Genomic DNA, 57,135 nt, shown 5'->3' on the forward strand with positions numbered 1-57,135 from the left:
CCGCCCATCACCAAGCGCGCGCGATTACGTGAGGCAACGAACCCGCCTACGCGCGCATCTTGACATGAGGCAACAGGCTGACACGCCGAGGGGTTATCCACAGCGCACGATTCATCCACAGGGTGAGTCATTTCGTTGCACGACATATTCCGTTGCACGACGTTATGAAGCCGCCCGCCCCGCGGTGGCCCGCGCAGCGACGCATGCGAAGGCGAATCCGCCGAGCGCCGACCAGCCCAGCGCACCGTCGAGCCCGTTCTTGGCCATCAGCGTCAACGCGGCGCCGGCCACGCACAGCAGCACACCGGTCAGCACCGACCGCGCGCCCCGAATCTGAACTCGGCTGTCCCACCACGGCAACGGCCGATGCTCCAGCGGTGACAGCAGCCGGAAAGCGATCGCCATGAGAACGGCGAAAACCACTGCGCGCAGGGCGAGGTGGGCCCAGAAGCCCGGAGCATGCGGGTTGAAAGCGTCGAGACCGACGGCGTGCAGGCTGAACGCGGCGATCGCGATCACCGGGATGTGCCACAGGTACAGCGTCATCGCTCCCCCGTTGCCCGTTGCCACCACGCGCCAGACCCGGGGCCTGGCCGCCCAGCGCCGGATCGGGGCTGCGGCGGCAATGAACAGGCACGGCATCCAGATGCAGTGCAGCGCCAGCAGCAGAGTCGGGGGTGACACGTTGGACACCCGCTCGGTTCCGGTGACCACCAGGGAAACGTCGTAAATGCCGGAGAGAGCGACGATTACCTGCACAACGAAGGCAACGACCGCGATTACCAGCGCCCGCAGCGCACAGATCAGGTGCCGCGCGTAGGCCACCCCGATCACGACGGGAATCAGCCAGACGATGATCAGGTTGGCGGTGCCGGCCTCTGGCGTACCGACTGCGAACCGGATGGCATCCACCACCCCGGACGCGGCGAGCAGTCCGGTGACCACCCACGCCAGCGCCCGGCCGGTAGTCAAGCGCATCAGCGCTGGAACGAACGCGAGCGCCACCAGATAGACGCCCAGAAACCACAGCAGCGCCACACATTCGCGCCCGAGGGCTGATGCGGATGCGGCACCCATCGTCGCGCGCACCACCAGCAGGACCACCGTCCACATCGCCAGGTACCAGAACACCGGGCGGCACAGCCGCTGGGCGCGGGCGAGCAGCCATTCACCCCAGGGCCGTCCGTCGCGCCAGCTGTAGGCACCTGCGGCCCCACCAGCCATGAAGAACAACGGCATCACCTGCAGCACCCAGGTGACCGGGGCCAGCGCGGGCAAGGCGCCGAGGATGTTGCCGACCCGCACACCGCTTGAGTCGATGGTCGCCAGCAGCAGTGCGCAGTGCCCGAACATCACCACGAGCAGGGCGCCCAGGCGTGCCACATCGACGGCACGGTCGCGTTCTGGTTTGGTGTCGTGGCTCGCGGCGTCTACCGACGGCACCACATCAGGACTTGCCATGGGTTCAGTCTGCCGGGCACGGGGCCGGTGAGCGATGCGTAGTCCTACCTTGTTTTCCAGGCCGCCGCCTTCGTGGCCACAGCATCAGGCCCGCCGCGAGCAACAACGCCGGGGGCACCGCCGACGCCGCAAACCATGCCGACCGCCCCGAGCCCGCATTCAGTGCCACCTCATTCGCGGGTACCGTGCGCGCCCACGCGATGAACGCATCAGCCACGGGGAGAACTCCAAACAGATACCGCGTGGTGCGAATACCCACCGGTACCCCGAGCAGCTCGACCTGCCGAGTCAGCCGGCCGGCCAGATCGCGATCGCCGTTGGCTCGCGCCGCCGCCAACCCGACCGCCGAGGCACTCAGGCTCACCCCGAAGATCAATGGGCCACTGTCGACGTCCGCGTCGCCGCCGGTGCCGGACGGGTACTCCAGAATTCCGGCCAGACCAGCCTTGCTGGTGACGAACCTGTCTGAAAAGCGCTGCCACTGATCGTCTTTGATTCCGACCACGTCATCGACCGAAGGCCAGAAGGTCTGGACGATGGCTTGTGAAGACCCCCGTGGTCCGGTGAGCGCGTGAGCGCGGGCATCGACCTGGTGCGGCAGCAGGCCCGTGTCCGGATCGGCCGCGGCCAACGCCCGCTCGCGCCAGTCGGCCAGATCCTGGCGCCATGGCAGATCGAGTAGCGAGATCGCCTGTCCGAGGGCTCCCGCTGCCACGACCGAATCACACGGCCAGAATTGCCCTGGATAACTGGCCGGGAATGGCGAATCCGGTTGTGCCAAAGCCGAATGCACGACGTCGGCCCGATCCCGCACTGCTGCACGGTCGGAGTCAGAGTCCGATGCCCGTGCGATGGCGACAGCCAGCGCCAGTGACCAGCCCGCTGCGAAAATCCCGTGCTCCGGGGCCATTCCGCGGCCGAAAACCGCCACAGATTCCGGGGTTTCGACGGCGGCGAGCCGAGTCCTGGCCCGGGCCAGATAACCGGCGGATCGCGGGTCTGCGCCGAGCTGCGCGGCGACCTGAGCCTCGGCCAGACCGGTCAGCACCCTGGTGAAGTACTCGCCCTCCGGGAACAGGGCCTGCATTTCGGTGTCACGACCTGATCCCAGGGCTGAGTCAAGGAATCCGAGTTGACGTTCTGCCCGGTCAGGCAGGGGTCCGAACCCGATGTAGAGCACATGAACCAGGGAGACCAGTCCGAGCACCACCACCAACGTCGCGGCCGCCATCCGCGCCCGTGTGAGCATCTTGGCAGTGTAGGAGGCCGGATCATCGTCGGCGGATGATGCAGCCCCTCGCGGCCGCCGATGCGGCTCTGCGCAGCTACGTCGACAACACATTTCCCGACCCCGCCCGGTACCCCTACCCGACCGAGGGCGTGGGCTGACAGCTAACGAACAATAGGCGCACGGATCGCGAAGAACGCCCGCCGCGGCGCTGACAGCAGTAGATTGCTGCCGTGGGGAAACGACTGTTGGCCGGCGGCCGGGGACGCTTGCTGGCGCTTGCCGCCTCCGTCACCCTCGCTGCGGGCATGGTGTATGTGCAGAACACCGCGCCGAAGTGTTGTGCAGAAGTCCCGGCCGCGGCACCGCCCACCAGCCAGCAACCGGCACCAGTGGCCGCGCAGGCCGAGTTGGTGGCGGCCAGTGCGCCCGTCGTCGCCCGCGATTTCCAGTTCTCCCTGCCGAAAGGCCCGGCCCCGGAGGGTGGGCTCCAGGTCAAGACGATCTGGGTGGCCCGCGCCATCGCCGTGATGTTCCCCGAGATCACCACCATCGGTGGGTATCGCCAAGATGCGTTGAAGTGGCACCCCAACGGTCTCGCGATCGACGTGATGATCCCGAACTATCACTCCAAAGAGGGCATCGCCCTCGGCAATCAGATCGCCGGTTTCGCATTAGCCAATGCCAAGCGCTGGGGTGTGCTGCACGTGATCTGGCGCCAGGGCCTCTATCCGGGGATCGGCGCGCCCCATTGGACCGCCGACTACGGCAACGAGACCCTCAACCACTTCGACCACGTCCACATCGCCACCGACGGCGGTGGATATCCCACCGGGCACGAGTCTTACTTCATAGGCTCGATGAGCCGCTAGGCTGCGCTACTCACGTGAACTGCCGACTCACCGATGTTGGCTGCGCCGTTGCCGATGATCGTGCGTAGCAGGGCTTGTTGCTCGCGTTGTCCCCTGGAGACCGCGCGTTCCATGCCGCCCGGCGACGCCATCGCCGAGGCGCTGCGGATCAGGTTGACCGGAAGCCTCAACAACGGATACCACGGCGGCATGTAAGTCGGAAGGCCCAACATGCGCATGGCGCTCGGGCCGAGGAACGCGCTGGTGATCGACAGATGCTGGGCCCACGCCAGGCGGCGGCGCAGGCTCCGGACCCCGCTGTAGTGCCATGACAGGGGGTCCTGCGCCATCGGAACCGACAGCTGCTGCGTGGTCTCGTCAGGAACTGCCAGTGCGGTCGAGGTGTGATAGAGCACGCGGATGCTGTCCCGGAAGCTGCGGGGCAGCCATTCGTCCTCGACGCCGATCAACCAGCCGACGTAGCGGGTCAGGTGGGCGATGGCGTCGAGTTCGCCTGGTGCAGGGACGATTCCCATCGCGAGTGAAGCCACCGGAGGCGCGACGAGTGCGCCGACCAACGTCGCGGCCATATCGGTCTGGTTGACCGGTAAGCCCCACTCTTCGGCGCGCCAGTCCGGCATCGCCGCCACGTGTCGCCGCACGAAAGCGTGGATCAACCGGACGTGCAAGGTGGACCGGTAACCGACGCCCAACGGCTCGAGACCTCCGTCGGAGATGACGTCCATCGCCCACTGCATCGTTTCGGCGAACCGCTTGTTCGAACCCTTTTCCAGGGCGCCCGTACGGAGCAGCGTCTTGTTGAATCCGGAGAACTGGTAACCGCCGAGCAGTGAGACATCCCGCGCGATCGACATGCCGTCCGAGCCACCGCGCAGCAGGGCGCGACGGCCCTTGCGCAGCTTGTCCGGGTCCACCCATTCCGGGATGGTCTCCACGCGGAGGAAGAACTCGCGCAACGGTTCCGGAGCGTCCGGAACATTGCCGACGCCTTCGGCGAGCGCCTTTTCGAACAGGGGACGCATCTGCGCCATTCCCGCCGACGACATCCATTCGACGAGACGGTCCATCGGCTCGTCGCCGACGGTCAGCCGCTCGCCGAGCCTGCGCCACTGCTGCGCGTCGGGGTTACGGATGCCCAGCATCATCGCGAACGATCGCATGGCGCCGGGAACGGCACGGGGCCGGTCGGGATGACGAGCCGGGACGTTCATCGGCGACCTCCTGGTACAGACCCCACGCGAGTGACTACGTACGTAGTCAGAATCTAGGCCCCAGGTAGGGTGATGTCAATGAAGCGCGTACAGGTGGTGCGCGGCTACGGCGGCGTCAGTGCGGCCGACCGCCGCACAGAACGGCGAGGCAAGCTGCTCGCCGCCGGACGGCAGATCTGGGGCGAATCGGGGATCACCGAGGTGACCGTACGTGCGGTCTGCAGTGCTGCCGGGTTGACTTCACGCTACTTCTACGAGCAGTTCGAAACCCGAGACGCGTTGCTGTACGCCATTTCCGACGATGTGCGGGATCAGCTGCTGACTGCGCTGGTGAACGCCGGTGTAGGCGACCCTGGCACGCTGACCGACAAACTGCGCTCGGCCCTCACCGCGTTCCTGAACATCATCGAGGCCGATCCGCACATCCACCGCATCGCCACCGGCGATGTCAGCAGCGTCGCCGGGCTGACAGAGCATCGCACGCACATCCTGGAGATGATCACCGGCCTGATCGTCCAACTCACCCCGGATGTACTGACCACGGCCGCTCCGGATCCGGCCGCGCTACGCCGTGGGGCACAGTTCATGGTCGGCGGCGTGAACCAGATCATCGAAGCCTGGCTGGAGAATCCCACCGAAACGCCGGAGAAACTCGCGGCCGAATGTGCCGACCTCTGCGTTGCCGTGGTGCACGGGGTCACGCGGTCGGACGACTGACTCAGGCGCCCGGCGGCACCGCGACATCCGGGCAGAAGTTGTGCAGTGCCGCGGATACCACGAGCCTGGCCTTGTCGAACGGATAGGCCGACCGGGCCTCGGCGATCTGCATCGCCAGATCATCGGGACGCATCGACGGATCTTCGTGTGCCGTCAGGCATGCCTGCTGTCCGAGCTGGAGCAGGACGTCACGGTTGGCATCGGAGACCGGCAGCCCGACGGCGGAGACCTCGGCGAGAAAGCTCTGATCATCGGCGACTGCTACCGGAGCCGAGACGAGGGCGACAGCAACTGCCACCACGGCGATCATCAGCGTCTTCATGCCCGTCACTGTGGCAGATCCGGTTCGGGATTCAGGGGACGCGCGCCGCCAACAGTGCCGTGCTCTCACATCCAGCTCGGCGGCCGGATCGAATTCGCCACGTGCACAAGGCGGTAGCGGTGACGGCGCCGCGGTGAGTGCCGTGCGAGTTCCCTCAGCACCTCCTCGACACCGACGCGTAGACCGTGGTTGTCGAAGGGGTGGTCGAGAAGCGGTTCGTCGGAGGCTTTCACACCGCCGGAGCGGAGCCAGTCGAGGGCGATACCGAGGACGAACGCGCGGATCTGCAGCACGCGCGCCTCGGTCTCGGGCAGTCCGGCCACCCGCCGCGCAGCATCGCGCAGGTCCGCCTCGGTGATCTCCGCGCCTGGGCGCCCGTCGAGCCGCAGGACCACCGACGTCAGTTGGGCTTCACCGTAATGCCGTGAGGTCACCGGCACCTGGTCGAGCACTTCGATTGCGCCGGCGCGGTCACCGTGGCCGGCGAGCACCCGGGCCAGGCCGAACGCCGCACTCACCATCGCATGGTCGGTACGCCACAAGGTTCGGTAGGCCCGTTCGGCCAACTGCCACAAGCGTTTCGCATCCCGTACGTCGTCTGTGTCGAGCAGCAGTTCGGCCGTCGCGGCGGCTGCCAACTTGGGTGCTGCTTCGCCGGGAAGCAGTGCGACGACCCGCTCGAAACATGCCAGGGCTGCCTCCAGATCACCGGTCTGCAGGCCGTCGATCCCGTCGTCCCATTCGACTCGCCAGTCCTCGTCGGGCTCCTCGACCGGCATGGGTTCCGGCAGGGCGGCTGCGACGGCACGAGCGTCCAGCGCAGCGGTGCGCTGCCGGCCGTCGACGAACACGTCGGTGCCCTGCAACGCCAGATCGGCGCCGAAGGTGGAACGTGGCGGGCTGAACAGCGTCGACGTCCGGGGACACGGCGCCCCTGTCTGCTCGGCGAGGATTTCGTGCAGCACTCCCCGGCACTGGTCGGCCATCTCGTCCACTGACGAGAACCTTTGCATTGGACGGGGGTTGGTGGCACGGACGAGGAGCCGGTAGAACGACTCGTACCTTTCGAACAGCGGCACCTCGTCACGGCTGGGCAATGTCTCGGCGTAGCGGTCGTTGGACAGGTCGACGGTCAGCTTGGCCAGCGTTCGGCCGACCGTGTAGACGTCGGTGGCGACAGTGGGTCCGGTCCGGACGATCTCAGGTGCCTGGAATCCTTTGGTGCCGTACATGTATCCGAATTCCTCGATGCCCGACACGGCACCCATGTCGATCAGCTCGACATTGTCCTCGGTGAGCATGATGTTGTCCGGCTTGAGGTCGTTGTAGACCAGGCCGAGGGAGTGCAGGTACGCCAGTGACGGCATGACGTCGAGCAGATAGGCGAGCGCCTCCTCCACCGGCATCATCTGTCTGGCTTCTCCGCCCGACGCGGGCTGCTTCTTCGCAAGGATGGCTTCCAAAGTCGTTCCGCCGATGTACTCCATCACGATGTAACCGACGGGACGACCATCGAATCCCGGGTGCTCGACGAAGTTGTAGATCTTGACGATGCCGGGGTGATTGACCATCGCGAGGAATTGCCGTTCGGCGACAGCGATCTCCTGCGCCTGCTGCCCGCTGGGTTGAAGCAATCCCTTCAGCACCACCCACCGGTCGCTGACATTGCGGTCGATCGCCAGATAGATCCAGCCGACACCGCCGTGCGCGATGCAGCCCTGGACGTCGTACTGACCTGCCACCAACTCCCCGGCCTCCAGCTGCGGCGAGAACGAGAACACCGCGCCGCAATCCGGACACACCCCGTCGCAGGGGCCGGGGTGTCCGGCACTCCCCCGTCCCACCGGACGCCCACAGCCCGGGCACTCCCGTTTCGCCTCGGCAACAACCGGATTGGTGAGGATGGCACTGGCGGGTTCGATATCCTCCCGAATCGGGACCTCGACCAGGCCGTCGCCGACCCGCCGCCGGCCGGTACGCAGCCGCGGACGGGTTGTCGTCCCCTCGGCCTTGACCGGTGTCGATTCGGTCACCAGGACGGCTCGTGTGCCCGCTTCCCCTGCCATGTCAGTCCCGGTACCTCGGCTCCGGCGGACGCGGCGCAGCGCCCAGAACGTTGAGCCACCTGCGATACAGCGACAGCCAGGTCCCGTCCCGCCTTATACGTTCCAGGGTCCCGTTGACCGCGCGGACCAGATCCTCGCGGGACTTGTTCATCCCGATGCCGTAGGGCTCGCCCTCGAGGCTTGGGCCGACCAGGTGCAGGTTGGGATCCTGGACCGCCATGCCGGCCAGTATCGAGTCGTCGGTACTGACCGCGTCGGTCTGCCCCTGCTGCAGCGCCACCAAGCAGTCGTCCCAATTCTGAACCGCGAGCAGGGTCGCTTCGGGCGCCACCCGGGCGACCGTGGCCAGCGAGGTGGTGTCCACCTGTGAACAAACGCGTTTCCCGGCCAGATCTCCCGGCCCCTCGACCGGCGAATCCTTCGGCACCAGCAACCGCTGCTGCGCATCGAGATACACCGTCGAGAAGGCGATCTGCTCCGCGCGAGCACACGTGATCGTCATCGCCTTCACGACGATGTCGACGGCCCCGTCTTGCACCGCACTGATGCGCTCGGGTGAGGTCAGCAGGCGGAACTCCACCTTGCCTGGATCACCGAGCAGATCGCGGGCCACCTCACGTGCGATGTCGACGTCGAAGCCCTGCAGCTCACCCGAAACCGGATCGCGAAAACTCATCAGGTTGGTGCTCTGGTCGATGCCGACCACCAGTCGGCCCCGCTGCCGGATCGCCTGAACGGCGGGGCCGGACACCGTCGACGGACGCAAACTCGCTGTGGCATCGCAACTCTCGACCGGCACGCCTGACACCCGTGACGCAACGGCGGCGCCGCTGGGCAGCGGTACCGTGGTGAGCGAGGCGGACACCTGGACAAGTGGCTGCGCCGTGGCGCATCCGGCCATCACGGTCGCGGCGAGCAGGACAATTCCGGCGACGGCGCGCATCAGTGGTACTCGCTCAGTCTCGGCGCGACACCGGCGGCAACCGCAAGTGCGGCCAGCACACTGATGGCTGCGGCACCGGCGGGAAGCGCACTCAGCGCCGCGTAGGCGCGGGTGATCCCGTCGCGTTGCCGATCGCGCAGGCGGCCGATGTCGGTTCCCAAAGCCGTGTCGAGCCTGCCGAACTGGGCCGTGGAGTGCTGCGGCCCGCCGTCCCTCGCGATCACCACCGCTCCGGTGTAATCGCCTCGGCCCAACAGTCTTCGGGCCTCGGCATGCGATGCCTTCCAGCGCCGCAGTGCTTCTTGTGCCCCGTCCACGGGGTGCTTGTCGAGTAGCCGGCTGACATCGGTGGTGCGCTGTTCGAATCGGACTTCGGAGAGTGGGTCGGACCCGCGTTCGAGCAGCCCGAGGATCTCATCGGCGCGGGCCTGCTGGACCAGAATCCGAGCAGCCACCGCTGATTCCAATGGCTCGCCGCCTTCGGTGCGGGCGCTGTCGACCGCGTTCGTCACCACCAGCCCGGCCACTGCCAACCACACCGCGAGCACCATCATCAACACCGATGCCACCACCAGACCCGGATTGAGGCGCCGATGACTGCGCCTGGCGAGAAACACCTGCGCCACCACCAACAACCCCACCACGAGCGCGGCTGCCGCGATCAACACCCAGGGTGTGGCAGCCGACCGCCCCGACGCCGTGACAGCCTCGGCCTGCGTCCGGTACAGCTGCTCGGCATCGGGCAGGATGGACTCCTGGAGCAGCGTGGACGATTCGCTGAGGTACCCCACGCCGATCGGGCGGCCCCCGCGGTTCGTCGCCCGGGCAGTCGCCATCATGCCGGTGTACACCGCCAGTTGGTTGGACAGGTCGGTGAGCAGCGTCAGCGATCGGATGTCGTTGGGCGACACCCCATTCGATGCGGTGACCAGACCGGCCGACGCCTCCCCTACGGACGCGTCGTAACGCTCACGGACCTCGCGCGGTTCGACGCCACCGGCCAGGAACGCGGTGGCCGCGGTGGTGTTGGCCGATGACAGCGCACTGTAGATCCGTTGCGCCGCGTCGGCCAGCGGCTCGGTGTGCGACCGCAGAGACTCCAGCTGGCGTTGCCGGCTCGACTCCATCGCCGACGCCGCCACGCCCACAACCAGAATTGCCGCCACCAGTACGACGGCCAGCACCGCTATCCGGCCGGGTGTGGCCCGCAGGAAATCGACGATCGGCCGATCTTGTTCCTCGGCGTCGGCAAGCACGGACTCGTCGAGTGTGAGCGTCTGCCGACTCTCCGACTCACCGCTGTGCACTCGACATCACCTCGCCGCAGGCTGGTCCGAATTGCACGGTAACCCCCGTCAACGCGCTACGCGGGCTTATTACGCGGCCGCCACGCTCTCGGCGGCCAACACCTCCGCGGCCGCGCGCTCGCCCGAGCGAACCGCGCCGTCGATCCACCCACACATGACGGCCGAACTCTCCGTGCCGGCCCAGTGAATGCGCCCGCACGGCTCCCGGAGGGCATGGCCGAATTCGGTCAGTACACCCGGCGGTGCGTGGCTGATCATCCCGCCGCCCGAGTAACGCTCCACTGTCCAGTTCTGCTCGTGGTAACTGATCGGAGAGGCGGCCTTCGGACCGAAGCGGTCGATCAACTCGCCGATGACCACGGATTTGCGTTCCGCAGCATCGAGCAGACCGAGCCGCCGGGCGGCAGGGCCTTCGGTGATGACGCACATGATCCCCGGGGTGCCGGTGTCGGTGCACGCGTCGATGGTCAGTGTCGCCGGACTGCCGGGTGCCGCCGACTGCCCGCACAGCCCGTCCGCCCGCCAGAACGCCGTGTCGTAGACGACCGAGATCTTGAAGACCGCACCGCTGGGCATCCGTTGATGGAGAAACATCCGGTCGACGGGAAGCATTGGCTCATAGGTGATCTGACTCGCCACGGCCAACGGGACAGCGACGATCGCCTGCCGGGCCCGCACTGTCATGCCGTCGGCATGGACCGTCACGCCGTCGTCCTCCTGGGCGATGAGGTGAACCGGTTGCGAAAGATGCAGTGCCTCACCCAGTTCGGTGGCCATCGGCCCGTAGACGGCCCCCATGCCACCACGCACCCGTGCATCCTGGGCCCCGCCCCGATTGGAGATGACGAATCCAGGCCCGCCGCCCGACCCCATCTGGTGCAGCGCCCACAACAACGACACCTCGGATCCCGCCGAGGTGTAGACACCGGCCAGCGCCATGTCGAGCATCTCGCGCGCCTGCTTGGAGCGCATATGACGGTTGATCCACTCGCCCAGGCTGATCCGGTCCCACTCGACCGCCTTCTTCGCCTCCCACGGGGCATCGAAGGGAATCGTCTTGCACATCAGCTCCACTTCGAGCAGTCCGGCGCCGAGGTTGGCGATCGCCCACGGACTCATCGCCCACGGAATCGTGCCGGAATAGCGGTGTTGCTTGCCGTCCATGACCATCATCGCGTTGCCGTCGACGTACTCCTTGTATTCCTCGACGCCGAACTCGTCCATCAGCGCTTTGATGCGGTCCTGTCCCGGTCCGATCCAGGCCCCTCCTCGGTCGATCCAGGTGCCGTCCGGCAGCACCTCGGTGAAGGTGCGGCCACCGACCCGGTCACGTGCCTCAAGCAGCGCCACGGAGCGGCCCGACAGCTTCAGCCGCAGGGCCGCGGTCAAGCCCGCGAACCCCGCACCCACTACGCAACAGTCGACATCTGTCATGGGTCGCCTCCCCGTTTTCGACGGGCCAGATTCGCTCAAATTACGCCGTCGTCAGCTGCTCCGGAGGCACTGTTGACCGACAGGTGTGGTAAATGCCATAAATTTTGCCGACCTGGGCACAGGTCACTCCCATCGAGATGGGCCACCGCCACCGCGAACATCGAACCGACACCCTGACATTTGACCGGGCGGACGGCTGTGCAATGATGCTTGACCTGCTAATTCACCAGGGCTGGCCCATTTTTTGCGTCCGGCTCTCCCGACTCCCGGGCTCGTCAAGCAATGGTTGACGACTGACCGCCGAACTGGTTGCCATCGACAGCACCAGAGAACTTCGCGATTCCGGTGATCATCGACCCCGCCGGTAGGGTCCGGTCCTCGTGGGTAGACACCAGTTGAAAAAGGATCGGCGTCGCCGGTCTGCAGCCATGGCTGCGGTCGTCGTGCCTGCCGCCGTACTCATCGTCGTCGGCGCAGACACCGCGCCGGCCACCCAGGGCGACACCGAGGTCGTGCCGGCAGCGGCCGTCCAGCCCGTCGTCACCCGTGCCGCCCCGGCAGTACCGGCCGAGCGGGCCGTTCGCCGGAACATGAGGTTCCCGCTACCCGCCGGCCGGGCCTCCGAAAAGGGCCTGCAGGTCGAGACCATCCTGGCCGCCCGCGCGGTCAGCGCGAGGTTCCCCCAGATTCTGGACATCGGCGGGGTCCGGGCCGATTCGATGAAGTGGCACCCGAACGGGCAGGCGATCGACGTGATGATCCCGAACTACGCCACCCCGGAAGGTAAAGCGCTCGGAGACAAGATCGTCGGATACGTCCTCGACAACGCCGATCGGTTCGGTGTGAACCACGTGATCTTCCGGCAACAGATCTACTCCCGCGGCAGGGCTCCCAGAATGATGTCGGACCGCGGCGGCGTCACCGCCAACCACTTCGACCACGTTCACATCGCCACCAACGGCGGTGGATTCCCCACCGGGCACGAAACGTACCTGACGTAACTCCCGCGGCTCGCCCGCCATCCGAATTCCCAGCTTTCACACAGGAAAAATCCGCCGCCGCAAGGTTGTGGTGTCCGGCTGCGTGCCATAACGTCAACCTAGTTGATTAGCCGTCCTAGAGGAGCTGTCCCTTACCGTCCGCGCCTGGTCCACGCTACGAAAGGGTCACGGATGCAACGGGTTTCGTTCATTCGTCGACTCGGCCAACGCTGGATGGTGCTGGTGGCGATAGTCGTGCTGCTGGTGGCTGGATTCGTGGTGAATCGGCTGCACGGCATCTTCGCGTCGCACGACGTCACCTCCACCCCCAGCGGTTCGGTGAACGACATCGTCCCGTTCAACCCCAAGCATGTGGTCATCGAAGTCTTCGGTCCGCCAGGCACGGTAGCCACCATCACCTACCTGGACGTCAACGCCCAACCTCAGCGCGCCGACGCGGTCACCCTGCCGTGGGCCTATGACACGACCACCACCCAACCCGCGGTGTTCGTCAATGTCCAAGCCCAAGGCGACAGCAGTTCGATCGGGTGCCGGATCAAGATCGACGACGTGATCAAGGACGAGAGAACAGTGAACACCTTGAACGCCTACACCTCGTGCCTGGACAAGTCCGGATGAGCACCCACCGGGTTCCGGACCTCATCCGGCGGTTCTCAGTGGTCATCGCACTGTTCTGGCTGGGCCTGGCGGTGGTGACGAACGTCTTCGTGCCACAGCTCGAGACCGTCGCCGAGTCGCACAACGTGTCGCTGAGTCCCCAGGACGCGCCATCGCTGCAAGCCGCCAAGCGGATCGGCAAGGTGTTCGACGAATTCGATTCCGACAGTTCGGCGATGATCGTCCTGGAGGGCGATCAACCGCTCGGTGCCGATGCACACCACTACTACGACGGCTTGGTCCAGAAGCTCCGCGAGGACACCAAGCACGTCCAGCACATCCAGGATTTCTGGGGAGATCCGCTGACGGCGGCGGGCTCGCAGAGCACTGACGGCAAGGCCGCACTGGTGCAGGTATACCTCGCCGGCAACCAGGGTGAGTCGCTTGCAAATGAGTCCGTCGACTCGGTGCGCAACATCGTCAACCAGACGACGCCGCCACCGGGCGTCAAGGCCTATGTCACCGGCGCCGCTCCCCTGGTCACCGACCAGTTCGAGGTGGGCCGCCACGGAACCCTGAGAACCACGCTGATCACCATCGGGGTCATCGCGGTGATGTTGTTCTCGCTCTACCGCCGGCTCACCACGGTGTTCTTTGTGATCTTCACGGTGATGATCGAGCTGACCGCATCCCGTGGTGTCGTCGCGGTACTCGCCAACGCCGGGATCATCGAGCTGTCAACGTATTCGACCAATCTGCTGACGCTGCTGGTCATCGCCGCCGGCACCGACTACGCGATCTTCATCCTCGGCCGGTTCCACGAAGCGCGTCATGCCGGGCAGGACCGCGTCACCGCGTTCAACACGATGTACCACGGAACCGCACACATCATCCTGGGTTCGGGTCTGACGATCGCCGGGGCGGTGCTGTGCCTGACGTTCACTCGCCTCCCGTACTTCCAGAGCCTCGGTATTCCCGCCGGCACCGGCGTGCTGGTCGCAGTGGTTGCGGCGTTGACCCTGGCGCCGGCATTGCTGGTCATCGGCCGCCATTTCGGTCTGTTCGAGCCTGCCCGCGCGATGCGCACCCGGGGTTGGCGACGCATCGGGACGGCGATCGTCCGCTGGCCCGGACCCATCCTGGCGGTGACGATCGCGGTGGCCCTCATCGGCCTGCTCGCCCTGCCGCGTTATCAGACGAGTTACGACGCGCGGCCCTACATGCCTGCCAGCGCTCCGGCCAACGTCGGCTACGCCGCCGCCGAACGCCACTTCTCACAGGCCCGGCTCAATCCCGAACTGCTGATGATCGAAGCGGATCACGATCTGCGCAATTCGACCGACATGATCCTGCTGGAACGCGTCGCCAAAGCCGTCTTCCACACCGACGGCATCGCCCAGGTGCAGTCCATCACCCGCCCGCTCGGTACCCCACTGGACCATACGTCGATCCCGTTCCAGATCAGCGCGGGCAGCGCACAGCAGATCAACAACCTGCCCTTTCAGCAGGCCCGCACCGCTGATCTGCTCAAACAGGTTGGTGTGATCAACAATTCGATCGACATCCTGCGTCAGCAGTACGCCCTGCAGCAACAGTCGGCCGCCGTCACCGACGAGCAGGCCAAGGCCTTCCAGCAGACCGTCGCCACGGCGCAGAGCCTGCGCGACAAAATCGCCGACTTCGACGATCAGTTCCGCCCGTTGCGCAACTACTTCTACTGGGAGCCGCACTGTTTCGACATTCCCATGTGCGCCGCGTTGCGGTCGGTCTTCGATGCGCTCGACGGTATCGACGAACTGACCGACCAGCTGGCCAACGTCTCGGGGAGCATTTCGAAATTGGATGCGCTGCAACCGAAATTGCTTGCTCTCATCCCGCCTCAGATCGCCAGCCAGCAGACCAACCGCGACCTGACCATGACCAACTTCGCCACGAACTCGGGCATCAACGCGCAGACGGAGGCCGCGCTGGAGAATGCCACCGCGCTGGGCCAGGCCTACGACGCCTCGAAAACCGATGACTCGTTCTACCTACCGCCGGAGGCATTCACCAACCCCGAATTCCAGCGCGGTATGAAGCTGTTCATGTCTCCGGACGGCAAGGCCGCCCGCATGATCATCACTCACGACGGCGATCCCGCTACACCGGAGGGCATTTCGCACATCGATGCCATCCGGCACGCCGCCCAGGGAGCCGTCAAGGGCACGCCCCTGGCCGGATCAAAGATCTACCTCGCCGGCACCGCGGCGACCTACAAGGACATTCAGGACGGCGCCAAATACGACCTCATGATCGCCGCCATCGCCGCGCTCAGCCTGATCCTGCTGGTGATGATGTTCATCACCCGCAGCATCGTCGCCGCACTCGTCATCGTGGGGACCGTGGCACTGTCGCTGGGCGCCTCGTTCGGGCTCTCGGTACTGATCTGGCAGGACCTGTTCGGCATCGACCTGTTCTGGATCGTGCTGGCGCTGGCCGTGATCCTGCTGTTGGCGGTCGGCTCGGACTACAACCTCCTCCTGGTCTCGCGCTTCAAGGAGGAGATACATGCCGGGTTGAACACCGGCATCATCCGATCGATGGCCGGCTCCGGCGCGGTGGTGACCTCGGCCGGTCTGGTCTTCGCCGCGACCATGGCGTCGTTCATCTTCGCCGACCTTCGGGTCCTCGGTTAGATCGGCACCACGATCGCCCTCGGTCTGCTGTTCGACACGCTGATCGTGCGGTCGTTCATGACGCCGTCCATTGCCACACTGCTCGGCCGATGGTTCTGGTGGCCACTGCGGATCCGGCCGCGGCCGGCGAGCCAGATGCTGCAGCCGTACGGATCACGCGCCTCGGTTCGCCAGCTTCTACTGTGGGAGGACGACGACGCGGCGGCTCCGTCCCCGAAGTGACGGAAGTCAGCCTCTCGCAGCAGAACTGAGCTCGTCAGACGGCTCGTCCGTCACCTCGACATCCCGCAGCTTCCCCTTCAGCCCCGCGACCCGGCGGAGCTGAGCGGCGATGTTCATGGAGGTCAACATGGGGATGCCGCCGATGAACGTCCGGAAAGACGGATTGCCGCCATCGCGATGCAGCATGTACATGCAGCCGACGACATAGAAGAAGCCCATGGTGAACAGGACGGCCGGCATCGCGTAGGCAAGCGGCGAGCGAGCGTCGTTCACCAGCTCGGTCGCGTAGTCGAACTCATGCCGCGACATCGGTTCACGCTTGCGCAGCTTGGCGAGCACCGCCTTGTGGGCGCCGACCTTCTCGCCCAACGACGCGGGGGTTCTCTTCTCCAGCCGGCCGATGTACACGAACACGCATGCTGCGAACGTCACGGCCATCACGCCGGCAAGGATCGTGAGATCGCCCCAGATTCCGAGATCCACTCGCCGCTCCCTACTTGCCATCGGACATCGCCGGATTACCTAGAACCGCTAACGACGCTACCGCAGGCTCGACCCGTCAAAGCACTACCAACAGGACTTTCGCAGGAAAGCCGGTCGACTCCTATTCGGTGTCGCTGACGTCCTCCAACCGCTGACCGACCCGGGCCAGCGCCTCGTCGAAGACATCGACCTTTTCACCGCGCTTCTCGTTGGCCGGCTGTGCAGCGCCACGGGCACCTTCGGCCTCGACGCGGGCCGCCCCCTGGCGGCGCAACAAGCTGAAGTTCTTCTCACGCGCTTGCCTCAGCCGACTCTGCAGATCCTTCAGCGCCTTCTCATCCATGCGGGCCAGAGCCTCTGCATGACTCTCGGCGATCAACGAATCTTCCTGCGGAGTCAGGTTCACATGATGGTTGCTCACCCTTGATTCATATCCCGCGCCGGTCCGGCTGAAAAGTGATTCGCCCCGCACCAGCCGAATTTGTTACTCGCCGTCCTCACTAGGTTCACCTTTGCCGACGGTGAAATATTGGGCCTCGACCGAATGGATGTTACGCAATCCGAGCGCCCGCTCTCCTGACGAAAGCTGACCGAAAACCCCGATCAATTAGTAGGCGCCGGGCCCCACTGTTTTTCCGCATTTGTCCGCTGCAAAATACGAAGTTCGTTGCACACAGATTCCATTCCAGCGGGATCAGCGAATAATTGTTCAATGCTGCCGAGATGACCGCGTGTCCACTCCACCTCGTCCTTGGCCGACAGATAGGCAATATCTTCGTTTCCTTCGAGGTATTGCTTGATAAGAGACACCCAAAATCCAGTATGGGGAGATCTCGTGGGCGAGATCGACAACTGAAACTGACCTCTATCTACGGAAACTGACCACGTCAAGTCGGGCCCAGTGACGGTGACAGCAGCGTTCGCACCATCGGTCTTGGAATCGGTAAATCGATATCGTGAGTGTAGGTATAGAAAATCAAAATACCGAAGGTAGAATTCGAGTAGAGCTTTCACTGATGGTCTTCTCTCAATTCCGCGGATCGAACCTCGTGTCGTCGATGCGTCGATATCCGTGTTCTTGGATATATCTTAGCTCGGCGGCCGTACTACGAAATTCGTCCGGACACGTTCACTGGCGGCGTCACGGCCATCGGAATCAGCGACGTCGTAACGCGCGCTACTGATCGAGAGATTGTCGGCCTGTCTGGTCATATGCTGCGCCTGACGGCTCCGCAGCGAAGCGAGCGTTGCTTTTCATCGCAGCCACACCGGCGCTACTGGGATGAGAACCGGATGGCGCGACAATGCTGGCCACCGGCCAGCGCAGCCGCCGTGCCCTTTGAAGCGTTCGAGACAGCTCTTCAACACGTCTTGCCGTGGAGGGGTGGACTCAACTGTGGACGCCGAGGTATGTCCAGCACATACATCGCGGTGACGGCCGACACTGGTTCATGTCGCCAACGACACCTTGAAGTCACTGAGAATTGCGGATCGTCGGCGCGCCGGACCCAGCATCAAGAGCAAACGGCGCGATGATGCAGATGTGGTTGATGATGCGAATGTGACCAACGCTGTCCCGGCGCCCCCGACATCCACCCCGGAGGCCGGCGAGGTGCGCACTGAACCCGAAACGGTCGCCAGTGCGCCGACTCCGCAGCAGCGCGTCTGGACGATGCCCAAATCCCCCGTCACGCGTGAGCAAGCCGATGAGGTGGGCCGGATGGCGCGCAACGCCGTCACCGCAATCATGGGGTTCATTGCCGGCGTTGCCCGCTATGTCGCCCGCACCGTTCGACAGCTGGCACTGGCGATCGATGCGGTGCCTCCGGCCGTTCGCGTGCTGACCCTGATGGGCATTTTCACGCTTCTTGGCATCGTCGGCGCGATCGCGCTGGACGGCACTGTCGCCCTGGTGTGCATCGTCGTCGTGGTTCCGTTGTGCTCGGTCAGCCTCGGCGTGCTCGGACACCGCTGGTACAGCGGACTCGGCACTCAGTCCGCGCCGAGTGCGGCGGTCCCCGCCGTGGCCGCCCCGGTCTCAGACCTACAGCGTTCGATCGAATACGTCGACAAGAAGCTGACACTCGCGCTCAACGCCTTCGGTGCCGAGCGTCAACAACATGCGATGATCGCCCTCTTCCAGGCCAAGACCGCTGTCGAGCTCACGCTCGGCACGGAGCAGGACACAGCGAGCCACGTCGACGCGTTGCTGGCTGTGGACGACCACGACTCGCGGCCGCGCATCCGGGCCGGCTCGGCGGCAAAGACCCTGCGGGAAAACACTTCCCTGGCCGCCTCATGACCGAGCACACCCTCTCCGGTCAGGTCGCCCTCATCGAGGACGACTACACGTTGGTGATCAACCGTGGGGCCGAGGCGGGTGTGACGCCCGGCATGATCTTCGCCGTGCAGTCCGAGTCGGATCAGGTGATCACCGATCCCGAATCCGGCCGGGAGTTGGGCAGACTCACCCGCGAGAAGCTTCGGGTGAAGGTGTTCGACGTGCAGCCCTTGTTCTCCCGCGCACACACATTCGCCCGGACCGACGACTTCTACGGGCTGTTCCAGGCGACGGCCGTGGTGACGGTCTATGTCGGTGACAGCTTGGAATTGGTGGCGTCTGAAGCTCAGGTGCGTCGGGCAGCGTCCGGGTAGTTCTGCGTCGTCACGCCCGACTCGGAACCGCGCCGACCGGTCAGTGCCGCTTCGATGTCAGCGACCCGCTGCGGACTCACACCCCATGGCTCATCAAGTCCGAGACGAGAATCCAGATCCCACAGGACGCACCGCTCACCCGGCGCCGCAACCATGGACCAGGCGATGACGGTGCGGCGCAGCTGTTCGTCCATGCACTCGCCGGTCGCCGTGGCTCCGGGCGGCGCACCGCCGCCGGGGTGGTGGTGCAGGAACTGCCCGTAGGCGGCGTCGCAGAATGCGGCATAGCGCGCGGTACACAGAATCAGGCCATGCCAGGCTTCATCGACCGCACGTGAGGGCATCCCGATGACCTGACCGTCGCGCAGCGCTACGGCGCAGCATCGAAACCACTGCCGCAGACCGGTTTCGACGAGCTCACGCGGTTGCCACGGGCAGGTCTTGAACACGACCTCCGGCAATTCCAGATCGGCGATCACCTGCCCGGCGGCACGTCGGGCGCCACCCTTTCGCAGGGTGATCATCAGCAACCGCCACCTCCGCAACCTCCGCCACCACCACAACTACTTCCACCACCGCATCCCCCGTGTCCGCCATGCCCTCCGTCGCTGAAACCGGAGTCCGCACCAGTCGCCCAGAACGCTGCCGCACCGCCGGCACCGGCAACAGACCCCAACCCACCACGACGGCGTGTCCCATGCCCACGAAGTCGCCGTTTGGCGGTTACGAAGATCGCCAAGATCGCTACGTCGAACGCGACCACCACCAGCAGAATCATCCACCACACGATGTCCTTCCTCTCCTCGTCGACTTCCTTACCGGACAAGCGGACCACGCGGTGCACCGCTACCGATCCCAACTCCTGTGCCGTACCCGTCGCGGAGGCTGCGCGCTACGGGCATCACCGTTCACGACGAAAGTGCACCTGTCGCCGACGAATTCGCCTAGCACCAAGTCAGTTTCCGAAAGGGCGTAGCCGACATCAGCTCGGTCGCGCGACCGCTGCTTCGCCTGCGCGATCGAAGCTCCACCCGATGGCCGTGGCCAGTGGAGAGATGTAGTCGCTCAAAACCAAACGCCTCAAGCAGGAGCGTCTCGCGCCCACCCCTCATTCTCCAGCTTGAGATGTCCAATGATCACCGCGTTCGCATTGCCGTCGAGGTCGGCGAGCGGTTGGTATTCCGAAGGCCAGCAGCGGAATACGTCCCACGCCTCGACAAGCTCACCGGCTTCATTGAACGACTCGATCCGGACGTCTTGCCGGAGGACGTTGAGTGACGATTCGCCGCCCTGTGCGAACCCTGTTGTCGCCTGGTTGACCCACATTTGGAAACTCGAGTCGTGGGTCATGCCACGCTCGAGCACGATGGGACTGAATTTTGCTGGACTAGCGATGACCTCGGTGCCGCTCCGCAAGCCAGCAATTCGTGATATTCCCGCAACATAGCGGGCGTCCCACTTGACCCGAAACCTGAAGTTCTTATAGGGGTCAATCCGTTCCGGATTGACAATGAACTCGGCCATTGACCGCCTCCTGTTGCTGTCAGTATTCGGCACACATCTATCGCTGGTTCGTCGGGACTGCCGTACGAAGTCGTTCTCTCCGGTTGATCATGACGCGTCGGAAGATCAAAGGGTGAGGTAGTGCGCTACTGCTCTATTCGTTCAGCTTCGCCGACGGCTGGCCTACATCTTCTGGGCCGCTGAACTCGGCAACACCCGCGCGTATTACAACCTCGGCGCCTACTACGGCGCTGGCACGAACGGGCTGTCGCGACACCGAGATGTCCGTGCAACTCGATTCCTTGGCCGAGATGTCGTAGATGAACGTCTGACCCCAGATGGGACTAAGGCCGCACGACTGACCGTCGAACAGCGAGTCATGTAAAAGCGCCCCTGATAAATCTGGAAGAGACAGTGCCTACGGCTATCGGCACGTCAGTCGGGACGGGCTCGGTACCAGGGCTCGCCGATGTCGAGTTCACGCACGTCGACTCCCGCCGGGGTCACGAGTTCCTCGGGAGTGACGAAGTATCCGACCCCGACCGGGTCTCCGCAGACGTTCCAGCGCTCGCGACGACCACGGACGGCGGCGATCGCGTCGAACCGGCCGAGGATGCCGTGCACTCCGTCGTGGAACGAACCGTTGTCGACGTCGAGCGCCATGATGTCCTGCCCGTCGAGAGTGAGGTAGATCCTGCCGTCGGCGTTACGCAGCGGCGTGCGGGTCACCTCAACGCCGGCGTTCGCCATCGCGGCGAGAGCGCCCGTGAGCAGCTCCTCCACCCACGCCTCGCTGTCGGGTGCGAAATCCGCGTCGACCAACACGGCACGGTGCCGGTGGCCGTCGGTCCAATCGCCAAAGAGCTTGTGGGACAGAAGTTCGTCCATCAGGTGGCTCCTCGCATGTCGATGTACCCTCCCTCGGCCGTGTAGCCCTCCACCGGGCGGAGCGTGTAACCGTCACCGATCGTGTCGGTCCGGTAGAACCGCTCGAACATGTCCGCGGCCTCGTCCGCGGTGAACACCTCGTGGCGGCTGATCGTCTGAACGCTGCGTGGCAACACGACGTCGACGTCGAGCTCGACGGGGCCGCTGTGCGGGTGGCCGACTACCGACCGCACCGACACGGCACCGATGTCGGCTCCGCCAGGCCGGCAGAACTCGATCTCCATGGCCTCGGCGGTGCCGGCGGCCTGCAGGTACAGCGACGTCGAGAAGTCGGCCGGTACGCCGCGCGGTGGGCGCGCGCTGAGCACGATGGCCCACGGGTCGGCGCCGTCCATGCTGCGCAGGTGGTGGCCGATGATGCCCCGGTGGTGCTCACGGATCAGATCGCTGGAGATGGTGCGGTCGGTCTCGCACAGCACCTGGTAGTCGTGGGTCGGGGTGAGGCTCTCAGTGAACGCGGCATACGCCGCAGGGCCTTTCGCGTAGGCGGCCAGGTACTTGAGCACGTCGACCGTCGAGGACATCCCGCCCCGCTCACCGCGGGCGATCGCCTCATCCGCCAACCCCGCGGCGTCAGCGTTGCGCCCGGCGGCGATCAGCGCGGTGACGGTGCGGGTCAAGGCCCGGTTGGGGGCGATCCCGTCGGGGGACCGCTCCACGACGGCCGCGTAGTCGGCGGCAGTGGGGTGCGCGGTGATGAACTCACCACGTACGCGGTCGAACTCGTCGAGCACCGGATCCCACTCCGGCTCGCCGGTCGCCGGAATGTCCCGGTGGCCGGTGCCGATCCGCAACGGCTGCACCTTGAAGGCGCCGTTGACGCGGCGGTTGATCCGCATCTGCCGCCCCATCACCTCGTCGGGCATGAAAGCGGCCCAAAGGATCTCGTCGACGGCAAGCGGCTTGATCTCCACCGTCCAGGTGATCCGCAGCCGGTCCGGGTCCCGGTCCGGGTGGAACACCTGCGGGTAGAAGAGTTCGGTCACGTAGACGTCGTCGAGGACGAACCCCGTCGCGCTGACAAACCGCATGCCGCGGCTCTTGCACGCGGGTCGCAGCGCATCGTTCCATGCCTGAAGAATCGGTGATCGCTTCGCCACGGTTCCCCCTCCACCGCGGTCCCCCGACCGCTACCGCAGAAGTACACCAGACGGCGACGCCAATCCGAGCCCGCCCTCGGTCATGAGCCCGCCTTCTGGATCGCCGCAGTCGAGCACCAGCGACGTGTCGGTGGCTGGCCATACCCTCGACGCCATGAAGGTGCTCGACGAGGGCGAGCCGATGCGGCCGTGCCGATGCCCGGACTGCGAGTGCACCAACGTCACCGACCTCCTCGTCGGCGGCGACGACACACCAGTGTGCGGCTGCTGCCTCGCAGACTGCCCGGACGTGCACGGCCCCGAGGGACGTCGGCCGCAGCACTACCGGTACCGGGCCGACTGGTCGGAAGAGGACCGCGAGTTCGTCGGGCTCGCCGCGGAGTTCCCGTCGCTGTCGTTCCTGGCACCGACGCCGCATGAGGCGCTGGACGGCATCAAGGAGCTCGTCGCGGAGGTGCTACGCGACATGGCGCAGACCGGGGAATCGCCTCCTGCCCCTTCCGGCCGAGTTCAGAAGGGGTTTTCATCGTCGAGCTGACAGGACCCGCCCCAATTCCTCGACAAAGAAAAAACTCGCTCGGCTTACGCCGGCGAGTTTCTGTTCTTTGTCGGGCTGACAGGATTTGAACCTGCGACCACTTGACCCCCAGTCAAGTGCGCTACCAAGCTGCGCCACAGCCCGCGTGCTTCCGGCTTGCACCGGCAGCGAGTCGAAAGCTTACCGTAGCCGCCCGCCGTTCTCGTAATCCGCCCCACCCGTCACAGGCCACCCCTCACTGGGCTGTGGTTTCGGCGGTCGTCGCCTCGGCTTCGTCGACGGCGATCTCAGGTGGCAGCGTCCTGAAACCCCGACTCGTCACGCCCAGCACGACGATGCCGAGGCCGAGCCAACAGAGCCCAAGGACGATCGCCCGGGAGTCGAGCTGCAGCAGCAGATACGACGTGATGATCGCACCGATCGCCGGCGCCACGACGTAGAGCAGCGGGCTGCGCGACTCGCCGGAGGCCCGGTGGCGGAAGTAGTAGACGATGACCGACACATTCACGAGGGTGAACGCAACGAACGCCCCGAAGTTGATGAATGACGTCGAGGTCGCCACGTCGAGGAACATCGCCAGCAGGCCCACCGCGCCGACCATCACCAGGTTGGCCGCCGGAGTACGGAATTTGGCGCTCAGTGTGCCGAACACCGACCGGGGCAGGGTGCCGTCGCGGCCCATGGCGAACAGCAGTCGCGATGCGGAGGCCTGTGCGGCGATGCCGGACGCGAACTGGGCGAGGATCAGACCGGCGAGGAACACTGCCCCGAACAAATTGCCGCCGATCTGCTTGGCGATTTCCAGGGCCGCCGACGAGGAATCAGCGAATTCCCCGCCAGGGTGCACCAATTGGGTGGTGTACGCGATGACCAGGAAGATGGCGCCGCCGATCAATGCGATCAGCAGGATGGCTCGGGGCATGTTCTTGCGCGGTTCGATGGCTTCCTCGGTGAAGGTGGTGACGGCGTCGAACCCGAGGAAGGAGTAGGCCGCGATGGCCGCGCCGGCCGTGACACCCCCGATGCCGGCGCCGATCCCGGTGAACGGACTCGCACTGAGCAGCCCGCCGGCGCCGCTGTTGCGGACGACGGAGGCGACCGACAGCGCCACGAACAACCCGATGACCAACAGCTGGAATGCCATCAGCAGATAGTTGGCCTTATCGGCGACCTTGATGCCGATCACGTTGAGCGCGGTGGTGATGAGGATGAATCCCAGCACCCACACCCAGCCGGGTATGCCCGGGAATTGAGCGTCCAGATATGCGGCCCCGATCAGCCAGATGACCATGGGCAGGAACAGATAGTCCAGCAATACCGCCCAGCCGGTGAGGAATCCGACGCGTGGGTCGATGGTGCGGCGCACGTAGGTGTAGGCCGACCCCGACACCGGATACGCGGCCGCCATCCTGCCGTAACTTGACGCGGTGAACAGCATGGCCGCCAGCGCGATCAGGTAGGCCGACGCCGACGCTCCGGCGGTGGTGGACGCGATCACGCCGAAGATGCCGAGCACGATCAGCGGCGTCATGTAGGCCAGCCCGAACAGCACCAGCGAGCGCAACCCGAGGGCGCGCACCAGGGTCGGTTGCCCGGCAGATGGCGGTGTCATGGTGGTGCCTTTCAGTCGGCATGGCGGTTCGACGGTGACCAACGCTGCGGGTCGATTCGACCCTGGTACAGCGGCAGTCCGATCGGACGGTCCGACGGTCCGAACTGGTCCCACATCCGGTTGGTACCGGCGGTTCCTCGCTCGCGTACCGCGGCGACGGCCCCGAAGTCGATGTGCTGGCAGAGCACATCCGGGGCTGCGCCCGGGGTCTCCTGGAGCACAGCGCCTTCGGGGTCGACGATGAGGCTGCGCCCCTTGCCCACCGGTCCGGCGCAGTTGACGCTCACCGTGAAGACTTGGTTCACAATCGAATTGGCGCGAGCCAGCACCAGTTCCTGACTCCGGTCCTCGGTGGTGGTCTTGACGACGTTGACGATCACGTCGGCGCCCATCCAGGCCAGATGGCGGCTCACCTCGGGGAACCAGGCGTCATAGCAGATGGACAGCCCGAGTCGGCCGACGTCAGGGATGTCTACGGTGACGAACTGGTCGCCCGGCGTGTACTTCTCGAACGGCCGCCAGGGGAAGATCTTGCGGTAGGACGCCACGAGCCGGCCGTCGGGGGCGAAAACCGGTGCGGTGTTGAATAATTCACCGTTCTCCCCCAGCTCGCACACCGAGCCGGGAACCAGCCAGGCATCGGCGGCACGGGCCACCTCGCCGAGGGCGCCGATCAATGGACCGTCCAGTGGTTCTGCCGCAGTGGCCAGCATGCCGGTGTCTTCGGTACCGAACAGGTGGATCTCGGGATAGACGATCAGTGCCGGACCGGTCACCGCTGACCGCACTCGCAGCACGTCGGCCGTGAACTGGGTGACGGTGTCCTCCCGACCGAACACCGGCAGGCCCTCGATGTCGAGCGGGGCCGCCTGGACTCCAGCCACCGTGATCGATCCGGACACAGGACCTCCGAAGCATTAATAACCCAGAATGAGCGAATTTAGTCCAGATATTAGTTCAGCATGAACAAATAGAGCAATAGCTGACGTACGCTGAGGCGCATGACGTTGCAGGTCGGTGAGGCGCATCCGGCGCTCAACGCCCCCGCCGTCGCGGGCATCACCCGGCTCAGCGCCGCCGACACGGTGCGGGCCCGCCTCGGACTGGCCATTGAACTGGGCCTCATGACCAGGGGGGAACGGCTGCCCGCCGAACCCGACATCGCCGCCGCGCTCGACGTCAGCGTCGCCACGGTCCGCCGGGCCTTGCAGTCGATGGCCGACGAGGGCGTGGTGGTCCGTCGCCGTGGCCGGGTCGGCGGCACCTTTGTCGCCCGTAGCGGCGCCCGGGTGGACGCCGGATCAGATCACCCCTCGGCCACGTTCCGTGCCGATGCCGCCGAGGTGCGCCGCCTCATCGACCTACGCGCGTTGGCCGAGGATGCCCTCAGTGCGGCTGCGGCGCAGGCCGCCACCGATGCGCAGCTCGACGCGCTCGCGGCGATCGTCGACGAGGCTGCCAGGACCACCGACTGGACGGGCTTCCACACCGCCGATCAGCGTTTCCACGAATCGGTCGCGGCGGCAAGCGGTCTCGACTGGGCGATGCACAGCTACTGCGACGTGCTGCACGGGCTGTACCGCTACTTCATTCCCTACCCGATCAGCTACCTGCACGAGTCCAACCGAGAACATGCCCAATTGGTGGAAGCGCTGCGCCGACGCGACTGCCGGGCGGCCTCCGAGATTGCCCGCAATCACGTGCTGTCGTTGCACCAGACCATGTACGTGGGCCTGTCACGGCCCGCGCAGGAGTCCGGCTAACCGCGTGCCGCCCGCTCTTCGACCGCGGTGACAACCGAATCATCCACATCGCGCGGCGCCCGCGACGTCTTCCAGGCGCGGACCACCATGGCTGCCCACCCCGCCACGATGAGCGTGTAGATCAGCGTCGACCACGGCCAGTGCACGCCGAAGTAGTGCACCAGTTTCTGGCTGTTGGTCAGCAGGATGACCCCGCCGACAGCGGTACCGAGCAAGGCCGGGTTGATGCGGCTGACCAGCCACGCGGCAACCGGCGCAGCGATCACCCCGCCCACCATCAGCCCGAGCACCACAGGCCAGTTCTCCAGGAACTCCTGGCGCAGCCCGACCAGAAAGCCGATCGACGCCGACACCGACACCAGGAACTCCGAGGCACTGACCGAACCGATCACGGTCCGCGGTGCCGTCTTGCCCTGCGACAGCAGGGTGCTGGTGGTCACCGGACCCCAGCCGCCGCCACCCGACGCGTCGATGAACCCGCCGAACAAGCCGAGCGGTGCCAGGAACTTGGCACTGTGACTGGTGCCGTGTTCGCCGAGACTCAGCGGCGTACCCAGCGAGAAACGCAACAGCACGTAAAGCCCGATGCCGAGCAGGATCGCCGCCATGAGCGGCGCGGCCGATTCCGTCGACAGCGCCGACAGCACCGTCGCACCTGCGAATGCACCTGCGGCCCCGGGGATGCCGAGCTTGGCGACCATCGGCCAGTCGATGTTCTTGAAGCGCCAGTGCGACACCGCCGACGCCAGCGTCGTCCCAACCTCAGCCAGGTGCACCGCGGCGCTGGCCTGTGCCGACGCCACCCCGCTGAGCACCAGCAGGGTCGAGGCGGTCACACCGAAGGCCATCCCGAGCGCACCGTCGACCAATTGGGCCCCGAGGCCGACGAGCGTGAAGATCAGAAGCGAACGCATGGGTTCGGCTGCTTTCGATTGTGGTCACCGCCCCGGGTGACCCGACGGAAGGTTGGGCGCGTGTCTATCGACCCGCGCGACACCACTCGTCGAAAGCCATCAACCGGCGCGACGGCCAGAAGGGCTCGAGGGCAGCCAGAGCAGACGGTGCGGTGCGGTAGGCACGTTCAGCCACCGGTCACCCCTTTCTGCTCGACAGTCGACGTGACTTTACCTGAGGCTTCGCACAGGCAAGTCTTTGCCCTACAGGCTCAACAACCGGTAGAGCCCGATCAGTCCCACCACCACGATCACGGCACGCAGCGCATTCGGCGACAGCCGACGTCCGTAGTGAGCGCCGAGGAATCCACCGATCAGCGAACCGACCGCGATCAGGCCCGCCGCCACCCAGCTGATCCGGTCGAACGCGACGATCGTGTACGCCAGCGCCGCGACGATGTTGACCAAGAGCGACAGCAGGTTCTTGGCGGCGTTCATCCGTTGGATCGACTCCGGCAGCAGCGCCCCCATCACTGCGATCAACAGGATCCCCTGGGCTGCCGTGAAGTAGCCGCCGTAGACGCCGACGGCGAACGTGCCGATCACCAGCACCGCCATGCGACGCGGGCTGACGTGGTCGGCGGACTGCCCGGACTCCTCGGCGCGGTTCCTCACCCACGCCTGGATCCGAGGGCCGACGACGACCAATATCAGCGCCAGGATCAGCAACACCGGTACGACCGCGACGAACACCTTTTCCGGCAGGTGCAGCAGCAGCCAGGAACCCAGGCCGGCTCCGATGAGCGATCCTGGGATCTGCCAGCGCAGCCGCTTCCACTGGCCACGCAGCTCCCGGCGATAACCCCAGGTGCCAGAGACGCCGCCGGCGACCAGACCGACGGCATTGGACATCGTCGAGGTGACCGGCGGAATCCCCAGCGCCACGAGCGTGGGGAAGGTGATCAGGGTGCCAGACCCGACGACGGCGTTGATCGCGCCCGCACCGACACCGGCCAGCGCGATCAGGATCATGTGGGTGACGGACACTCGGGCCAGCCTATCGGCCCGGTTCAGCGCTTCTTCTTGGGCGCTCCACGCTTCTCGCGGACCCGGACGTTGATCTTCACCGGGCTGCCGTCGAAACCGAACTGCTCACGCAGGCGGCGCTCCAGGAACCGGCGGTAACCGGCCTCCAGGAACCCGGACGTGAACAACACGAACGTCGGGGGCCGGGTCGCCGCCTGAGTGGCGAACAGGATCTTGGGCTGCTTGCCGCCACGCACCGGCGGCGGTGTCGCGGCCACGATCTCCTTGAGGAAATTGTTGAGCTGCCCCGTCGAGATCCGCTTGTCCCAGGACGCGAGTGACGTCTCCAGGGCCGGCACCAGCTTCTGCACCGCCCGGCCGGTCATGGCCGAGATATTGACCCGCGGCGCCCACTGCACCTGCACCAGCTCGCGATCGATCTCTTTGTCCAACAGGTACCGCCGGTCCTCGTCGACCAGGTCCCACTTGTTGAACGCGATGACCAATGCCCGCCCGGCCTCGATCACCATCGACAGCACCCGCAGATCCTGCTCGGTCAGCGGCTGGGAGGCATCGATCAGCATGATCGCGACTTCGGCCGCATCGATCGCGCCGTGGGTGCGCACCGAGGCGTAGAACTCGTGTCCACTGGCCTGTCCGACCTTGCGGCGCAGACCCGCGGTGTCGACGAATCGCCAAGTCTTGCCGCCCAATTCGATCAGTGAGTCGACGGGGTCGACGGTCGTGCCTGCGACGTCGTGAACCACCGAACGCTCGTCACCGGCCAGGCGGTTCAGCAGTGAGCTCTTGCCGACGTTCGGCTTGCCCACCAGCGCCACGCGACGTGGGCCGCCCGCACCGCTGCCGCCCACCTCGGAGACCTCGGGCAGCTTCTCCATCACCGTGTCGAGCAGATCGGCCACGCCGCGACCGTGCATGGCGCTGATCGGGTGCGGCTCACCGATGCCCAGCGACCACAGCGCCGCGGCGTCGGACTCACCGCGCTGCGTGTCAACCTTGTTGGCCGCCAGGAAAACCGGCTTGCCCGACTTGCGCAGCATCCGGGCCGCGGCCTCGTCGGCCGACGTGGCCCCGACGACGGCATCGACGACGAGGATGATCGCGTCAGCGGTGCGCATCGCCACCAGTGCCTGATCGGCCACCAGCTGCTGCAGACCCTTGGCGTCGGGTTCCCAGCCCCCGGTGTCCTGCACCATGAAACGGCGGTTGAGCCAGTTCGCGTCATAGGACACCCGGTCCCGGGTCACCCCGGGAATGTCCTGAACGACGGCTTCGCGCCGCCCCAGGATCCGGTTCACCAGAGTCGATTTCCCGACATTGGGCCGACCGACCACGGCAACCACCGGAGGCGGCGCGGCGACCTCCTCGAGAACCTCGGCAACCTCGTCGCTGAATTCCCAGTCGCTCTCGTCCGACCAGGTGCCGTCACCATCAGAGTCGCTCATCGGCGCACCCCCGCATGCTGGGTCACCAGGTCGAGAAGGTGTGTCACGACCTGTGTTTGGTCCATGTCACTGGTGTCGACTACCAGTGCATCCTCGGCTGCCCGCAACGGGGACACGGCCCGCGTGGAATCCAGGTGATCGCGCCGCTGCACGTCGGCGAGCACTGTCGCATAGTCGTCGGGCAGACCGCTCGCGATGTTCTGGGCGTTGCGGCGCCGGGCGCGCTCCTCGGCGGAGGCGGTGAGAAAGATCTTGACGTCGGCCTTGGGCAGCACCACCGTGCCGATGTCGCGCCCCTCGACCACGACGCGTCCACCCGCAGCAGCCAGCTCGCGCTGCAGATCGACGAGCCGGGCACGCACTCCGGGCACCGCCGACACCGCCGACACCGCGCGGGTCACCTCGTCCCCACGGATCTCGTCCGAGACGTCTTCACCGGCCAGGAACGCGCGGTCCTCACCGGGATCCGAACCCACCCCGATCACCGCGCCCGAGGCCACCGCGTCGATGGCCTCGGCATCGTCCAGATCGGCCCCGGCGCGCAACACCGCCAACGTGACGATGCGGTACATCGCGCCGGTGTCCAGATAGCTCGCGCCAAGGGCTTGCGCCAAACCTCTTGAAACCGAAGACTTCCCGGTTCCGGCGGGCCCATCGACCGCCACCACCAGAGATCCGTTCACATCCCCACCGCCTGATAAAGCTCGCCGATTTCCTTGCGGCTGAGCGCCCTGATACTGCCCGGCCGCTGGTCCCCCAGCGCCACCGAACCGATGTCGGTGCGGACCAACTCCTGCACCGGGAAATCCACCGCGGCCAACATGCGCCGCACGATGCGGTTACGGCCCTCGTGCAGGGTGACCTTCACCAGGGTCTTGCCCGGAACCGTGTCCACCACCGCGAAGTCGTCTACATGCGCCGGACCGTCATCCAGTTCGATACCGGCGCGCAGCTTCTTGCCGAGACCGCGCGGTACCGTGCCGATCACCGTCGCCACATAGGTCTTGGGGATCTCATACGACGGGTGCATCAGCCGGTGGGCGAGCTCCCCGTCGTTGGTCAGCAGCAGCAGCCCCTCGGTGTCGGCGTCGAGCCGGCCGACGTGGAACAGTTTCTTGTTGCCCCGAACCCGGTGCTCCACCAGATCTCCCACGCACGGGCGGCCCCGCTCGTCCGACATCGTGGACAGCATGCCGATCGGCTTGTTGATCGCGAGGTAGACCAGCGTGTCATCGATGACCACCCGGGAGCCGTCCACCCGGATCTCGGCCGTATCCGGGTCGACCCGGGTGCCGAGCTCGGTCACCAGCCGTCCGTCGACCTCGACGCGGCCGTCGGTGATCATCCGCTCGGCCACCCGCCGGGAGGCAATCCCGGCCTGGGACAACACTTTCTGCAGCCGTACGCCTTCTTCAGCCATGTCAGTCCTTGTCCACATCGAAGGCCATCGGCTGGTTGCCGCCAGGCGCGCCGCCGTTGAGTTTGGCGAAACGCGGCTCGTCGCCGAGAGATTCGCTCAGATCGTCGATCACGTCGACATCGGGCAGCAGCGGCGCGATGTCGGGTAGATCGGATAGGGATGTCAGGCCGAGCCGTTCCAGGAACAACTCGGTGGTGGCGAAAGAGGCCGCACCCGAATCCGGATCGGTGCCCGCCTCGGTGATCAGACCGCGCGCCACCAGAGTCCTCATCACCGCGTCCACGTTCACGCCGCGCACCGCGCTCACCCGCGCGCGGGTCACCGGCTGCCGGTAGGCCACCACGGCCAGGGTCTCGAGGGCGGCACGGGTCAGCTTGGACCGCGCGCCGTCGAGCAGGAGCCGCTCGACATACGGGGCGTAGCGCGCCCGGGTGTACATCCGCCAGCCACCGGCTGCCTCGCGCAGGTCGATGCCGCTGTCACGGGCAGCAAGCTCCTCGGCCATCAGACGCAGCTTGGCCATCACCCGGTAGGCGGGCTGTTCGGTCGCCGAGGCCAGCGCATCCACCGTCACCGGCGTGTCCACCACCAGCAACAATGCTTCCAGGACAGCACCCAGTTCACCGTCTTCGAGCTCGGGAACCGTCGCCACGTCGATGCCCAGGTCATCTCCGACCGGGATCGCTTCACCCGGGGCATCGTCGGACCGCTCTCCGGAATCGGAGATCTCGTCAGTCATTGTTCTCGCTATTCTTCCGCATCCGCGGTTGCCAGATGTTCGCTGGTCGGCCGATCTCCGGTCCACGAAACCTGGAGCACTCCAAGCGGTTCTGGTTGCTCGAATGCTACCGCCTTGGCTCGGAACAGTTCGAGCAGCGCCAGGAAGCGGCCGACGATCTGGAGTCCGTCGGTGCACTCTGCCACGAGTTCGGAGAAAGTTGCCCATTCGCCGATCCCGCGCTGCTCAAGCAGGGCGATGATCCGGTGCGCCTGCTCGGGCACCGACACCTTGGGCGCGTGGATGTGGTCGATGCCCACGGTGGGCACCGGGCGCGGGGTGAAGGCGGCGGCCGCGATCTCGGCGAATTTGCCGGCGTCGACGCCCAGCATCACCTCGGGCAGCAGGTCCGAGAAGCGATCCTCCAGCGACACCACGCGCGGGTAGCTGCGCAGCGCCGCGGCTTCCAGTTCGGCGAACATCAACGCGACGTGCTTGAACGCCCGGTACTGCAGCAGCCGCGCGAACAACAGGTCGCGGACCTCCAGCAGGGCGAGATCCTCCTCGTCGTGCACCTCGCCCGACGGCAGCAACCGGGCCGCCTTCAAATCCAGCAGCGTCGCCGCGATCACCAGGAACGTCGTGGTCTCGTCGAGTTCGAGCCGGGCGCCGATCTCTTTGGTGTAGGCGATGAAATCGTCGGTGACCTGGTGCAATGCCACCTCGGTGACATCGAGGCGGTGCGCGAAGATCAGCTGCAGCAGGAGGTCGAACGGCCCCTCGAAGTTGGTGAGCCGAACCTGGAAACGGTTCTGCTGATCACCGGTCGTCGACTCATCCCCGACGGCGGCAGCTGGTTCGGCGCGATCGGGCGTCGGAGTGGCCGGGGTGTTCAGGACATCGTTCACGCGCCGAACCGGTCGATGACTTCGCGGGCCAGCGAGCGGTAAGCGACGGCACCGCCCGACTTGGGCGCCCAGGTGGTGATCGGCTCGCCCGCCACGCTGGTCTCCGGGAAGCGCACGGTCCGGGTGATCACGGTGTCGAACACCAGGTCGCCGAACCGTTCGACCACGCGGGCCATGACCTCACGGGCGTTGACCGTGCGCGGGTCGTACCGGGTCACCAGGATGCCGCTGATGGACAGCTTCGGGTTGAGCCGGTCATGCACCTTGTCCACGGTGTCGGTCAGCAGCGCCAACCCGCGCAGCGAGAAGTACTCACATTCGGTGGGGATGATCACACCGTCGGCGCACGCCAGTCCGTTGACCGTGAGCAGGCCCAGCGAGGGCTGGCAGTCGATCAGCACGTAGTCGTAGCGGTCCAGCACCGGATACAGGGCCCGGGCCAGCGACTGCTCGCGGCCCACCTCGTTGACCAGCTGGATCTCGGCGGCCGACAGGTCGATATTGCTTGGGACCAGGTCCATGCCGCTAACCCGGGTCTTGATCACCACGTCGTCGATCGACACCCGTGGTTCGACCAGCAGGTTGTGCACCGTGTTCGCAAGTTCGTAGTGCGGCACCCCGAGGCCCGCCGACAATGCGCCCTGCGGGTCCAAGTCCACCAGCAGCACCCGGCGGCCGTACTCGGCCAGGCTGGCACCCAGGTTGATGGTCGAGGTGGTCTTGCCGACCCCGCCCTTCTGATTGCACATCGCGATCACCTTGGCCGGACCATGCGTCGAACGCGGCCGAGGTTCGGGAATGTCACGCGGTGGCCGCCCGGTCAGACCGAGCTCCGGTGAGCTGTGCTCGAAGAGCCCTTCGTGTGCGCTGTCGTCGGTCATACCCCACCACTACTGGTCAGGTGTCCCGCAGTCTCGGCGCACATATCCCGGCAAGTTTAACGTCGCTGTGCAGCCAGGACGGGCAGACCCGCGGGCAGCCGACAGTTTTGCGCCTCCGGCGACAAAAATCCGCAGCCGCCGTCAATTCGTCCCATCCGCCGGGCCGTCGGCTCCGAACTACCGTTATGGACCAGCCGTGGGCGCCCGGGTGCACCTCCACTGTCCGAGTCGTGGACTTCATCGTCGACCACCTCGCGCGTTCGGGTGTTCGCCACCTGTTCGGCGTGGGCGGCGCGAACATCGAAGACCTCTATGACGCCGCGTACTTCCATACCGGGATCACCGCCGTGCTGGCCAAGCATGAGTTCTCGGCCGCGACGATGGCCGACGGGTACAGCCGTGCGGGCGCCGGTCTTGGCGTGGTCGCCGCAACCTCCGGCGGGGCGAGCCTCAACCTGATTCCTGGACTCGGCGAGTCTTTCGCCAGCCGGGTTCCGGTCCTGGCTCTGGTCGGTCAGCCGCCCACCACGCAGGACGGGCGGGGCAGCTTTCAAGACACCAGCGGGCAGAACGGCTCGCTCAACGCCGAAGCCTTGTTCGCCGAGGTATCTGTGCACTGCCGGCGGGTGCTCACTCCCGACGACCTCCGAGTCGCGCTGCCGCGTGCCATCGAAGCTGCGCTGGCCGGCGGCCCCGCCGTACTGCTCATCCCCAAGGACGTGCAGCAGAGCGACATGCAAAAGGGCTACGTCGCCGGTGCTCCCGTCGAGCGCATCGACGGACATCGCTCCCCCGCTGAAACCGAAACGATCTCCGATGCGCTCGTGGGCCTCCACGGCCCCGTCACGATCATCGCCGGCGAACAGATCGCCCGTGACGACGCCCGCGTCCAATTCGAAGCACTGCGCCTTGCGGTCGGTGCACGGGTGGCAACAGTGCCCGACGCCAAGGACGTGACCGACGCTGATCTGGGCGTGACAGGTGTCATGGGTCATCGTGGGGTGGCCGAGACTATCGCAGGCAGTGCGCTGTGTCTGGTGGTCGGTACGCGGCTGCCGCTCACCGCCTCCGTGGGACTCGACGAAGTGTTGGCGAAGGTACCGACATTCTCGATCGGGTCGGCGGTCCCCTATCGCCCGTGCCACCACGTCCACAGCGATGACCTGAGGACATCGCTGACGCAGTTGACTCGCGCCGTCCGGAGAAAGCCGCAACCACCCCGGCAAGGACTTTCCGTCCCGACAGCCGAGCTGACCCCGCCGGCGTTTCACGGAGCCGGTGTCCGCTATCGGGATGCGATGAAACTGCTCGACGAGGCGCTGCCCGAAGATGCCGACCTGGTGGTCGACGCAGGCAACACCGGCGCGTCGGCCATTCACCATCTACCCGCACGGCGGTCGGGGCGTTTCGTGGTCGCCCTGGGCATGGGCGGGATGGGCTACAGCTTCGGCGCTGCCATCGGTGCGGCCTTCGCCCGGGACCATCGGCGCACCGTCGTCCTAGCCGGGGACGGCGCTTTCTTCATGCACGGCATGGAGATCCACACCGCCGTGCAGTACCGGTTACCCGTCACTTTCGTACTGTTCAACAACAACGCTCACGCGATGTGCGTCACCCGCGAGCAGCTCTTCTACCAAGATCGCTACAGCTACAACCGATTCACACCGAGCCGCCTCGGCCGCGGCGTGGCGTCGATGTTCCCCGGATTGCCCTGCGAGGACGTCGACGCGGTTGAGCTGCTTCCCCGAGCCTTGGCACGCGCGTTGGTCGCCGACGGTCCATCGGTCGTCAGCATCGAATGCTCGCCAGACGAGATTCCGCCATTTGCACCCTTTTTAGCTCCACCCCAACCCATTTCACAACCAGACAAGGACCGATCAAATGCCGCTGCCCGCGCTTGAGGACATCACCTTCCACTCCGGAACCACCGATGCCATCGACGGTGTCGTCCGAATCGAAACGTCGCCACGGGAGAACGCCACCCCGATCATCATGGAGATGATGCGGTCGGTGTATCCACACGATCAGGTATTCGGCGAATACTGCACCGTCAACGATTACATCGATTGCCCGCCCGAGGAACTGTTCGATTACCTGTCGGACACCCGCTGCCTCGAGGAATGGACGTACAGCCTGCGTGGATTCCGTCCCACCGATGAGCCCGGGCTGTGGGCGGCTTATGACCGGCTGGGCTCCGAGACTGAAATCTTCACCCGGACAACGGCAAACAAGCAATCGATGACGGTCGACTATCACTGCGCCTGGGACCAGGGCAAGCACTTGTGGATGGTCTATCTCATGCGGGTCGTCGATGCGCAGACGGTATTGAACAAGCCCGGTTCGGTTGTGCTGTGGACGAATTGCCATCACCCCTTCTACGACAGCAACCCGTACCCCGAAACTGCGCCGCCCGAACGGCCGGTGTGGGTTGGCGACTTCTGGGACATGTTCGGAGCGGGGCATCTCCTGGAACTCAAAAACCTCAAGGCGATAGCCGAATACCGCCACCGCAACGGACTGCCGGTGACACCGACCTGGATGAAATGAGAACAGCCATGAGCCAAACCCCCGTCAGCCTGATCGACGTCTCCACCTACCTGCCCGGAAAACCCATCAGTGCCGAGTATTACGCCCAGTTCGCCGAGTCCGACGAGCTGCGTGACAACCTCATGTTCCGGGCACCGAAATTCCGCCATCACGTCGGCCCGGACGAAACCGCGATCGACATGATCGAACGCGCGACCACGGGCCTTGTCGAACGGCACGGCCAGGACGTCATCGCGAACGTGGACATCCTCATCAGCCACACGCAGATGCCCGACGTCCCGTTCTACGGCGCCGGCGGAGGAATCGCACACCGGCTGGGTATGCGCCCGGACTGGGTTCTCGACCTGCACAACGGCGGCTGCGCCGCATTCGTGCTGGGCATGCAGACCGCCCGCCAGCTGCTTTCGTCGGGCGCGGGCCGTACCGCGCTGGTCGCGGTCGCCCAGAATGCGGCCGGCCAGATCTTCGATCAACCCGGAGTGCGGCGCAAGGCACAAGCCGCAGTGCCCGGCGACGGCGCAGCAGTCGGATTACTCACGTTGTCGGACGAATCGCCGATTCTCGACGTCGAGTGCCGTACGTACGGGGAATACGCCGGCGACATGGCGATCGCGGTCGACCCGCATCGCAAATGGTGGGAGCCAGGCCCCGGCGAAGGTTACATCGGCTTCACTGAATCCAAGATCACCAAAGTCCTGGCTCGGGGAAACCGTCAGGTACCCGAGGTCTCGTATACGGTGTGCGACCGAATTGGTCTGCGCACCAAGGACATCGACCTACTCGTCACGAATCAGCCCAACCGGGCGTTCCTGCGCAACTGGTGTGAAGCGCTTGAGTTGCCGAGCACCCGGCATGTCCACACCTTCGATGAGTGCGGCAACCTGTTCGCCGCAGGCATCCCGGTCAACCTCGACCGCGCGATCCAGAACGGTCACGTTTCACCTGGTGACACGGTGTTGATGGCGGCCTTTGCCCACGCCGGCGACTTCGCCGCCGCCGCTGCGGTTCGGTGGGGCGGCAGGCCGACGTGGAACAGCTGACACAGACCGACCGGCCCTACGACGTCGCGCCACAAACGGACGATCCGCTGGCTTTGTCGTTGAACGAGAATCCGTTTGCTCCACTGCCCGCCGTGCACACGGCGATCGTCCAGGCCACCGCCGCCGCCAACCGCTATCCCGAGTTCCTGCCGGAACGCCTTCGACGCCTGATCGCCACGCATGTCGGAGTAGAAGACGAACAGGTGATCGTCGCCGCCGGGGCGACGGGCGTGGTGATGCAGGTTCTCCATACCGTGACCTCGCCCGGTGACCGGATCGTCCTGGCCACACCGACGTTCGACGGCTATCCCATCTTCGCGCAGATGGCTCGCCTGACACCGGTTGGGGTGCCGCTCGATCGACACGGGCATCAGGACCTCGAAACCATGGCTGATGCGGCGGCCGATGCTCGGGTTGTCGTGATCTGTCGGCCCCACAATCCGACCGGCACCGTTGCGCCCACCACACAGATGCGGCAATTCCTGAACCGAGTGCCCTCCGATGTCGTGGTAGTGATCGATGAGGCATATATCGAATTCGTGCACCCCGCATACCGCCTCGACTGCCGAAAGCTGGTGCGCCGGTACCCCAATGTCATTGTGGTACGTACGTTCTCGAAGGCGTACGGGCTGGCAGGCATGCGCACCGGGTACGGGATCTGCTCACCGCGCTCGGCAGCGGCACTGTGGGCAATGCAGCTGCCGTTTGGCTCCACTTTCACCAGCCTGGCGGCAGTCGCGGCGTCCTACGCGGCGGAAGAGCAACTGCAGAAACGCATCCGCTTCATCACCGCCGAGCGCAGCTATCTGCGCACCAGGCTCGGCGAACTGCGGGTGTCCAGCACTGAGTCGCACGCGAACTTCGTCTACCTCCCCCCGTCCGGCAAACCGTGGCGCGAGGCATTCGAGGGGACCGGACTGCAGGTGCGCTCCTACAGCGACGGTGGTGTGCGGATCAGTGTCGGTGCCCGCCGGTCAACTACCGCGGTGCTGGCTGCAATCGGCAAATCGGTCGGGGCGGATCGATGACGTCGCGATGCGAGCCCACCCGCGAAGGAGCTACATGACAAAGTCCGGGATCACCCCGCGGCTGCGGTTCGCCCACGCCGTCGCCGCCTGGTACGACGCGGAGGCCTACTTCCGCAGGCGGTCTCGCCGTGGACGACCTTTCGGCATGTCGATACCGGGTCTGGGCGAGGTGCTGTTCGCAGCCCACTCCGAACACGTCCGTGAATTCCTCACCATTCCGTCATCCATGCTGACACCGCCGATGCCCAACCCGATCGAACCGGTGGTCGGCGACGGATCGATAATCCTGCTCGACGGGATCCCCCATAAGCGGGAACGCGCCAGGTTCCTTCCCGCTCTGCATGGCGAGCGTATTCACCGGTACGCCGATGCGATGGCGCAGGCCGCCGAGAAGGAGATCGAGTCTTGGCAACCGGGCGCAGTGATCGACGCCCGGGACGCCGCGCAGTCGATAACCCTGCGCATCATCGTCCGGACCGTCTTCGGCATCGAGGACCACGTACGCACCGACCAGTACATCCGCACCGTCAAGTCGATGATGCGCAACTACGTCGCGCCGTTCATGTTCTTCCCCGCGCTGCGCCGCGCCCCGTTCGGTCTCGGTCCGTGGCGACGCTTCTCGCAGAGGAGCCTGGAACTCGACGGTCTGCTGTCTGAGCAGATCACCCTGCGACGACGCACGGGCACCGACGGCTATGACGACGTGCTGAGCGTCCTGCTCTCCGGCGACCACGCAGGCGATCGCAGCGACGACGAGGTACTACAGCAGCTGCGAACGTTGTTGGTGTCGGGCCACGAGACGTCAGCAACCACCTTGGCGTGGGCCCTTTTTCACATCCACGACGACGACGGTGTCCGGCGCAGACTGCTCTCCGAGCTGGCGGACAATCCCGCTCCAGAGGACATGCCCAAGCTGCCCTACCTCGGCGCCGTCATCTCCGAGACGCTTCGGATGCACCCGACGGTGTCGATCGTCGTTCGCCAGCTGAAGTCGACGACCGAGACCTGGCAGATCCCCAGGGCCCCGGGCGATGTGATCGGCGTGTCACTGCCCGCTCTGCATGCCGACCCGACCGTCTGGTCAGATCCGGGCCGATTCGATCCCGATCGCTTTCTGGTCCGCAAGCCACCGCCGGCCGAATACTCCCCGTTCGGTTACGGGCACCGGCGTTGTCCCGGGGCGGCTTTCGCGTCACTCGAACTGTCGATCGTCCTGGGCACAGTGCTGCGCAGGGTCGAGCTGAGAAGGCCCATCGGCAGGCGAAGGAGCAAACCGCCACGGTCGATACCTCGCGGTGTCGCCGCCGTGCCGAATCGGCCGATCAGGCTGCAGGTCGTTCGCACGATACCGCCACCACCGGAGACGAAACGAGGATGGGAATCATGAGCCTGAAGCAACGCGTACCGCTGCTGCGATGGTCGTTCTGGCGACTGGCGCTGGGCAGCCGAAACCTCACGAGGACTGGTCAGATCGGCGATGGACGCGAAGCCGCCGCCGTGCGGTACGTGCTCGCAAACGCTCGCCGGGGCGATATCGACGACGTCCTCGCCACCATCGATCGATACGCCTACACCGAGTCATTCCTGATCAACGTCGGGGACGAGAAAGGCGAACTGCTCGACTCGGCGGTGCGCCGCGCCGCGCCCACACTGGCACTCGAATTGGGGACCTACTGCGGTTACGGGGCACTTCGGATCGCCAGAGCAGCGCCGACGGCTCGCGTGTACTCGATCGAGCTGTCTTCCGACAACGCTGAAAACGCGCGACGGATCTGGGACCACGCGGGCGTCGATGACAGGGTTACGTGCGTGGTCGGGACCATCGGCGACGGTGGCCGCACTCTCGACGCGCTGGCGCAGGAGCACGGATTCACCTCGGGTTCGGTCGATCTCGTCTTTCTCGACCACGACAAGAATGCCTACCTGTCCGACCTTCAGAGCCTCCTCGACCGCGGTTGGCTGCACCGCGGCACGATCGTCGTCGCGGACAACGTGAAGATCCCCGGCGCCCCTAAATACCGCGCGTACATGCAGGAGCAGCAGGGTGGAAGATGGCAGACGGTCGAGCACAGGACCCACGGCGAGTACGGCTCCGTCATTCCCGATTTGGTGCTGGAGTCCGATTATCTCGGCTGACCCACACCGACGGAACCCTGCCCGGTGGGCATCACCCGTCCTAGGCTGTGCGTCATGAGTCTCAAACAGCGACTGCCGCTGTTGCGGTGGTCGTTCATCCGGATGGGAATCGGCGCCAGGCACTTCTCGAAAACCGGACAGTGGGGCGACGGACGCGAGGCCGCGGCCGCGGATTATGTGGTGGCCAACGCCCGCGCCGGCGACCTCGATGACGTCATCGCCACCATCGACAAGTTCGCCTACGAGAAGTCGTTCCTGATCAACGTCGGCGACGAGAAGGGTGCGCTGCTCGACGCCGCAGTCGTGCGGGCCGACCCGCGTCTGGCACTCGAGCTGGGCACCTACTGCGGCTACGGGGCGATGCGGATCGCGCGCGCCGCGCCGGCCGCCCGGGTGTTCTCGGTGGAGTTCTCCCCCACCAACGCGGACATCGCGCGACGGATCTGGGCACATGCGGGGGTGGCCGACCGGATCACCTGTGTGGTCGGGACCATCGGCGACGGTGGCCGCACGCTGGACGCCCTCGCGGCCGCCGGGTTCGACGCGGGCGGACTGGATTTCGTGTTCCTCGATCACGACAAGAACGCCTACCTGACCGATCTGCAGAGCCTGCTGGAGCGTGGTTGGCTGCACCGGGGTTCGATCGTGGTGGCCGACAACGTGAAGCTGCCCGGCGCCCCGAAGTACCTGGCCTACATGCAGGAGCAGCAAGGTTCCCGCTGGGACACGAAACATCACAAGACGCACGCGGAGTACCAGACCCTGCTGCCCGATCTGGTGCTGGAGTCGGAGTACCTGGGCGGCTGACGTACCCGCGCCGTCGACGACGTCGACCCGTGCGGTCGCAGGCCCCCTGACACCGACCACGCCGGACCGATACACCGGTCTCCGGAATATCTGGGGAGGCATCCCCGTTTACCACGCTGTCACACCACGTCGCAGCGCAGAATTCGGAGACACCATGACCAAGATCGCCCTGATCATCACCAGCACCCGACAGGAACGTTTCGCCGATCGACCGGCGAGGTGGGTCACCGCGCGTCTGCGGCGCGCGGGACTGGACGTGGATGTGATCGACATGCGCGACCACGACCTGCCCAGCTTCGGCGGACAGTCGCCGATGTACACCCCTCGCCAGTACGCGACACCGGCGATCGCCCAATTCGGGCATCGGATCGACCAAGCCGACGCATACATCGTGCTCACCAGTGAGTACAACCACGGGTATACCGGCGTGTTCAAGAACGCAGTCGACCACCTGTTCGCGGAATGGGACCGCAAGCCGATCGCATTCGTTGCCTGGGGCAATGTCGGCGGAGCCCGCGCCGTAGAGCAACTGCGCTCCGTCGCAATTGAATTCGGCATGGCGCCCATTCGCCCCGCGGTGCACATCCTGCCCGACGTGATGGTGCCCGCGATGACGGCGCCCACCTACGATGCCGCACTCTTCACCGCACTCGAACCAAAGCTCGATGCGCTGGTGGAGGAATTGATCTGGTGGACCGCGACATTGGAGCGGGGGCGCAACCACGCGCAGGCGTGACGCCGGCAAGACGCGGTCCCGCTGCGCTCAATCGTGCAGGGCCCGGCGGACCTGCGGATCGGTCGGGGCGGGCGGCACCTCGACGAGGATCCCGGGGGAAAGAAGACCGGTCAGCCACAGCGCGACCAGACGGGCACTGGACCGCGGAGCGTCCTCGGCGGTCCGGTGGACCAAGCCGGCGTTGGCGATCGACAGCACCGCCAGGTCGGCCGGGGACGCGTCGGGGCGGACCCCGCCACTGCGCACCGCGCGTTCGAACAGCGCGGCGACGGCGCGGTAGTGGCGGGCGCGCAGTTCTTCGACGTGGACCGACAACGGCCTCAGCGATGCCAGCAGATCCGCCAGTCCTCGGTTGCTCGCCTGTAACGCACAGGTGGCGATGACGCAGTCCCGCAACGCGATCCCCGGATCGTCCGCCCGGGCGGCATCCTCGGCAAGGGCACAGTAGCGCTCGAGGTGTCCGGTATAGACCTCGGCGAGCAACGCCTCTCGAGTCGGAAAGTGCCGATACAACGTCGCGTTGCCGGTGCCGGCGCGCCGGGCGATCTCGTTCAGTGACACGTCCACGCCGTGTTCGGCGTACGCCGCCTCCGCGGCGGCCAGCACGGATGCACGATTTCGTTGGGCGTCAGCGCGCACGGCCGCCTCCTGATATGACCGACGGAATATCTGGGGATCACTCCCCGTTTGATCTTACGTCCGATTAAATGGGGAGCAATCCCCACATCTTAGGAGTCGTCGTGAAAGCAGTGGTGGTCACCGAGTACGGCGGCCCGGAAGTTCTTCAGCAGGTGGATGTCGACGAGCCCGACCCCGGCCGCGGCCAGCTCCGCATCCGGGTTCGCGCGGCCACGGTCAATCCCGCCGACGTGCTGCTGCGCGTCGGCGACATCGACGATGCGTTACGCGCGAGCACGTTGTCGCCGCCGTACCGCCCGGGAATGGAGGTCGCCGGGCTGGTCGACGAGATCGGCCCCGACACCGCGACCGACCTCGCCGTCGGCGATCGGGTCATGGCGATCATGATGCCGATCGACGACTCCGGGGGTGCTTACGCCGAGTACGTCGTCGTCGATGCGGACCAGGTCACCGCTGCACCGGCCGGCAGCAGTCACGCCGAGGCCGCCACGCTGCCGATGAACGGCCTCACCGCCCGCCGGGCGCTCGACGTGTTGAACCTGTCGCCTGGTCAGACACTTGCCGTCACCGGGGCGGCCGGCGCCGTCGGCGGTTACGTCGTTCAGCTGGCCAGGAACGACGGCCTCCGGGTGCTGGCCGACGCCGGGCCCTCCGACGAGCAACTCGTGTCCGATCTCGGCGCCGACGAGGTCGTTCCCCGCGGAAATGATGTGGGAGAACGAATCCGGCGACTGCACCCTGACGGTGTCGACGCGGTTGTCGACGCCGCATTGCAGGGCGACGAGGTACTGCCGGCGCTGCGCGACGGCGGTCAGATCGCCATCGTCCGTCGTCCCGGTGAGCGCGGCACCTCGGCGCTCCATCCCGAACGAGGCATCACGGTCCGCGACGTGTGGGTGCCCGACTACACCCACGCGACCGACAAGCTCGACAGCCTGCGAGTGCTGGCCGAACAAGGCAAGGTGACCCTGCGGGTGGCACAGACCTTTCCCGCAGCCGATGCCGCCGAAGCCCACCGGGCCCTCGAACAGGGCGGCGTCCGTGGCCGCCTCGTCCTCACCTTCGACGAGAACTAGGAGTACCCCCAGATGAAACCCATCGGAGTCGGCATCATCGGCGCCAGCCCGGGCAACGGATGGGCTGCGGCAACACATGTTCCGGCGTTGCGGGCCTTGCCGCAGTACGAGCTTCGCGCCGTCGCGACCAGCCGCCTCGAATCGGCTCGGAGCGCCGCTGCGGAATGGGATGTCGATGCCTCTCACGATCCGCGGCAGCTGATCGCCCACCCCGGTGTCGATCTCGTCGTCGTCGCCGTGAAAGTACCCGACCATCACGACCTCGTGGCACAGGCACTCGCCGCCGGGAAGATGGTCTTCAGCGAGTGGCCGCTCGGCGTCGATCTCGCACAGGCCGAGGACCTCTCGTCGAAGGCGGATGCCGCCGGCGTTGCGACCGTGATCGGCCTGCAGGCTCGGTTCGACCCCGTGATCGCGCATCTCCGGAAGCTGGTTCGGCAGGGCTACGTCGGCAGGGTGCTGGCGACGAATCTCGTTGGCTCAGGCCAGGCCTGGGGTCCGACGACCGATCCGGCGCACGTCTATGCCTACGACCGCCGCAACGGTGTCACACCACTGTCGGTATCGGGCGGTCATGCCCTCGACGCGCTGACCTTCGTTCTCGGCGACGTCGACTCGGTCACCGCAACTCTGGGTATGGGTCACCGGGAGATCACCGTGCTGGGCGGCGCGCCCATCCGATCCACCACGCCCGACCAGGTCGCGGTGACCGGCGCGCTGGACAACGGAGCTGTGGCCTCCCTCTTTTATCGAGGCGGTCTGTCTCGGGCGGGCGACCTCCGGTGGGAGATCAACGGAACCGACGGCGATCTGCTGGTCACCAGCCCTGCCCCCAATGGCAACGTGCAGGCGACGGAGCTCGTGCTCGCCGGCGGGCACGGGTCAGACGCCCACATCGAAACGATGATCGTGCCGGACGACGTGTCGGACACCGGACTGCATGGCCCCGCCCGCAATGTGGCGGCGCTCTACACCGCCTTCGCTCGCGATCTCGCCGAAGGCACCACCGGTGCCCCGTCATTCGGTGACGCGGTGCGGCTGCACCGGCTGATCGACCGAATCAACCGCGGCGCGTCCACCGCCGGGGCCAAGATGACAGCTGATTCCGAGGAGACCACATGCGCGCTGCAGTCCTGACCGCTTACGGCACACCGCTACAGATCCGCGAGGTCCCCCTTCCGATTCCCGGCCCCCGCGAAGTTCTGGTTCGCATCATGGCAAGCGGTGTGAACCCGCTCGACATCAAGATCCGCCGAGGCGAGGCCGCTCACGCAAAGATGACACCGCCGGCAATTCTCGGCATCGACATGGCCGGGGTGGTGGAGGCGGTTGGGGCACAGGTCGACCAATTCCGTGTCGGGGACGAAGTTTTCGGCATGACCGGCGGGGTCGGTGGCGTGGCCGGCTCGCTGGCCGAACTGGCTGCGGTCGACACCCGGCTGATCGCTCACAAACCCAAGGCGCTGTCCATGAACCAGGCCGCGGCCCTACCGTTGGGCTTCATCACCTCCTGGGAAGGTTTGGTCGATCGCGCCGGCGTTGCGGCCGGCCAGCAGGTGCTCATCCATGGTGGCGCGGGCGGGGTCGGGTTCCTCGCGGTGCAAATCGCCCTGTCCCGCGGCGCGCAGGTCTTCGCCACCGGAGGTGCATCGAGCCAGGAGGCGATCCGCAAGGTTGGTGCGACACCCATCGACTACACGACGCGCACCGTCGACGATTACGTCGATGAGTACACCGGCGGCGAGGGCTTCGACATCATCGTCGACAACGTCGGCGGAGACACCCTCGACGCCTCGTTCGCTGCAGTCAAGCGCTACACCGGCCACGTCGTCAGCGCCCTGGGATGGGGCACACACAGCTTGGCACCGCTGTCCTTTCGCGGGGCCACCTACTCGGGCGTATTCACCTTGATGCCGCTGCTGACCGGTCGCGGCCGGGAACACCACGGCCACATCGTGTCCCAAGCCGCCGCACTGGCCGACAGTGGCCGGCTGATCCCCCGGATGAACTCGACGACTTTCACCCTCGACAAGGTCAACGATGCCCACGCCGCCGTCGAGAACGGATCCGCCACAGGAAAAGTGGTCGTGCAGCCCAACGTGTAGCCGGCCGATGACAGAATCATCGACCAGACCAGGTCCCCCACCCGCACGTCGCCAAGAAGCGAGGCACCTCTGATGCATTGGAACCCGAGCGATACCGCCGTGGTGTTCATCGATCCGCAGAACGACGTCCTGAGCCCCACCGGGATCAACTGGGCGGCGACCGGCGCCAGCGTCACGGAGAACGACACCGTTGCGCACATGCTCGCGATCTTCAAGGCCGCGCAGGCCGCCTCGTTCGGGATGTTCATCTCGCCGCATTACTTCTATCCCACTGACCACCACTGGAAGTTCAACGGCGCACTGGAGGCCGACGAACTTCGCACCGGCACCTTCGACCGGCCGGGTCCGTTGAATCTGGACGGCTTCTCGGGCTCGGGAGCGGACTGGCTCGAGGAGTTCAAGCCGTACATCAACCACCCGGACACAGTGGTGGTCAGCCCGCACAAGGTATTCGGGTCACAAACCAACGACCTTGTTCTGCAATTGCGCAAACGGCGGATCAACAGAGTCCTACTCGGCGGGATGCTCGCGAACATGTGCGTGGAATCGCACCTGCGTGATCTCCTCGAGCAGGGCTTCGAAGTGTACGTCGTCCGCGATGCCATCGCAGGTCCGCGTCACCCCGAGTGGGGTGACGGGTATCAGGCCGCTCTGGTCAACTACGCCTTCCTCGCCCACGGGGTGGTCTGGACCGAAGACGTGGTATCCGCAATGCAGTCCGCGTCTTAATCGTTGTACGACAAGGTGATTCAGTGACACTCCTGTCAACCCCATTCGGGTTCACCTCCACCGCTGACGACATCCTCTCCGATGTCGACCTCCGTGGGCGACGCGCCGTGGTCACCGGTGCCGGTTCCGGCATCGGGCTGGAGACCGCACGCGCACTGGCCTCCGCAGGCGCGGCCGTCGTGTTGGGTGTTCGCCGGCTCGACGCCGGCCGCCGGGCAGCGGCCGAGATCACCGCTTCCACTGGAAACGACGCTGTCACACCGGCACTGCTCGATGTCGCCGACCTCGAGTGCGTGCGAGACTTCGCGGCCCGATTCAGCGGCGAGCCGGTGCACATGTTGGTCAACAACGCCGGCATCATGGCGCTACCCGAATTGGCGCGCACCAAGGAGGGCCGGGAAATGCAGTTCGCCACCAACTACCTCGGCCACTTCGCCCTCACCATCGGGCTCTACCCCGCACTCAAAGCCGCCGGTGGTGCCCGGGTGGTCTCGGTCAGTTCCAGCGGACACCTGTTGTCGCCGGTGGTGTTCGACGATCTCGATTACCGCTTCCGACCCTATGACCCGTGGACGGCGTACGGACAGTCCAAGACAGCCGACGTGCTCCTCACCGTGGCGTTGACCCAGCGCTGGCAGCACGAGTTGATCGTCGGCAATGCGCTCAATCCTGGCGCGATCGCCACCGGTCTTCAGAAACACACCGGCGGTTTGCAAACGCCGGTGGATCGCCGCAAGACCATCGAGCAGGGAGCTGCGACATCCGTGTTACTGGCGGCGTCACCGCTGCTGGACGGAATCGGAGGTCGCTACTTCGAGGACTGCAACGAATCACCGATCGTTACGCAGCGCCCGAACGATTTCAGCGGTGGTGTCGCCCCGTATGCTCTCGATCCTGACAATGCCACGCGACTCTGGGACATCGGCCTTGCGCTCACCGGACTCACCGCGTAACCCTGATCGGCAATTCCATCGGAGGGCGGCGAACGGTTCACCGCTAGCGTGCCCGCGGGTGCGCTCCCGCCCAGACCTCGCGCAGCGTATGCACCGTCACCATCGTGTAGATCTGCGTGGTGGTCACCGAGGCGTGGCCCAGCAGTTCCTGGACCACGCGTACGTCGGCGCCGCCGTCGAGCAGGTGCGTCGCGAACGAGTGCCGCAGGGTGTGCGGTGAGACCGCCGACGCGATGCCGGCGCGCGCCGCGGCATCCTGCAACACCTGCCAGGCACTCTGACGGGACAGCCGGCCTCCTCGTGCGTTGAGGAAGATTCCGGGGGTGCCCCGGCCCCGACGGGCCAGGTCCGGACGCCCCCGCACCAGGTACGCGTCGAGCGCGGTGACAGCCGGGCGTCCGATCGGCACGAGCCGCTGCTTACCGCCCTTGCCGCGCAACAGCACCGAACGCGCGTGCGTGTCGATGTCGTCGATGTCGAGTCCGACGGCCTCGGAGATCCGGGCGCCGGTGGAGTACAGCAGTTCCAGCAGTGCCCGGTTTCGCAGTGTCAGCGGCCCGTCGGCCTCGCTCTCGCCGCCGGCGGCCTCGAGCAGCGCGAGTACCTCGTCGAGGCCGAGGCTCTTGGGCAGCCGACGACTCGGCGTGGGCGGTTTGACCCCGCGGGCGACATCGAGTGCGGTGATGCCTTCGGCCGTGGCGAACCGGTGCAGTCCGCGAACCGCGACCACTGCCCGCGCAGCCGAAACCGCCGACAGCGCGGTCACTCCCGATTCCGGATCTCCCCGACGCAGCGCGATCAGGAAGTCGCTGACGTCGGCCTCGGCCACGTCCGCAAGATCCGCGATTCCCCGCTGGGTCAGGTGTTCGGCATAGCGACGCAGGTCGCGCCGGTAGGAGCTCAAGGTGTTGGCCGCCACGCCCCGCTCGATCGTCAGGTGATCGAGGTAGCCCTGCAGCTGGTCGTCGAGGGCCGATCGGAGGGGCGACGGTGTGGTCATAACAGACCTTTGCGCCGCCTGAACGCTGTCGGCCGGTCGGTCCACACCGCGTCGACCAGCCGTAACGCCTCCGCGTCGGGCATCGCGTGTGCGGCCAGGATGCCTGCCACCGCGATGCCGTTCACGATGTCGCCGGAGAACACCCGCCGCACGGCTTCTGCCAGAGGCACCCGCTCCACCACCATGTCGGCTTCCTCGTGTTCGGCCTCGGGACGCGCGACGTCGGTCAATCCGGTGGCCAGATAGATCCGCACACTCTCGTCGGAGAACCCCGGCGTCGAATCGAGATCCACCAGCACCCGCCAGTGCGCGGCGGCCAGCCCGACCTCTTCTTCGAGTTCGCGCGCGGCGGTCACCTCGGGAGGCTCCCCACCGAGGTCGAGGAGGCCGGCGGGTAGTTCCCAGAGCCGGCGTCCCAGCGGGTGACGGTACTGGTACACCAGTACCACGTTGCCGTCCTCGTCCATGGCCACGACCGCGACCGCACCGTAGTGCTCGACGACCTCACGCCGGGCCGACCCGCCGCCGGGCATGCTGACCTCGTCCGCGCGCAGCGCGAAAATGTTTCCGACGTAGACGGTTTCGCTGGCCAGCGTCTCGAAGTCGTGTTCAGCCAAGAGAAGCGGCTTCGTCCACCGGACTCGCGCCGTCCTCGACGTCCTCGGCGAAATGTTCGGGAAGGTCCATCCCGGGCAACCGCTCCGCCGCCTTGTAATCCAGCGCCGCGCCGATGAATGCCGCGAACAGCGGGTGTGGCCGCGTCGGCCGGCTCTTGAGCTCGGGGTGGGCCTGCGTCCCGACCAGGAACGGATGGATCTTCGAGTCGTATTCCACGAACTCCACCAGGTGCCCGTCGGGCGAGGTGCCGCTGAACCGCAGCCCGCTCTCGGAGATGCGGTCCCGGTAGGCGTTGTTGACCTCGTAGCGGTGCCGATGCCGTTCTGATACCTCAGTGGCCTGATAAGCCTGCGCCACAATTGATCCCGCTTCCAAAACGGCGGGATAGGCACCGAGCCGCATGGTGCCGCCCAGGTCTGCCTCGCCGGCGACGGCGTCCTCCTGATCGGCCATCGTAGAGATCACCGGGTCCGCCGTCTTCGGATCGAACTCGGCGGAGTTGGCACCGGTGATACCGACCGACCGCGCCGCCTCGATCACGATGCACTGCAGCCCCAGACACAGTCCCAGCACCGGCAGGCCCCGCTTGCGGGCGAACCCGATGGCCCCGAGCTTGCCCTCGATGCCGCGGATGCCGAAACCGCCCGGGATGAGCACCCCGTCGACATCGGACAGCGCGGACGCCGCGCCGAGGTCGGTCTCGCAGTCATCGGAGGCCACCCACCGGATCTCCACCTTGGCGCGGTGTTTGAAGCCGCCGGCGCGCAGCGCCTCGGCCACCGACAAGTAGGCATCGGACAGGTCGATGTACTTGCCCACCAAGGCGATCCGAACCGTCTCCTGCGGCTCGTGCACCCGCCGCAGCAGGTCGTCCCACTCCGACCAGTCCACATCGCGGAACGGCAGGTTGAGCCGGCGCACCACGTACGCGTCGAGTTCCTCGCGGTGCAGCACCTTGGGAATGTCGTAGATGGACGGCGCGTCCGGAGTGGAGATCACCCCGTCGATGTCGACGTCGCACATGAGCGCGATCTTGTTCTTGAGCGGTTCGGGGACGTCACGGTCACACCGCAGGATCAGGGCATCGGGGGTGATACCGATGCTGCGCAACGCGGCCACGGAGTGCTGCGTCGGCTTGGTCTTGAGCTCGCCGGACGGGGCGAGATAGGGCACCAGCGACACGTGGAGGAAGAAGCAGTTGTCCCGGCCGACCTCATGGCGCACCTGGCGGGCGGCCTCCAGGAACGGCAACGACTCGATATCGCCCACCGTGCCGCCGATTTCGGTGATCACCACGTCGGGGCGCTGTCCGGACGAATCGGGTTCGGCCATGGCCAGGATCCGGCTCTTGATCTCGTCGGTGATGTGGGGAATCACCTGGACGGTGTCGCCCAGGTACTCGCCGCGCCGTTCCTTGGCGATCACCGTGGAGTACACCTGACCGGTGGTCACGTTGGCCGACTGGGAAAGGTTGCGATCCAGGAACCGCTCGTAATGGCCGACGTCGAGGTCGGTCTCGGCGCCGTCCTCGGTGACGAACACCTCACCGTGTTGGAACGGGTTCATGGTGCCCGGATCGACATTCAGATAGGGGTCGAGCTTCTGCATGGTGACCTGCAACCCTCGCGCGGTCAGCAGCTGACCGAGGCTCGATGCGGTCAACCCCTTACCGAGCGATGACGCCACACCACCGGTGACGAAGAGGTGTTTGGTGGCGGTGTGCGGGTGCTTGCGTAAGGCGGGCAAAAGCATCCTCCGTGACGACTGGCAGGGAATCGAGAAACTGCTGTGGCCTGCCGACCCACGGAATCTCACCTTAACACCGACGCCGACAAGCCGTCGCTGACGCGCCGGATGCGCCTCGGCAAATCGGCGCCCGGGGCGCGCCTACTGCGGGACGGTCACCGACGTCGCGCCCTGCCCGGTGCCGTACCGGCCCGGCTTCCCCCCACCCGCGAGGTCGCTCAATGCGAGGACGGCCGTGATCTGACCGGCGCTGGAATCGGCGTCGTCCACGGTGCTGACGGTGGCAGCCAGGCCGGCGTCGGACCTGGTCACAGCCACCGGACCGGTTCCAGATGCCGATCCTGAGCGGCCGGCGAGCACCGTTCCGGTGCCGTGCGGGGCCAACCCGGCAGCGAAGCGTGCCATGGTTGCGCCGCGGTTGCCGCCGTCTTCCCCCAACCCGCCTCCGGTCACGATCAGCGCGGTATTGGCCGCGCCGATGTGTGGATCGTCATAGGTCAGGAACCCGGTGTCGCGCAGCGCAGTGAGCACGGTCTGGCGCTGCATGTCATCGACGGGCGCCGCGGCCGGGTTCCGGTCGATCAGCAGTGTGATGCCCAACAGGTCGCCCGCCTGGGACCCCTGGTCCACCGCCGCGGTGCTCAACTGTTTGCCGGCCGGCACAATCGGTGAATTGACCACCGACAGCAGTTTGTCGGCCGAGTTCGCTTCGACGAACTCGCTCGTGAGTGAGATTTTCCCGGTGACCGTGCCGCCGGCGTCGCGGACGAACCGCGACACCGCGTCGACATCACCGTCGGCGGCGTCCGGCGTCCGGAACACCACCACCGACTTGTCCTTCAACGCGTCACGCACGATTCGGGGTGCCATCTGCGCATCGAATTCTCCTGCGGCATTGAGCTTTTCGTTCAGCGCATTCTTGCCGTCATTGAGAGCCTCGATCTGGTGCTGCAGGTCCTTCTTGTCGTCACGAAGGCCCGACAGCACCGTGTTGGACAGCAGCCCCGAACCCAGGGCCACGCCGATTGCCAACGCCAGGAAAACTGCCGCCAGCGAAATGGCGTGTGCGCGTAGCGTGATCACAACTCACCGCCCCGCTAGCTGACCAGGCCCTGCACCCAGAGGGTGAAGCGGTTCCAGTAGTCGACGACCCAGTCGAGCACGGCCCCGTCGGCGCGCGACACCCACAGAGCGACCACCACGGCCACCAGCATCGCCATCACCAGAAGCGCGATCGCCCCGCCGGACACCCGGCTGCGGTAGAGGGTCGCCACCGCCTTGGCGTCGACGAGCTTCTCCCCGACCTTCAGCCGGGTTAGGAACGTCGACGGGTTGCTGCGCTGGCGCGAGCGGTCGAAGAACTCCTCGATCGATGCGGTGTGACCGGCGGTGACGATGAGCGACGCACCGTGGTGGTCGCACAGCAGCAGCGCGAGGTCGGCCGCCGATCCGGCGGCGGGGAAGGTCATCGCGCCGACGCCGAGGTCCTGGATGCGTTCCAGCCCGGCGGCGTGGCCGTCGGCGTCGGCGGGCAGCACCACCTGGGCGCCGCAGCGCAGCACCTCGACACTCATCTTGTCCGGGTCGCCGACGATCAGCGCCGGGCGGTAGCCGGCCTTGCGCAGCACGTCCGCTCCGGCCCCGACACCGACCAGCACCGGCTGGTACTCCTTGATGAAGGGCTTGAGCGCCCTGAGGTCTTCGGCCGCGTCGGGCTCCTCGGCGACGATCACCACGTGGCGGCGGTGCAGATCGACGTCTATGTTCGGGATCCCGATGCCGTCGATGAGCAGCGGGCTCTCACTGCGGATGAACTCGATGGTGTTGCCCGCGAAGGCTTCCAGATGCGCCACGAGACCACTCTTGGCGTCGTGCATGAGCTCGTGGATCTCTTGATCGTTGCGCTCGGTGCCCACCGCGATCCGTCGGTCACCCGAGTAGACGCCGCCGTTGTTAAGGCGGATCCGCGCCCCGTCCTTGATCTTCTTGAAGACGTCCGACCCCGCCTCGTCGATCAGCACCACACCGTTGGCGACGAGCACCTCCGGCCCGAGGTTGGGGTAACGCCCCGAGATGGACGGCGAGGCGTTGACGACACCGGCGATCTGGGCCTCGACAAGCGCATCGGCGGTGATCCGGTCCAGATCCTGTGCGTCGAGGACGACGATGTCGCCAGGGCCGACGCGGCGCAGCAGCCGATCGATGTCGCGGTCCACACGGGCAGTGCCGGTCACTCCCGGACGCGTACTGGCATTGCGGGTGAGCAGCGTGGACATCTTCATGCGCCGATTCTGTCGGGCTTCGCCGGTCAGGGGGCGGAGGCGCGCCGTAACACCAGCCCCACAAGTTGGCTTTTGTCACATCAGTAACAGCACTCCGGTCTCAATCCCGCTTCGCTGCATAGTGCCGCGCCGCCTTCGCGCGGTTCCCGCACGTGGCCATCGAGTGCCATCGTCGTGCGCCGTTCTTAGAGCTGTCGTGGAACCAGAGAATGCAGTGCGGGTGTGCACACTGCTTGATCCGGTCGGGCGCCTCACCCAGCAACCGCAGCAGGTCCGCCGCGGCCAGCCAGCCGGCCAGCCACTCCGGTTGCAGCACCTCGGCCGTCTCGGCGGGGCCCGACGCCGTGAGCGTGCGGCGGATCCGGCCCCGTTCCAGCACGTCATTGATCTCGTCGACGGAACCCGCCTGCACTGCCCGCAGGATCGCCTCCCGGGCCGCAATCAACGCGACCCGCGACTTCTCGTCAGCCTCGCAACGGTCGTCCAGCCTATTGGCCAGCAACCAGGTGCGGAGCCCGTCGACGTCCGCGAGGAGGTCCTGCGGCCCATCCGCTGACATCCATCGGGTGTTCAGCAGATCCAGCGCAAGGGGTTCGCCGACATGCGGGCGCGGATCACGCATACCTGAGGGTAACCACGCGCCCACGACAGCAGGAGCCACCCGCCGAACTAACCATCGAAATAAAATTAGATGGTTGACGGCGGGACTTCTCCAGTCCTAACCTACGTAAGTCTTTTCACTAGTTACCCAGGAGGACTGCATGCCCGGAACCACCTCGCCACAGCTCGCCGCCGGACACGTCGGCATCAACGTCACCGACCTGGACCGCTCCGTCGCGTTCTACCGAAACGCGTTGGGTTTCGAACCGCTCGCCGTCAACAGCGAGGGCGAGCACCGGTACGCCTTCCTCGGCACGGGCGGAACACTGCGGCTGACCCTATGGCAGCAGAGCAACGGTCGGTTCTCCACGGAAACACCAGGCCTGCACCATCTTTCGTTCGAGGCAGCCAACATCGACGAAGTGCGGACCGTCGAGGCGGCGCTGAAGGCGCTGGGCACCGAGTTCGCGCACGACGGCGTCGTCGCGCACGGCGAGGGAACGTCTTCCGGCGGCATCTTCTTCACCGACCCCGACGGAACCCGGCTCGAGGTGTACGCACCCAACGGGGCGCAGAGCGCTCCCGCACCCAGTGGTGCGGCGCCCACCTGCGGATTCTTCTGAGCCGAGGCGGTGAACATGTATCACTCGGGTGAGTTGGCGGTGCAACGCCGGATGGGACAGGAGGCGATCGCCACCCGCGCCGGCCGCATGATCCGCACCGAAGTTCCTGCGACCGCCGCTGCGTTCCTCGCCGAACAGCCGATGATCGTGATCGCCGCGGCCGACGACGGTGGCCGGGTGTGGACCAGCTTGATCGCTGGTCCACCCGGCTTCGTCCACTCCGACGATCCGCGCACGGTCCTGGTCGAAGCACTGCCCGCGCCGGGCGATCCGATCCGCGATGTGCTGCGCGGCGGACGGCAGATCGGGATGATCGCCATCGAACCGCAGACTCGGCGGCGGATGCGAGTCAACGGCTCCGCCGAGCCCACCGGCACGGGACTGCGGATCCACGCCGATCAGGTGTATTCGAACTGCCCGAAGTACATTTCGCGCCGGGGCGTCGTCGAGGTGCGGTCCTCGACGAGACTGCCCGACGTGCACCGTGGGCGGGCACTGACCTCCTCACAGCAAGCGGTCATCACCCACGCCGACGCCTTCTTCATCGGGTCGGCGGATGCCGCGGGCAATGCCGACGCGTCACACCGCGGCGGCAATCCCGGATTCCTACAGGTGCTCTCGCCCCACCGTCTACGCTGGCCGGACTACCGCGGGAACTCGATGTTCATGACACTGGGCAACATCGACGCGAACCCACGGTGCGGCATGCTGGTGGTCGACTGGTCGTCCGGAACGACGATCCAGCTCACCGGGGTCGCGGAAATCAACTGGGATGAAGCCGATCCCGATGCCGGCGCACAGTGCGCGGTCGACTTCACGATCGACGAGGTGGTGGAGCTGACACACGTCAGTCCCCTGCGGTGGAGCTCGGCTGAGCTGTCGCCGGCCAATCCTGGCCCGATCGTCGATCAGGACTAGGGTGCGCTGCGCTCCTGCTGCGCAGCCTCGAGCAGTTCCCTGGCATGGGCCCGCCCGCTGTCGGACTCCCCCAGTCCGGCCAGCATCCGGGCCAATTCGGCGACCCGGTCATCGTCGTCGATGCGGCGCACACCGCTGGACTTGGCCCGACCGTTACCACTGTCAACCAGGAGGTGTGCATCGGCGAAAGCCGCGACCTGAGGCAGGTGGGTCACCACGATGACCTGGTGGGTACGCGCCAGCCGGGCCAGCCGGCGGCCGATCTGCACTGCGGCACGGCCACCGACCCCGGCGTCGACCTCGTCGAACACCATCGTGGTGCCCGCCGTCGACGCCGAAAGGACGACCTCGAGGGCCAGCATCACGCGGGACAGCTCACCGCCGGAGGCACTCTTGGCCAGCGGCAGCACATCTGCGCCACGGTGTGCGGTGAACCCGAACTCGACCGCGTCCACGCCGTCGTGGCCGGCATGCAGCATCTCGCCGTCGGGCATGGTCAACGGCGCAGAGTCGTCGGCCCGGGCCGGCATCGGAGCCACCCCGATGGTGAACACTGCGTTGGCCATGGCCAGCCCGGCCAGTTCCGCGGTCACCGCCTTGGCCAGCCCCTTGGCCGCCTTGGAACGGGCTTTGGTGAGTTCGCCTGCCGCCGCGACCAGTTGACCCTCGAGCTCGGCAACCTTGCTGTCCAGCGCAGCCAGACTCTCCTCGGACACATCGAGCTGCGCCAACCGCTCGGCGGCGTCGCGTGACCACTCCAGGACCCCGTCGACATCGGCAGCGTACTTACGGGTGAGCGTGCGCAGCTCTGCCTGCCGCGCCAGTTTGGTCTCCAAAGTGCTGGCATCACTGGGCAATTCGGACAGATAGTCACCGAGCTCGCCGGAGACGTCGCCGATCACTGCCATCGCCTCCGCCAAGCGGACGGCCAGTGCCTGCAACGCCGAGTCATCGGTGGACTCCAGCGCCGCCTGCGCGCGGCCCACCCCGTCGGCGGCCGAGGTCGACTCCGGCGTGGGCTCGTCGAGCTCACCGGCTAACGCGAAGCGGGCGGAGTGCGCGGCTTCTCGCAGCGCATCGAGTTCCGACAATCGCCGGATGTCGGCGATGATCGCCTCGTCCTCGCCGGGTTGGGGTGCGACCGCGTCGATCTCGTGGATACCGAAGCTGAGCCGGTCGGCTTCCTGGGCCAGTTCCCGGGCCCGCCGCCGACGGTCGGTGAGGTCACGACGCGCCGCCAGCCACTCGTCGCGGATACGTCGATAGCGGGTCAGAGGCTTGTCCACCTCCGCGAACCGGTCGAGTGCCGCCCGTTGCTCATCGGGCCGCATCAACCGCAACTGGTCGTTCTGACCGTGCAACGTCAGCACCTGAGCGGTGAAGCTGCTCAAAGATTTCGCCGGCACACTGCGCCCACCCAGATACGCCCGGGATGGCCCGGCCCGGCTGACCGACCGGGCCGCGATCACGCTGCCGTCGTCATCACGCTCAGCGCCCGAGGAGTCCAGGATCTCCTCGACCCGACCGGAGACATCCTCGCCGAGTTCGATTGTGCTGAAACGGCCTTCCACCACCGCGCGGT

56 protein-coding genes, 1 tRNA gene and 1 pseudogene (1 of these 58 only partly in view) are annotated in these 57,135 nt (G+C 66.1%); 24 read left to right on the forward strand and 34 right to left on the reverse strand.

Annotated features, from left to right (window positions below):
• Positions 1-162: 162 nt before the first annotated feature.
• Together A5779_RS20240 and A5779_RS20245 are read right to left on the reverse strand one after the other, a co-directional pair.
• Positions 163-1,461, reverse strand: coding sequence for an acyltransferase family protein (locus A5779_RS20240; RefSeq protein WP_064885009.1), 1,299 nt, complete (start codon positions 1,459-1,461; stop codon positions 163-165).
• A gap of 4 nt (positions 1,462-1,465) precedes the next feature.
• A complete protein-coding gene (locus A5779_RS20245; RefSeq protein ID WP_064885011.1) occupies positions 1,466-2,710 on the reverse strand; it encodes a hypothetical protein in 1,245 nt (414 codons plus the stop codon).
• 203 nt (positions 2,711-2,913) lie between these two features.
• Between A5779_RS20245 and A5779_RS20250 the strand changes: the two genes are divergently transcribed.
• On the forward strand, positions 2,914-3,561 hold the full coding sequence (locus A5779_RS20250) for a VldE C-terminal domain-containing protein (protein ID WP_236734829.1): 648 nt from the start codon (positions 2,914-2,916) through the stop codon (positions 3,559-3,561).
• Here the strand turns inward: A5779_RS20250 and A5779_RS20255 are convergent.
• A complete protein-coding gene (locus A5779_RS20255) occupies positions 3,558-4,772 on the reverse strand; it encodes an oxygenase MpaB family protein (protein ID WP_064885015.1) in 1,215 nt (404 codons plus the stop codon). The genes A5779_RS20250 and A5779_RS20255 overlap by 4 nt on opposite strands.
• Positions 4,773-4,850: 78 nt before the next feature.
• Between A5779_RS20255 and A5779_RS20260 the strand changes: the two genes are divergently transcribed.
• Positions 4,851-5,489 (forward strand): TetR/AcrR family transcriptional regulator, encoded by a 639-nt coding sequence (locus A5779_RS20260; protein ID WP_064885017.1) that lies wholly within the window; start codon positions 4,851-4,853, stop codon positions 5,487-5,489.
• A 1-nt stretch (position 5,490) separates the two neighbouring features.
• Here the strand turns inward: A5779_RS20260 and A5779_RS20265 are convergent, their stop codons facing one another.
• From A5779_RS20265 to A5779_RS20285, 5 genes are all read right to left on the reverse strand, one after another.
• Complete coding sequence (locus A5779_RS20265) at positions 5,491-5,811, reverse strand: DUF732 domain-containing protein (protein WP_064885019.1); 321 nt, start codon at positions 5,809-5,811, stop codon at positions 5,491-5,493.
• A gap of 65 nt (positions 5,812-5,876) precedes the next feature.
• Positions 5,877-7,877, reverse strand: coding sequence for a serine/threonine-protein kinase (locus A5779_RS20270; RefSeq protein WP_064885021.1), 2,001 nt, complete (start codon positions 7,875-7,877; stop codon positions 5,877-5,879).
• A 1-nt stretch (position 7,878) separates the two neighbouring features.
• Entirely contained in the window at positions 7,879-8,820 is a 942-nt protein-coding gene (locus A5779_RS20275) for a glutamate ABC transporter substrate-binding protein (protein ID WP_064885023.1), read from the reverse strand.
• On the reverse strand, positions 8,820-10,127 hold the full coding sequence (locus tag A5779_RS20280) for a GlnX family signal transduction membrane protein (protein ID WP_064885025.1): 1,308 nt from the start codon (positions 10,125-10,127) through the stop codon (positions 8,820-8,822). Before A5779_RS20280 ends, A5779_RS20275 begins: the two co-directional genes overlap by 1 nt.
• 69 nt (positions 10,128-10,196) lie before the next feature.
• Entirely contained in the window at positions 10,197-11,561 is a 1,365-nt protein-coding gene (locus tag A5779_RS20285; protein ID WP_064885027.1) for a flavin monoamine oxidase family protein, read from the reverse strand.
• A 428-nt stretch (positions 11,562-11,989) separates the two neighbouring features.
• Here A5779_RS20285 and A5779_RS20290 point away from each other — a divergent pair, with 428 nt between their 5' ends.
• The 3 genes and pseudogenes from A5779_RS20290 to A5779_RS20300 all read left to right on the forward strand — a co-directional run bounded on the left by A5779_RS20290 (position 11,990) and on the right by A5779_RS20300 (position 16,056).
• A complete protein-coding gene (locus tag A5779_RS20290; protein ID WP_064885029.1) occupies positions 11,990-12,562 on the forward strand; it encodes a VldE C-terminal domain-containing protein in 573 nt (190 codons plus the stop codon).
• A gap of 171 nt (positions 12,563-12,733) precedes the next feature.
• Positions 12,734-13,180 (forward strand): MmpS family transport accessory protein, encoded by a 447-nt coding sequence (locus tag A5779_RS20295; RefSeq protein ID WP_110777536.1) that lies wholly within the window; start codon positions 12,734-12,736, stop codon positions 13,178-13,180.
• Positions 13,177-16,056 (forward strand): annotated as a pseudogene (locus A5779_RS20300) (MMPL/RND family transporter). The gene A5779_RS20295 and the pseudogene A5779_RS20300 overlap by 4 nt, the downstream one beginning before the upstream one ends.
• A 6-nt stretch (positions 16,057-16,062) precedes the next feature.
• Here the strand turns inward: A5779_RS20300 and A5779_RS20305 are convergent.
• The 3 genes from A5779_RS20305 to A5779_RS33885 all read right to left on the reverse strand — a co-directional run bounded on the left by A5779_RS20305 (position 16,063) and on the right by A5779_RS33885 (position 17,349).
• A complete protein-coding gene (locus A5779_RS20305; RefSeq protein WP_082941770.1) occupies positions 16,063-16,539 on the reverse strand; it encodes a hypothetical protein in 477 nt (158 codons plus the stop codon).
• 121 nt (positions 16,540-16,660) lie between these two features.
• Positions 16,661-16,960: a hypothetical protein gene (locus A5779_RS20310; protein WP_064885035.1), complete on the reverse strand. Its 300-nt coding sequence runs from the start codon at positions 16,958-16,960 to the stop codon at positions 16,661-16,663.
• 182 nt (positions 16,961-17,142) lie between these two features.
• Complete coding sequence (locus A5779_RS33885; protein ID WP_131811665.1) at positions 17,143-17,349, reverse strand: hypothetical protein; 207 nt, start codon at positions 17,347-17,349, stop codon at positions 17,143-17,145.
• Positions 17,350-18,100: 751 nt separating this feature from the next.
• Between A5779_RS33885 and A5779_RS20315 the strand changes: the two genes are divergently transcribed.
• Together A5779_RS20315 and A5779_RS20320 are read left to right on the forward strand one after the other, a co-directional pair.
• Complete coding sequence (locus tag A5779_RS20315; RefSeq protein ID WP_110777539.1) at positions 18,101-18,841, forward strand: hypothetical protein; 741 nt, start codon at positions 18,101-18,103, stop codon at positions 18,839-18,841.
• Entirely contained in the window at positions 18,838-19,194 is a 357-nt protein-coding gene (locus tag A5779_RS20320; RefSeq protein WP_064885036.1) for a hypothetical protein, read from the forward strand. The genes A5779_RS20315 and A5779_RS20320 overlap by 4 nt, the downstream gene beginning before the upstream one ends.
• Here the strand turns inward: A5779_RS20320 and A5779_RS20325 are convergent.
• From A5779_RS20325 to A5779_RS20340, 4 genes are all read right to left on the reverse strand, one after another.
• Positions 19,167-19,718: a UCP032817 domain-containing protein gene (locus tag A5779_RS20325; RefSeq protein WP_064885038.1), complete on the reverse strand. Its 552-nt coding sequence runs from the start codon at positions 19,716-19,718 to the stop codon at positions 19,167-19,169. The genes A5779_RS20320 and A5779_RS20325 overlap by 28 nt on opposite strands.
• Positions 19,719-20,274: 556 nt before the next feature.
• Positions 20,275-20,718: a contractile injection system inner tube protein gene (locus A5779_RS20330; RefSeq protein ID WP_064885040.1), complete on the reverse strand. Its 444-nt coding sequence runs from the start codon at positions 20,716-20,718 to the stop codon at positions 20,275-20,277.
• 414 nt (positions 20,719-21,132) lie between these two features.
• Positions 21,133-21,585, reverse strand: a complete 453-nt coding sequence (locus tag A5779_RS20335) for a hypothetical protein (protein WP_064885042.1) — start codon at positions 21,583-21,585, stop codon at positions 21,133-21,135.
• Complete coding sequence (locus tag A5779_RS20340) at positions 21,585-22,676, reverse strand: hypothetical protein (RefSeq protein WP_064885044.1); 1,092 nt, start codon at positions 22,674-22,676, stop codon at positions 21,585-21,587. Before A5779_RS20340 ends, A5779_RS20335 begins: the two co-directional genes overlap by 1 nt.
• A 199-nt stretch (positions 22,677-22,875) precedes the next feature.
• Between A5779_RS20340 and A5779_RS20345 the strand changes: the two genes are divergently transcribed.
• The gene (locus tag A5779_RS20345) at positions 22,876-23,283 is read left to right on the forward strand and encodes a hypothetical protein (protein ID WP_131811666.1); all 408 of its coding nucleotides are present in this window, start codon (positions 22,876-22,878) and stop codon (positions 23,281-23,283) included.
• A gap of 70 nt (positions 23,284-23,353) precedes the next feature.
• Here the strand turns inward: A5779_RS20345 and A5779_RS20350 are convergent.
• The 3 genes from A5779_RS20350 to A5779_RS20360 form a co-directional block, all read right to left on the reverse strand.
• Positions 23,354-23,427: transfer RNA gene (locus A5779_RS20350), tRNA-Pro, on the reverse strand.
• A 91-nt stretch (positions 23,428-23,518) separates the two neighbouring features.
• On the reverse strand, positions 23,519-24,895 hold the full coding sequence (locus A5779_RS20355; protein ID WP_064885048.1) for an APC family permease: 1,377 nt from the start codon (positions 24,893-24,895) through the stop codon (positions 23,519-23,521).
• Between the two features lie 11 nt (positions 24,896-24,906).
• The gene (locus tag A5779_RS20360) at positions 24,907-25,797 is read right to left on the reverse strand and encodes a carbon-nitrogen hydrolase family protein (protein ID WP_207549099.1); all 891 of its coding nucleotides are present in this window, start codon (positions 25,795-25,797) and stop codon (positions 24,907-24,909) included.
• A gap of 99 nt (positions 25,798-25,896) precedes the next feature.
• Here A5779_RS20360 and A5779_RS20365 point away from each other — a divergent pair, with 99 nt between their 5' ends.
• Positions 25,897-26,658: a FadR/GntR family transcriptional regulator gene (locus A5779_RS20365; protein WP_064885050.1), complete on the forward strand. Its 762-nt coding sequence runs from the start codon at positions 25,897-25,899 to the stop codon at positions 26,656-26,658.
• Here A5779_RS20365 and A5779_RS20370 read toward each other — a convergent pair.
• The 8 genes from A5779_RS20370 to A5779_RS20405 form a co-directional block, all read right to left on the reverse strand.
• The gene (locus A5779_RS20370; RefSeq protein ID WP_064885052.1) at positions 26,655-27,572 is read right to left on the reverse strand and encodes a sulfite exporter TauE/SafE family protein; all 918 of its coding nucleotides are present in this window, start codon (positions 27,570-27,572) and stop codon (positions 26,655-26,657) included. The two genes, A5779_RS20365 and A5779_RS20370, sit on opposite strands and share 4 nt — an antisense overlap.
• A gap of 243 nt (positions 27,573-27,815) precedes the next feature.
• Positions 27,816-28,583, reverse strand: a complete 768-nt coding sequence (locus A5779_RS20375) for a sulfite exporter TauE/SafE family protein (RefSeq protein WP_082940082.1) — start codon at positions 28,581-28,583, stop codon at positions 27,816-27,818.
• A 38-nt stretch (positions 28,584-28,621) separates the two neighbouring features.
• Positions 28,622-30,043 (reverse strand): ribosome biogenesis GTPase Der, encoded by a 1,422-nt coding sequence (gene der, locus A5779_RS20380; protein WP_064885055.1) that lies wholly within the window; start codon positions 30,041-30,043, stop codon positions 28,622-28,624.
• Positions 30,040-30,726, reverse strand: a complete 687-nt coding sequence (gene cmk / locus A5779_RS20385) for a (d)CMP kinase (protein WP_064885057.1) — start codon at positions 30,724-30,726, stop codon at positions 30,040-30,042. Before cmk ends, der begins: the two co-directional genes overlap by 4 nt.
• Positions 30,723-31,463 carry a pseudouridine synthase gene (locus A5779_RS20390; protein WP_064885059.1) on the reverse strand — a complete coding sequence of 247 codons (741 nt, stop codon included), beginning with the start codon at positions 31,461-31,463 and terminating at the stop codon, positions 30,723-30,725. The genes cmk and A5779_RS20390 overlap by 4 nt, the downstream gene beginning before the upstream one ends.
• A gap of 1 nt (position 31,464) precedes the next feature.
• On the reverse strand, positions 31,465-32,202 hold the full coding sequence (gene scpB, locus A5779_RS20395; RefSeq protein WP_236734828.1) for an SMC-Scp complex subunit ScpB: 738 nt from the start codon (positions 32,200-32,202) through the stop codon (positions 31,465-31,467).
• A gap of 8 nt (positions 32,203-32,210) precedes the next feature.
• The gene (locus A5779_RS20400) at positions 32,211-33,089 is read right to left on the reverse strand and encodes a segregation/condensation protein A (RefSeq protein ID WP_110777542.1); all 879 of its coding nucleotides are present in this window, start codon (positions 33,087-33,089) and stop codon (positions 32,211-32,213) included.
• A complete protein-coding gene (locus A5779_RS20405) occupies positions 33,086-33,970 on the reverse strand; it encodes a ParA family protein (protein ID WP_055114654.1) in 885 nt (294 codons plus the stop codon). Before A5779_RS20405 ends, A5779_RS20400 begins: the two co-directional genes overlap by 4 nt.
• 185 nt (positions 33,971-34,155) lie before the next feature.
• Here A5779_RS20405 and A5779_RS20410 point away from each other — a divergent pair, with 185 nt between their 5' ends.
• From A5779_RS20410 to A5779_RS20445, 8 genes are all read left to right on the forward strand, one after another.
• Entirely contained in the window at positions 34,156-35,871 is a 1,716-nt protein-coding gene (locus tag A5779_RS20410) for a thiamine pyrophosphate-binding protein (RefSeq protein ID WP_064885061.1), read from the forward strand.
• Positions 35,852-36,517 (forward strand): DUF8713 domain-containing protein, encoded by a 666-nt coding sequence (locus A5779_RS20415; protein ID WP_064885063.1) that lies wholly within the window; start codon positions 35,852-35,854, stop codon positions 36,515-36,517. Before A5779_RS20410 ends, A5779_RS20415 begins: the two co-directional genes overlap by 20 nt.
• 8 nt (positions 36,518-36,525) lie before the next feature.
• Positions 36,526-37,557 (forward strand): 3-oxoacyl-ACP synthase III family protein, encoded by a 1,032-nt coding sequence (locus A5779_RS20420; protein WP_110777545.1) that lies wholly within the window; start codon positions 36,526-36,528, stop codon positions 37,555-37,557.
• Complete coding sequence (locus A5779_RS20425; RefSeq protein ID WP_061265786.1) at positions 37,545-38,585, forward strand: pyridoxal phosphate-dependent aminotransferase; 1,041 nt, start codon at positions 37,545-37,547, stop codon at positions 38,583-38,585. The genes A5779_RS20420 and A5779_RS20425 overlap by 13 nt, the downstream gene beginning before the upstream one ends.
• A 34-nt stretch (positions 38,586-38,619) precedes the next feature.
• Positions 38,620-39,972 (forward strand): cytochrome P450, encoded by a 1,353-nt coding sequence (locus A5779_RS20430; RefSeq protein WP_064885067.1) that lies wholly within the window; start codon positions 38,620-38,622, stop codon positions 39,970-39,972.
• A complete protein-coding gene (locus tag A5779_RS20435) occupies positions 39,969-40,721 on the forward strand; it encodes an O-methyltransferase (protein WP_064865000.1) in 753 nt (250 codons plus the stop codon). Before A5779_RS20430 ends, A5779_RS20435 begins: the two co-directional genes overlap by 4 nt.
• Positions 40,722-40,775: 54 nt before the next feature.
• The gene (locus A5779_RS20440; RefSeq protein ID WP_061265758.1) at positions 40,776-41,528 is read left to right on the forward strand and encodes an O-methyltransferase; all 753 of its coding nucleotides are present in this window, start codon (positions 40,776-40,778) and stop codon (positions 41,526-41,528) included.
• Between the two features lie 154 nt (positions 41,529-41,682).
• Positions 41,683-42,264: an NADPH-dependent FMN reductase gene (locus tag A5779_RS20445; RefSeq protein WP_064885069.1), complete on the forward strand. Its 582-nt coding sequence runs from the start codon at positions 41,683-41,685 to the stop codon at positions 42,262-42,264.
• A gap of 27 nt (positions 42,265-42,291) precedes the next feature.
• Here A5779_RS20445 and A5779_RS20450 read toward each other — a convergent pair whose 3' ends face one another.
• A complete protein-coding gene (locus tag A5779_RS20450; protein ID WP_082941773.1) occupies positions 42,292-42,903 on the reverse strand; it encodes a TetR/AcrR family transcriptional regulator in 612 nt (203 codons plus the stop codon).
• A 101-nt stretch (positions 42,904-43,004) separates the two neighbouring features.
• Here A5779_RS20450 and A5779_RS20455 point away from each other — a divergent pair, with 101 nt between their 5' ends.
• From A5779_RS20455 to A5779_RS20475, 5 genes are all read left to right on the forward strand, one after another.
• Entirely contained in the window at positions 43,005-43,979 is a 975-nt protein-coding gene (locus A5779_RS20455) for an NADP-dependent oxidoreductase (RefSeq protein ID WP_064885072.1), read from the forward strand.
• A 12-nt stretch (positions 43,980-43,991) separates the two neighbouring features.
• Entirely contained in the window at positions 43,992-45,116 is a 1,125-nt protein-coding gene (locus A5779_RS20460) for a Gfo/Idh/MocA family protein (protein ID WP_082941774.1), read from the forward strand.
• Complete coding sequence (locus A5779_RS20465; protein WP_064885074.1) at positions 45,098-46,084, forward strand: zinc-dependent alcohol dehydrogenase family protein; 987 nt, start codon at positions 45,098-45,100, stop codon at positions 46,082-46,084. Before A5779_RS20460 ends, A5779_RS20465 begins: the two co-directional genes overlap by 19 nt.
• Before the next feature lie 72 nt (positions 46,085-46,156).
• Positions 46,157-46,813: a cysteine hydrolase family protein gene (locus A5779_RS20470; protein WP_061265764.1), complete on the forward strand. Its 657-nt coding sequence runs from the start codon at positions 46,157-46,159 to the stop codon at positions 46,811-46,813.
• A gap of 23 nt (positions 46,814-46,836) precedes the next feature.
• On the forward strand, positions 46,837-47,766 hold the full coding sequence (locus A5779_RS20475) for an SDR family NAD(P)-dependent oxidoreductase (protein WP_064885076.1): 930 nt from the start codon (positions 46,837-46,839) through the stop codon (positions 47,764-47,766).
• Between the two features lie 43 nt (positions 47,767-47,809).
• On the opposite strand, the gene xerD is transcribed toward A5779_RS20475, so the two are convergent.
• From xerD to A5779_RS20505, 6 genes are all read right to left on the reverse strand, one after another.
• A complete protein-coding gene (gene xerD / locus A5779_RS20480; RefSeq protein WP_064885078.1) occupies positions 47,810-48,766 on the reverse strand; it encodes a site-specific tyrosine recombinase XerD in 957 nt (318 codons plus the stop codon).
• The gene (locus tag A5779_RS20485) at positions 48,763-49,383 is read right to left on the reverse strand and encodes an NUDIX domain-containing protein (RefSeq protein WP_064885080.1); all 621 of its coding nucleotides are present in this window, start codon (positions 49,381-49,383) and stop codon (positions 48,763-48,765) included. The genes xerD and A5779_RS20485 overlap by 4 nt, the downstream gene beginning before the upstream one ends.
• Entirely contained in the window at positions 49,376-51,130 is a 1,755-nt protein-coding gene (locus A5779_RS20490; RefSeq protein WP_064885107.1) for a CTP synthase, read from the reverse strand. Before A5779_RS20490 ends, A5779_RS20485 begins: the two co-directional genes overlap by 8 nt.
• A 141-nt stretch (positions 51,131-51,271) precedes the next feature.
• The gene (locus tag A5779_RS20495; protein ID WP_064885082.1) at positions 51,272-52,213 is read right to left on the reverse strand and encodes a copper transporter; all 942 of its coding nucleotides are present in this window, start codon (positions 52,211-52,213) and stop codon (positions 51,272-51,274) included.
• Between the two features lie 14 nt (positions 52,214-52,227).
• Positions 52,228-53,412, reverse strand: a complete 1,185-nt coding sequence (steA, locus tag A5779_RS20500) for a putative cytokinetic ring protein SteA (protein ID WP_064885083.1) — start codon at positions 53,410-53,412, stop codon at positions 52,228-52,230.
• 100 nt (positions 53,413-53,512) lie between these two features.
• Positions 53,513-54,034 carry a CGNR zinc finger domain-containing protein gene (locus A5779_RS20505; protein WP_064885085.1) on the reverse strand — a complete coding sequence of 174 codons (522 nt, stop codon included), beginning with the start codon at positions 54,032-54,034 and terminating at the stop codon, positions 53,513-53,515.
• 139 nt (positions 54,035-54,173) lie between these two features.
• Here A5779_RS20505 and A5779_RS20510 point away from each other — a divergent pair, with 139 nt between their 5' ends.
• Complete coding sequence (locus A5779_RS20510) at positions 54,174-54,635, forward strand: VOC family protein (protein WP_064885087.1); 462 nt, start codon at positions 54,174-54,176, stop codon at positions 54,633-54,635.
• Between the two features lie 15 nt (positions 54,636-54,650).
• The gene (locus A5779_RS20515) at positions 54,651-55,553 is read left to right on the forward strand and encodes a pyridoxamine 5'-phosphate oxidase family protein (protein WP_064885109.1); all 903 of its coding nucleotides are present in this window, start codon (positions 54,651-54,653) and stop codon (positions 55,551-55,553) included.
• Here the strand turns inward: A5779_RS20515 and recN are convergent.
• On the reverse strand, positions 55,550-57,135 hold the 3' portion of the coding sequence (recN, locus tag A5779_RS20520; protein WP_064885089.1) for a DNA repair protein RecN. Its footprint extends 178 nt past the window's final position; only the last 1,586 of its 1,764 coding nucleotides appear in the window; its start codon lies off the right edge, out of view; it ends in the stop codon at positions 55,550-55,552. The two genes, A5779_RS20515 and recN, sit on opposite strands and share 4 nt — an antisense overlap.

Source organism: Mycolicibacterium peregrinum (genome assembly GCF_001665625.1).
Taxonomy (GTDB): domain Bacteria; phylum Actinomycetota; class Actinomycetes; order Mycobacteriales; family Mycobacteriaceae; genus Mycobacterium; species Mycobacterium peregrinum_B.

What these genes read in the sequence shown, in the direction of transcription:
- A5779_RS20265 (WP_064885019.1), bottom strand. Translation starts at nt 5,811, where the DNA reads ATGAAGACGCTGATGATCGCCGTGGTGGCAGTTGCTGTCGCCCTCGTC.
- xerD (WP_064885078.1), bottom strand. Translation starts at nt 48,766, where the DNA reads ATGACCACACCGTCGCCCCTCCGATCGGCCCTCGACGACCAGCTGCAG.
- A5779_RS20255 (WP_064885015.1), bottom strand. Translation starts at nt 4,772, where the DNA reads ATGAACGTCCCGGCTCGTCATCCCGACCGGCCCCGTGCCGTTCCCGGC.
- A5779_RS20415 (WP_064885063.1), top strand. Translation starts at nt 35,852, where the DNA reads ATGCCGCTGCCCGCGCTTGAGGACATCACCTTCCACTCCGGAACCACC.
- A5779_RS20240 (WP_064885009.1), bottom strand. Translation starts at nt 1,461, where the DNA reads ATGGCAAGTCCTGATGTGGTGCCGTCGGTAGACGCCGCGAGCCACGAC.
- der (WP_064885055.1), bottom strand. Translation starts at nt 30,043, where the DNA reads ATGAGCGACTCTGATGGTGACGGCACCTGGTCGGACGAGAGCGACTGG.
- A5779_RS20290 (WP_064885029.1), top strand. Translation starts at nt 11,990, where the DNA reads ATGGCTGCGGTCGTCGTGCCTGCCGCCGTACTCATCGTCGTCGGCGCA.
- A5779_RS20335 (WP_064885042.1), bottom strand. Translation starts at nt 21,585, where the DNA reads ATGGACGAACTTCTGTCCCACAAGCTCTTTGGCGATTGGACCGACGGC.
- A5779_RS20405 (WP_055114654.1), bottom strand. Translation starts at nt 33,970, where the DNA reads ATGACCGACGACAGCGCACACGAAGGGCTCTTCGAGCACAGCTCACCG.
- A5779_RS20355 (WP_064885048.1), bottom strand. Translation starts at nt 24,895, where the DNA reads ATGACACCGCCATCTGCCGGGCAACCGACCCTGGTGCGCGCCCTCGGG.
- A5779_RS20510 (WP_064885087.1), top strand. Translation starts at nt 54,174, where the DNA reads ATGCCCGGAACCACCTCGCCACAGCTCGCCGCCGGACACGTCGGCATC.
- A5779_RS20275 (WP_064885023.1), bottom strand. Translation starts at nt 8,820, where the DNA reads ATGCGCGCCGTCGCCGGAATTGTCCTGCTCGCCGCGACCGTGATGGCC.
- A5779_RS20320 (WP_064885036.1), top strand. Translation starts at nt 18,838, where the DNA reads ATGACCGAGCACACCCTCTCCGGTCAGGTCGCCCTCATCGAGGACGAC.
- A5779_RS20445 (WP_064885069.1), top strand. Translation starts at nt 41,683, where the DNA reads ATGACCAAGATCGCCCTGATCATCACCAGCACCCGACAGGAACGTTTC.
- A5779_RS20505 (WP_064885085.1), bottom strand. Translation starts at nt 54,034, where the DNA reads ATGCGTGATCCGCGCCCGCATGTCGGCGAACCCCTTGCGCTGGATCTG.
- A5779_RS20465 (WP_064885074.1), top strand. Translation starts at nt 45,098, where the DNA reads ATGCGCGCTGCAGTCCTGACCGCTTACGGCACACCGCTACAGATCCGC.
- A5779_RS20285 (WP_064885027.1), bottom strand. Translation starts at nt 11,561, where the DNA reads ATGACAGATGTCGACTGTTGCGTAGTGGGTGCGGGGTTCGCGGGCTTG.
- A5779_RS20330 (WP_064885040.1), bottom strand. Translation starts at nt 20,718, where the DNA reads ATGGCCGAGTTCATTGTCAATCCGGAACGGATTGACCCCTATAAGAAC.
- A5779_RS20435 (WP_064865000.1), top strand. Translation starts at nt 39,969, where the DNA reads ATGAGCCTGAAGCAACGCGTACCGCTGCTGCGATGGTCGTTCTGGCGA.
- A5779_RS20440 (WP_061265758.1), top strand. Translation starts at nt 40,776, where the DNA reads ATGAGTCTCAAACAGCGACTGCCGCTGTTGCGGTGGTCGTTCATCCGG.
- A5779_RS20260 (WP_064885017.1), top strand. Translation starts at nt 4,851, where the DNA reads ATGAAGCGCGTACAGGTGGTGCGCGGCTACGGCGGCGTCAGTGCGGCC.
- A5779_RS20410 (WP_064885061.1), top strand. Translation starts at nt 34,156, where the DNA reads ATGGACCAGCCGTGGGCGCCCGGGTGCACCTCCACTGTCCGAGTCGTG.
- A5779_RS20325 (WP_064885038.1), bottom strand. Translation starts at nt 19,718, where the DNA reads ATGATCACCCTGCGAAAGGGTGGCGCCCGACGTGCCGCCGGGCAGGTG.
- scpB (WP_236734828.1), bottom strand. Translation starts at nt 32,202, where the DNA reads ATGACTGACGAGATCTCCGATTCCGGAGAGCGGTCCGACGATGCCCCG.
- A5779_RS20370 (WP_064885052.1), bottom strand. Translation starts at nt 27,572, where the DNA reads ATGCGTTCGCTTCTGATCTTCACGCTCGTCGGCCTCGGGGCCCAATTG.
- A5779_RS20245 (WP_064885011.1), bottom strand. Translation starts at nt 2,710, where the DNA reads ATGCTCACACGGGCGCGGATGGCGGCCGCGACGTTGGTGGTGGTGCTC.
- A5779_RS20390 (WP_064885059.1), bottom strand. Translation starts at nt 31,463, where the DNA reads ATGGCTGAAGAAGGCGTACGGCTGCAGAAAGTGTTGTCCCAGGCCGGG.
- A5779_RS20340 (WP_064885044.1), bottom strand. Translation starts at nt 22,676, where the DNA reads ATGCGGTTTGTCAGCGCGACGGGGTTCGTCCTCGACGACGTCTACGTG.
- A5779_RS20295 (WP_110777536.1), top strand. Translation starts at nt 12,734, where the DNA reads ATGCAACGGGTTTCGTTCATTCGTCGACTCGGCCAACGCTGGATGGTG.
- steA (WP_064885083.1), bottom strand. Translation starts at nt 53,412, where the DNA reads ATGAAGATGTCCACGCTGCTCACCCGCAATGCCAGTACGCGTCCGGGA.
- A5779_RS20470 (WP_061265764.1), top strand. Translation starts at nt 46,157, where the DNA reads ATGCATTGGAACCCGAGCGATACCGCCGTGGTGTTCATCGATCCGCAG.
- A5779_RS20365 (WP_064885050.1), top strand. Translation starts at nt 25,897, where the DNA reads ATGACGTTGCAGGTCGGTGAGGCGCATCCGGCGCTCAACGCCCCCGCC.
- A5779_RS20430 (WP_064885067.1), top strand. Translation starts at nt 38,620, where the DNA reads ATGACAAAGTCCGGGATCACCCCGCGGCTGCGGTTCGCCCACGCCGTC.
- A5779_RS20375 (WP_082940082.1), bottom strand. Translation starts at nt 28,583, where the DNA reads ATGATCCTGATCGCGCTGGCCGGTGTCGGTGCGGGCGCGATCAACGCC.
- A5779_RS20270 (WP_064885021.1), bottom strand. Translation starts at nt 7,877, where the DNA reads ATGGCAGGGGAAGCGGGCACACGAGCCGTCCTGGTGACCGAATCGACA.
- A5779_RS20420 (WP_110777545.1), top strand. Translation starts at nt 36,526, where the DNA reads ATGAGCCAAACCCCCGTCAGCCTGATCGACGTCTCCACCTACCTGCCC.
- A5779_RS20515 (WP_064885109.1), top strand. Translation starts at nt 54,651, where the DNA reads ATGTATCACTCGGGTGAGTTGGCGGTGCAACGCCGGATGGGACAGGAG.
- A5779_RS20460 (WP_082941774.1), top strand. Translation starts at nt 43,992, where the DNA reads ATGAAACCCATCGGAGTCGGCATCATCGGCGCCAGCCCGGGCAACGGA.